Origin of the sequence: Halalkalibacter akibai JCM 9157 (assembly GCF_000513135.1) — a bacterium.
GTDB lineage: Bacteria > Bacillota > Bacilli > Bacillales > Bacillaceae_D > Halalkalibacter > Halalkalibacter akibai.
In genome coordinates, this window is the sequence record NZ_BAUV01000014.1 from 1 (window position 1) to 57671 (window position 57671).

Annotated in this window: 55 protein-coding genes, 1 other RNA gene, 4 pseudogenes, 1 riboswitch and 2 other annotated features (1 of these 63 running past the window's edge); of the genes and pseudogenes, 8 read left to right on the forward strand and 52 right to left on the reverse strand. The window is 37.7% G+C overall.

Features of this window, described 5'->3' with window-relative positions:
• Nucleotides 1-129: 129 nt before the first annotated feature.
• The 5 genes and pseudogenes from JCM9157_RS09705 to JCM9157_RS09725 all read right to left on the reverse strand — a co-directional run bounded on the left by JCM9157_RS09705 (nt 130) and on the right by JCM9157_RS09725 (nt 3413).
• Entirely contained in the window at nt 130-1632 is a 1503-nt protein-coding gene (locus JCM9157_RS09705) for a recombinase family protein (protein ID WP_035664260.1), read from the reverse strand.
• 166 nt (nt 1633-1798) lie between these two features.
• Nucleotides 1799-2146, reverse strand: a pseudogene (locus tag JCM9157_RS09710) (sigma-70 family RNA polymerase sigma factor); the annotation flags it as partial.
• An 83-nt stretch (nt 2147-2229) separates the two neighbouring features.
• The gene (gene crcB / locus JCM9157_RS09715) at nt 2230-2616 is read right to left on the reverse strand and encodes a fluoride efflux transporter CrcB (protein WP_035664261.1); all 387 of its coding nucleotides are present in this window, start codon (nt 2614-2616) and stop codon (nt 2230-2232) included.
• A complete protein-coding gene (locus JCM9157_RS09720; RefSeq protein WP_081734123.1) occupies nt 2613-3026 on the reverse strand; it encodes a fluoride efflux transporter FluC in 414 nt (137 codons plus the stop codon). Before JCM9157_RS09720 ends, crcB begins: the two co-directional genes overlap by 4 nt.
• Nucleotides 3027-3200: 174 nt before the next feature.
• Complete coding sequence (locus JCM9157_RS09725) at nt 3201-3413, reverse strand: hypothetical protein (protein WP_035664263.1); 213 nt, start codon at nt 3411-3413, stop codon at nt 3201-3203.
• Nucleotides 3414-3550: 137 nt separating this feature from the next.
• Between JCM9157_RS09725 and JCM9157_RS09730 the strand changes: the two genes are divergently transcribed.
• Entirely contained in the window at nt 3551-4276 is a 726-nt protein-coding gene (locus JCM9157_RS09730; RefSeq protein ID WP_035664265.1) for a DUF3270 family protein, read from the forward strand.
• 115 nt (nt 4277-4391) lie between these two features.
• On the opposite strand, the gene modB is transcribed toward JCM9157_RS09730, so the two are convergent.
• From modB to JCM9157_RS09745, 3 genes are all read right to left on the reverse strand, one after another.
• Entirely contained in the window at nt 4392-5045 is a 654-nt protein-coding gene (gene modB, locus JCM9157_RS09735) for a molybdate ABC transporter permease subunit (RefSeq protein WP_035664266.1), read from the reverse strand.
• Entirely contained in the window at nt 5045-5797 is a 753-nt protein-coding gene (gene modA, locus JCM9157_RS09740) for a molybdate ABC transporter substrate-binding protein (RefSeq protein ID WP_035664268.1), read from the reverse strand. Before modA ends, modB begins: the two co-directional genes overlap by 1 nt.
• Nucleotides 5798-5945: 148 nt before the next feature.
• Nucleotides 5946-7088 (reverse strand): M20 family metallopeptidase, encoded by a 1143-nt coding sequence (locus JCM9157_RS09745; protein ID WP_035664269.1) that lies wholly within the window; start codon nt 7086-7088, stop codon nt 5946-5948.
• A 449-nt stretch (nt 7089-7537) separates the two neighbouring features.
• Between JCM9157_RS09745 and JCM9157_RS09750 the strand changes: the two genes are divergently transcribed.
• The gene (locus tag JCM9157_RS09750) at nt 7538-8161 is read left to right on the forward strand and encodes an NUDIX hydrolase (protein ID WP_035664271.1); all 624 of its coding nucleotides are present in this window, start codon (nt 7538-7540) and stop codon (nt 8159-8161) included.
• A 34-nt stretch (nt 8162-8195) separates the two neighbouring features.
• On the opposite strand, the gene JCM9157_RS09755 is transcribed toward JCM9157_RS09750, so the two are convergent.
• Nucleotides 8196-8435, reverse strand: a complete 240-nt coding sequence (locus JCM9157_RS09755; RefSeq protein WP_035664273.1) for a YrhC family protein — start codon at nt 8433-8435, stop codon at nt 8196-8198.
• 173 nt (nt 8436-8608) lie between these two features.
• On the opposite strand from JCM9157_RS09755, the gene JCM9157_RS09760 reads away from it, so the two are divergent.
• Complete coding sequence (locus tag JCM9157_RS09760; protein WP_035664276.1) at nt 8609-9859, forward strand: adenosylhomocysteinase; 1251 nt, start codon at nt 8609-8611, stop codon at nt 9857-9859.
• 136 nt (nt 9860-9995) lie between these two features.
• Here JCM9157_RS09760 and JCM9157_RS09765 read toward each other — a convergent pair whose 3' ends face one another.
• From JCM9157_RS09765 to JCM9157_RS09865, 22 genes are all read right to left on the reverse strand, one after another.
• Nucleotides 9996-11288: an amidohydrolase family protein gene (locus JCM9157_RS09765; RefSeq protein ID WP_035664279.1), complete on the reverse strand. Its 1293-nt coding sequence runs from the start codon at nt 11286-11288 to the stop codon at nt 9996-9998.
• 52 nt (nt 11289-11340) lie between these two features.
• A complete protein-coding gene (locus JCM9157_RS09770) occupies nt 11341-11940 on the reverse strand; it encodes a YrrS family protein (protein ID WP_035664281.1) in 600 nt (199 codons plus the stop codon).
• A 148-nt stretch (nt 11941-12088) separates the two neighbouring features.
• Nucleotides 12089-12565, reverse strand: a complete 477-nt coding sequence (gene greA, locus JCM9157_RS09775) for a transcription elongation factor GreA (protein WP_035664283.1) — start codon at nt 12563-12565, stop codon at nt 12089-12091.
• Between the two features lie 239 nt (nt 12566-12804).
• Nucleotides 12805-13440 carry a uridine kinase gene (udk, locus tag JCM9157_RS09780; RefSeq protein WP_035664285.1) on the reverse strand — a complete coding sequence of 212 codons (636 nt, stop codon included), beginning with the start codon at nt 13438-13440 and terminating at the stop codon, nt 12805-12807.
• Nucleotides 13440-14702 (reverse strand): peptidase U32 family protein, encoded by a 1263-nt coding sequence (locus JCM9157_RS09785; RefSeq protein ID WP_035664288.1) that lies wholly within the window; start codon nt 14700-14702, stop codon nt 13440-13442. Before JCM9157_RS09785 ends, udk begins: the two co-directional genes overlap by 1 nt.
• Before the next feature lie 15 nt (nt 14703-14717).
• The gene (locus JCM9157_RS09790) at nt 14718-15644 is read right to left on the reverse strand and encodes a peptidase U32 family protein (RefSeq protein WP_035664386.1); all 927 of its coding nucleotides are present in this window, start codon (nt 15642-15644) and stop codon (nt 14718-14720) included.
• Between the two features lie 24 nt (nt 15645-15668).
• Nucleotides 15669-16307 carry an O-methyltransferase gene (locus JCM9157_RS09795; RefSeq protein ID WP_035664289.1) on the reverse strand — a complete coding sequence of 213 codons (639 nt, stop codon included), beginning with the start codon at nt 16305-16307 and terminating at the stop codon, nt 15669-15671.
• Between the two features lie 166 nt (nt 16308-16473).
• Nucleotides 16474-17211, reverse strand: a complete 738-nt coding sequence (gene mltG, locus JCM9157_RS09800) for an endolytic transglycosylase MltG (RefSeq protein WP_268870938.1) — start codon at nt 17209-17211, stop codon at nt 16474-16476.
• A complete protein-coding gene (locus tag JCM9157_RS25740) occupies nt 17189-17617 on the reverse strand; it encodes an endolytic transglycosylase MltG (protein WP_268870939.1) in 429 nt (142 codons plus the stop codon). The genes mltG and JCM9157_RS25740 overlap by 23 nt, the downstream gene beginning before the upstream one ends.
• A 164-nt stretch (nt 17618-17781) precedes the next feature.
• Nucleotides 17782-18075 (reverse strand): DUF1292 domain-containing protein, encoded by a 294-nt coding sequence (locus JCM9157_RS09805; RefSeq protein ID WP_035664290.1) that lies wholly within the window; start codon nt 18073-18075, stop codon nt 17782-17784.
• 64 nt (nt 18076-18139) lie between these two features.
• Nucleotides 18140-18559, reverse strand: coding sequence for a Holliday junction resolvase RuvX (ruvX, locus tag JCM9157_RS09810; RefSeq protein WP_035664293.1), 420 nt, complete (start codon nt 18557-18559; stop codon nt 18140-18142).
• Entirely contained in the window at nt 18556-18828 is a 273-nt protein-coding gene (locus JCM9157_RS09815) for an IreB family regulatory phosphoprotein (protein WP_035664388.1), read from the reverse strand. Before JCM9157_RS09815 ends, ruvX begins: the two co-directional genes overlap by 4 nt.
• 93 nt (nt 18829-18921) lie before the next feature.
• Nucleotides 18922-21561: an alanine--tRNA ligase gene (gene alaS, locus JCM9157_RS09820; protein WP_035664296.1), complete on the reverse strand. Its 2640-nt coding sequence runs from the start codon at nt 21559-21561 to the stop codon at nt 18922-18924.
• Nucleotides 21562-21635: 74 nt separating this feature from the next.
• Nucleotides 21636-21843, reverse strand: a binding site (T-box leader).
• A gap of 45 nt (nt 21844-21888) precedes the next feature.
• On the reverse strand, nt 21889-22953 hold the full coding sequence (locus JCM9157_RS09825) for an AI-2E family transporter (RefSeq protein ID WP_035664298.1): 1065 nt from the start codon (nt 22951-22953) through the stop codon (nt 21889-21891).
• A gap of 132 nt (nt 22954-23085) precedes the next feature.
• Nucleotides 23086-23283: a YrzR-like zinc ribbon domain gene (locus JCM9157_RS09830; protein ID WP_035664299.1), complete on the reverse strand. Its 198-nt coding sequence runs from the start codon at nt 23281-23283 to the stop codon at nt 23086-23088.
• A 100-nt stretch (nt 23284-23383) separates the two neighbouring features.
• Entirely contained in the window at nt 23384-23773 is a 390-nt protein-coding gene (locus tag JCM9157_RS09835) for a PRC-barrel domain-containing protein (RefSeq protein ID WP_235714876.1), read from the reverse strand.
• A gap of 44 nt (nt 23774-23817) precedes the next feature.
• Nucleotides 23818-26124 (reverse strand): SF1B family DNA helicase RecD2, encoded by a 2307-nt coding sequence (gene recD2 / locus JCM9157_RS09840; RefSeq protein ID WP_235714877.1) that lies wholly within the window; start codon nt 26122-26124, stop codon nt 23818-23820.
• A gap of 11 nt (nt 26125-26135) precedes the next feature.
• A complete protein-coding gene (locus JCM9157_RS09845; protein WP_035664300.1) occupies nt 26136-26789 on the reverse strand; it encodes a tetratricopeptide repeat protein in 654 nt (217 codons plus the stop codon).
• A gap of 60 nt (nt 26790-26849) precedes the next feature.
• Nucleotides 26850-27953: a tRNA 2-thiouridine(34) synthase MnmA gene (gene mnmA, locus JCM9157_RS09850; RefSeq protein WP_035664301.1), complete on the reverse strand. Its 1104-nt coding sequence runs from the start codon at nt 27951-27953 to the stop codon at nt 26850-26852.
• 20 nt (nt 27954-27973) lie between these two features.
• Nucleotides 27974-29134, reverse strand: a complete 1161-nt coding sequence (locus tag JCM9157_RS09855) for a cysteine desulfurase family protein (protein ID WP_035664303.1) — start codon at nt 29132-29134, stop codon at nt 27974-27976.
• Nucleotides 29135-29181: 47 nt separating this feature from the next.
• Nucleotides 29182-29601, reverse strand: coding sequence for a cysteine metabolism transcriptional regulator CymR (cymR, locus tag JCM9157_RS09860; RefSeq protein WP_035664304.1), 420 nt, complete (start codon nt 29599-29601; stop codon nt 29182-29184).
• Complete coding sequence (locus JCM9157_RS09865; RefSeq protein ID WP_035664306.1) at nt 29546-30241, reverse strand: YczE/YyaS/YitT family protein; 696 nt, start codon at nt 30239-30241, stop codon at nt 29546-29548. The genes cymR and JCM9157_RS09865 overlap by 56 nt, the downstream gene beginning before the upstream one ends.
• A 205-nt stretch (nt 30242-30446) precedes the next feature.
• On the opposite strand from JCM9157_RS09865, the gene JCM9157_RS09870 reads away from it, so the two are divergent.
• Both JCM9157_RS09870 and JCM9157_RS09875 read left to right on the forward strand, forming a co-directional pair.
• Nucleotides 30447-31721: a replication-associated recombination protein A gene (locus JCM9157_RS09870; protein WP_035664308.1), complete on the forward strand. Its 1275-nt coding sequence runs from the start codon at nt 30447-30449 to the stop codon at nt 31719-31721.
• Nucleotides 31722-31940: 219 nt separating this feature from the next.
• Nucleotides 31941-32567: an RsfA family transcriptional regulator gene (locus JCM9157_RS09875; RefSeq protein WP_035664311.1), complete on the forward strand. Its 627-nt coding sequence runs from the start codon at nt 31941-31943 to the stop codon at nt 32565-32567.
• 496 nt (nt 32568-33063) lie between these two features.
• Here the strand turns inward: JCM9157_RS09875 and JCM9157_RS09880 are convergent, their stop codons facing one another.
• Nucleotides 33064-33825, reverse strand: coding sequence for a tRNA threonylcarbamoyladenosine dehydratase (locus tag JCM9157_RS09880; protein WP_035664313.1), 762 nt, complete (start codon nt 33823-33825; stop codon nt 33064-33066).
• 130 nt (nt 33826-33955) lie between these two features.
• A non-coding RNA gene (gene ssrS, locus JCM9157_RS23940) (6S RNA) lies at nt 33956-34137 on the reverse strand.
• A gap of 143 nt (nt 34138-34280) precedes the next feature.
• Here ssrS and JCM9157_RS09885 point away from each other — a divergent pair.
• Entirely contained in the window at nt 34281-34586 is a 306-nt protein-coding gene (locus JCM9157_RS09885) for a hypothetical protein (protein ID WP_035664314.1), read from the forward strand.
• Here JCM9157_RS09885 and JCM9157_RS09890 read toward each other — a convergent pair.
• From JCM9157_RS09890 to JCM9157_RS09945, 14 genes and pseudogenes are all read right to left on the reverse strand, one after another.
• Nucleotides 34563-35804: a homoserine dehydrogenase gene (locus tag JCM9157_RS09890; RefSeq protein WP_148296844.1), complete on the reverse strand. Its 1242-nt coding sequence runs from the start codon at nt 35802-35804 to the stop codon at nt 34563-34565. The genes JCM9157_RS09885 and JCM9157_RS09890 overlap by 24 nt on opposite strands.
• Before the next feature lie 289 nt (nt 35805-36093).
• A riboswitch (SAM riboswitch) is annotated at nt 36094-36209 on the reverse strand.
• Between the two features lie 61 nt (nt 36210-36270).
• A complete protein-coding gene (gene aspS, locus JCM9157_RS09895; protein ID WP_035664316.1) occupies nt 36271-38058 on the reverse strand; it encodes an aspartate--tRNA ligase in 1788 nt (595 codons plus the stop codon).
• A 1-nt stretch (nt 38059) separates the two neighbouring features.
• Complete coding sequence (gene hisS, locus JCM9157_RS09900; RefSeq protein WP_035664319.1) at nt 38060-39340, reverse strand: histidine--tRNA ligase; 1281 nt, start codon at nt 39338-39340, stop codon at nt 38060-38062.
• Between the two features lie 154 nt (nt 39341-39494).
• Nucleotides 39495-39721, reverse strand: a binding site (T-box leader).
• Nucleotides 39722-39779: 58 nt separating this feature from the next.
• Nucleotides 39780-39956, reverse strand: coding sequence for a hypothetical protein (locus JCM9157_RS24900; RefSeq protein ID WP_162831761.1), 177 nt, complete (start codon nt 39954-39956; stop codon nt 39780-39782).
• Nucleotides 39957-40047: 91 nt separating this feature from the next.
• Nucleotides 40048-40487, reverse strand: a pseudogene (gene dtd / locus JCM9157_RS09905) (D-aminoacyl-tRNA deacylase).
• An 11-nt stretch (nt 40488-40498) separates the two neighbouring features.
• The gene (locus JCM9157_RS09910; RefSeq protein ID WP_035664321.1) at nt 40499-42685 is read right to left on the reverse strand and encodes a RelA/SpoT family protein; all 2187 of its coding nucleotides are present in this window, start codon (nt 42683-42685) and stop codon (nt 40499-40501) included.
• 183 nt (nt 42686-42868) lie between these two features.
• Nucleotides 42869-43384 (reverse strand): adenine phosphoribosyltransferase, encoded by a 516-nt coding sequence (locus JCM9157_RS09915; RefSeq protein ID WP_035664323.1) that lies wholly within the window; start codon nt 43382-43384, stop codon nt 42869-42871.
• 2 nt (nt 43385-43386) lie between these two features.
• Nucleotides 43387-45752: pseudogene (gene recJ, locus JCM9157_RS09920) on the reverse strand (single-stranded-DNA-specific exonuclease RecJ).
• A 79-nt stretch (nt 45753-45831) separates the two neighbouring features.
• Complete coding sequence (locus JCM9157_RS09925) at nt 45832-46146, reverse strand: LapA family protein (protein WP_035664325.1); 315 nt, start codon at nt 46144-46146, stop codon at nt 45832-45834.
• A 17-nt stretch (nt 46147-46163) separates the two neighbouring features.
• Nucleotides 46164-47063, reverse strand: coding sequence for a cation diffusion facilitator family transporter (locus tag JCM9157_RS09930; protein WP_035664327.1), 900 nt, complete (start codon nt 47061-47063; stop codon nt 46164-46166).
• Nucleotides 47064-47612: 549 nt separating this feature from the next.
• Nucleotides 47613-48557, reverse strand: coding sequence for a protein translocase subunit SecF (secF, locus tag JCM9157_RS24985; RefSeq protein ID WP_173401252.1), 945 nt, complete (start codon nt 48555-48557; stop codon nt 47613-47615).
• Complete coding sequence (secD, locus tag JCM9157_RS24990) at nt 48547-49851, reverse strand: protein translocase subunit SecD (protein WP_173401253.1); 1305 nt, start codon at nt 49849-49851, stop codon at nt 48547-48549. Before secD ends, secF begins: the two co-directional genes overlap by 11 nt.
• A gap of 106 nt (nt 49852-49957) precedes the next feature.
• The gene (locus JCM9157_RS09940; protein WP_035664329.1) at nt 49958-50233 is read right to left on the reverse strand and encodes a post-transcriptional regulator; all 276 of its coding nucleotides are present in this window, start codon (nt 50231-50233) and stop codon (nt 49958-49960) included.
• 11 nt (nt 50234-50244) lie between these two features.
• Nucleotides 50245-50730: a COG2426 family protein gene (locus JCM9157_RS09945; RefSeq protein WP_052013059.1), complete on the reverse strand. Its 486-nt coding sequence runs from the start codon at nt 50728-50730 to the stop codon at nt 50245-50247.
• A gap of 223 nt (nt 50731-50953) precedes the next feature.
• Between JCM9157_RS09945 and spoVB the strand changes: the two genes are divergently transcribed.
• Nucleotides 50954-52525 carry a stage V sporulation protein B gene (spoVB, locus tag JCM9157_RS09950; protein ID WP_035664331.1) on the forward strand — a complete coding sequence of 524 codons (1572 nt, stop codon included), beginning with the start codon at nt 50954-50956 and terminating at the stop codon, nt 52523-52525.
• A gap of 156 nt (nt 52526-52681) precedes the next feature.
• On the opposite strand, the gene JCM9157_RS09955 is transcribed toward spoVB, so the two are convergent.
• Together JCM9157_RS09955 and JCM9157_RS09960 are read right to left on the reverse strand one after the other, a co-directional pair.
• Nucleotides 52682-53332, reverse strand: a complete 651-nt coding sequence (locus tag JCM9157_RS09955; protein WP_035664333.1) for a DUF421 domain-containing protein — start codon at nt 53330-53332, stop codon at nt 52682-52684.
• Between the two features lie 81 nt (nt 53333-53413).
• Nucleotides 53414-54702, reverse strand: a pseudogene (locus JCM9157_RS09960) (ArsB/NhaD family transporter).
• A 158-nt stretch (nt 54703-54860) separates the two neighbouring features.
• On the opposite strand from JCM9157_RS09960, the gene JCM9157_RS09965 reads away from it, so the two are divergent.
• Entirely contained in the window at nt 54861-55238 is a 378-nt protein-coding gene (locus JCM9157_RS09965; protein WP_035664334.1) for a TIGR04086 family membrane protein, read from the forward strand.
• Nucleotides 55239-55282: 44 nt separating this feature from the next.
• Here JCM9157_RS09965 and yajC read toward each other — a convergent pair whose 3' ends face one another.
• The 3 genes in view from yajC to queA are tightly spaced (at most 57 nt apart) and all read right to left on the reverse strand, a layout consistent with a single transcriptional unit that may run on beyond the window.
• The gene (gene yajC, locus JCM9157_RS09970; protein ID WP_035664335.1) at nt 55283-55546 is read right to left on the reverse strand and encodes a preprotein translocase subunit YajC; all 264 of its coding nucleotides are present in this window, start codon (nt 55544-55546) and stop codon (nt 55283-55285) included.
• A gap of 57 nt (nt 55547-55603) precedes the next feature.
• Complete coding sequence (gene tgt, locus JCM9157_RS09975; protein ID WP_035664336.1) at nt 55604-56743, reverse strand: tRNA guanosine(34) transglycosylase Tgt; 1140 nt, start codon at nt 56741-56743, stop codon at nt 55604-55606.
• An 11-nt stretch (nt 56744-56754) separates the two neighbouring features.
• On the reverse strand, nt 56755-57671 hold the 3' portion of the coding sequence (queA, locus tag JCM9157_RS09980; RefSeq protein WP_035664337.1) for a tRNA preQ1(34) S-adenosylmethionine ribosyltransferase-isomerase QueA. 109 nt of this gene lie beyond the right edge of the window; the window shows 917 of its 1026 coding nt (coding positions 110-1026); its start codon lies off the right edge, out of view; it ends in the stop codon at nt 56755-56757.

Sequence of the window (57671 nt, forward strand, 5' to 3'; positions counted from 1 at the left end):
AGCGTTAGTTCAACAACAAGGGAACCCACGACTAACGTGGGTTCCCTAATTTCTTGTTATAAAATCAACAATTATTTAACATAACTAATTAAAAAAGGTTTTTGAAGGGTGCGTTGGTTTCTTTCTTCTTTAGATCATATATATCACTGCGTCCCCTTCACTATCAACCTTTATCTCCTTTACAACCGTTCGAATTAATTCTCGCTTAGCTTCAAAAGACAAGTTGTCAGTATCAAGACTTAAGTAATATTCAGCTGCTTGTTTCATTATGTTCGAGCTTAGAGTAATATTACTATTTTGATGCAATGACGACTCTAACTCTTCTTTGGCCTTAACTAATTTTTGTTCCCTTTCTTTTAACTCACGAAGCTGTTCTCTAATATCATTTTCATCAACACTTTCATCAAGTGTGATAATATTTAACAACCGCTTTCTCCCAGTCTTTAAGCGCTTTAAATCATTTTCTAATCGTTCTAATTCTGCTTCTTCGTAACTCGGGTTGACATTCTCATCAACTGTTAATTCATCCATCTCTTCAGGTCGATCTAACCATTTCTTAATATGATTCCATACTTTATCATCCAAATCATCAAGTTTAACTCTGTTTCCACATCCAGGATGTTTTGCTCCAGCAGTATTTTTAATATCTGTGTATTCTAATACGTATTTACCCCAATTTTTTGACTTTCTGCCCGTCATTGTATTGCCACAAGAGGAACAGCGAAGAAGACCACTAAGGAGATACTCATTCTTACTAGTACCGCTCCAACGTCTTCGCGATTGTTTAAGTAATTCTTGTGCATGATAAAATTGATCCTTATCAATTATTGCAGGACATTGGATACGTATCCACTCTTCTTTTGGTCTAGCTTTCATTTTAATTTTTTCAGAATCCGTTCGATCAGGGTTTCCGAGCATTCCTTCTGTATTCCAGCGATTCTGATAAAACTCCCCTATGTAAACAGGGTTCAGCAATATTTGTCTAACCACTTGTCTGTGCCACTGTTTGGCTCTTCTCTTTGTTGGAACTCCTTGATTCGTGAGATACTTAGCGATCCCGTTAATCCCCTTAACCAGATCATTGGGTTTCGTAAACAATTCAAATATTAGTTTCACAACCTTTGATTCATAATCATTAATAACGATACGAGCGTTCTCTGAGTCATAACTATAACCATAAATCTGAAAATCTCTTAGTACCTTCCCTTGTCGTGCTTTTTCCCTTCTCCCACGACTCATCCGTTCTGTAATTTTAGCCTTCTCAAATTCGGCTATAGCACCGCGCATTTGATAGAAGAGCATTCCTTCTGGAGTTTTTTGATACTCTCCGTTTACAAATAAGAGAAGCGCCTTCTTTTCAATTTCTTCAGATAATATCAACTGATTCATTAATTTACGAGAAAGACGGTCTGGGTCCAAACAAACAACTTTTTCAATGATTCCTTCTCGTAAATCTTCACGAAGATGATTGAGAGCAGGTCGATCGAGAAGTTCTCCCGATAGACCTTCATCTACATATTCTCTAATATCAGCCGAATTAGCTTTTTCTCTACAAGCTCTCAGCTGTTCCTTCAGACTGTACCCGCTTTTCGCTTGTTCTTCTGTCGACACTCGAGCGTAGATTGCGATCATCCTTGTCAATGTGCTCCTTTCGATAAAGTTCCTTCAAATAGTGATAAGCGTTTGAACGAGCTTTTTTCGAAAGTTCCCCTTCTACGATACGTACGTTCACAACCTCATCCCCCCTCATAGTCCATGTCTATGAAGATAGGAGGTTGTCCTAGAAGCGCACTTTTGACATTAGAATATCATTCTCAATACACCTCGCCGCATAGGTAGCTAACTTTGTCCCTTTTCCATCAGAATAACTTTCAATTGCTTTTATTAATCCAATGGTCCCAATAGAAATCAGATCTTCTGTATCTTCCCTAGTGTTCTCAAATTTCTTAACAATATGAGCAACAAGCCTTAAATTATGTTCAATTAGAAGGTCCCTTGCTTCTTCGTCGCCTTCTTGCATAAGCTTTAAGTATTTTCTTTCTTCATCTTTTTTTAATGGCTGTGGGAAGGCGTTGTTCTTGACGTAGGATACAAAAACGATAACTTCTTTAAATAAATAAGATATCGCTGCGATTATAGCTGACACGAAATCACCCCCAAATTGTCGTTAATTTATTCCTATGTTTATTTGGGCTTGGTCGTGTCTGTACACCTAAAATAAATTTTAAATTAATAAAAATAAACTCCAAGATTCAATCCAATTAAAAAAGTTAGAATAGAACCAAAAATACTTAGTGTCACATATAGAATCAGTTTCTTCCACAGCTTATTATTATAAAGCTGAAATGCTTCAACACTAAAGGTTGAAAAGGTCGTAAAAGCACCAAAAAAGCCAATCCCTATTGAAAGATAAAGAGGATCGTTATATGCCCCTAATGGAATTAGTTGATAATTAATCCCGAAAAAAGCACCCAAACCAAAAGACCCGATTAAATTTACGATTAACATAGCTACCGGAAACGGTGGATTTGAGTAGCGTTTCATAATGGCTAATCCAACTAAATATCTTGAAATGGCTCCTATTGAGCCACCACATATTAATAGAAGAAGGTTCATTTAGTATTTACCTCCCTCTTTTGTCTTGATCTATTAGCTAACAAGGAACCGCTACGATATCCAATTAATGCAAACATCATTCCTCCAAACAGAGATCCTCCTATATAAATAGCTGACTCAAAAGGAGAAGATGTTTGATATAAAAATGTAGCATCTGCTGCTAGTGTTGACATCGTTGTAAATCCTCCGCATAAACCAACACCCAAACCAACTTTCACCCACTCTTTCGGGATAAAGTAAATAAACCAGGCAGTTAAAAATCCTAACAGTAAGCTTCCAAATAAATTCTCTATGATCGTTCCAAATGGATAACCACTTTCTAATGTGAGTAAGTTTAAAGAGTAGCGGCTAAAAGTACCAAGAGCTGATCCTATTCCAATTGCAATTAAATTCTTTGGCAAATCATTCAATTATTCCACTCCCTCGCTAAAACTCCCTAATTAAAGTGTAAATGACCTTTCCTCTTAGAACAAGCTAATACTAATAGAGTAATAGTCTAATCATGGTTTTAAGCTTGAGGAAGATTCCTCAAGCTTCATTAATTTCCCTTTGTTACAATACATCGTTCAAAACCTTGACTGTGGCTAAATAAGATTTTTTTTATCAATCCAAAATAATAGTAATAGCACAACAGACATGAAGGAAAGGTAAAATCCAGTTATAGCTAATGGGATTCCCCATAATAAAGCCTCATAAGCAAAAGCATAGGTTCCTATTCCTAACATAAGTGAAGAGACAAGAAAAAGTACCACTAAAATTTTATACTTTAAATTTTTCATTAGATTATTTTTATTCATAATACGATAGTTTACTCCATTTCATCAATAAGATACAAACTACCCAAATAATTCCGAAAGTCCCATTAGGATTTAATGGTTTCTAACTATATTGGTTATTCTATAAAAAACTGATGATAGGTATAGGAGTTATAATCATGTCACTTGATGCTTTTATAATGGGAATCTCTTTTATTTTAATCCATTTATTTGCCAATAAACTGATTCCTTCCAAACGAATTCATCGTTTAAAATGGTTTTCATTTTCAGGTGGATTAGCTGTATCTTATGTGTTCGTGTATGTTCTTCCGACATTACATAAGGAACAGATTCTCGTTAAGAAATATGGAGATTATTTTACTATGGAGTCAGAGTTGTATTTTATTGGCTTAATAGGTGTTTTAATTTTTTACGGCATCCAAAAGATTGTCCGAAAGGCGCAACTAAATAACAAAACCAAAAAGGCTAGAACCTTGTTTTGGTTACAAATTGGCTTCTTCGGTATTTATAATATGCTTGTAGCTTATACCGTTATTTCACATGATGTGTTAGGTATTCAAGCCATTTTTTACGGACTTGCTGTTGGTCTCCATTTTGTTGCTGTTGCTCATGATTTATGGAGAGAATATGCCGATATTTATGATAAAGTTGGACGGTATGTACTTGCGCTTGGGATTATTGCAGGTTGGATTTTAGGGGTTCTTGTTACCTTATCACCATTAATTGAGTCCATTATTTTTGCTTTTATTTCAGGAGCGATGATCTTGAATGTTTTAAAATACGAATTACCACCAGATGATGAAGCACATTTTATAACCTTCGCAATTGGAGTTATTTCTTATACGACTATTACCATGTCTCTAAAGTTTTTCTTTCAGTGGTAAGATAACTTATCTTGAACTAGCACCCCTGTATACTATAACTAAAAAAGCCCACTGGTCATACGTCCAAGGAAGCTTGACTAGTGGGAATTCAAGAATATTGTGTGGGTATTTCTAATTACTTAAACCATCTATGAATGAGATATAAAAACAGTAATGTAGCAACACTTAAAATTAAAACCATGATATGAGCATCCATCATGCGATCTGCTTGTACCGCATCATAGATGGCAATTGAAAGGGTCTGTGTTTTACCTGGGATGTTTCCTGCTACCATTAACGTTGCACCAAACTCTCCCATAGCCCTGGCAAAGCCAAGTACTAATCCTGCTAACACTCCTTTGTACGCTAAAGGAATAATGATATAAATTAATAACTGAAACTTGTCAGCCCCGTCTAATTGCGCTGCTCCGATAGTTTCCTTGCTAATAGATTCAAAGGCAGCTTGAATAGGTCTAATTAATAATGGAATTGCAGCAATAGTAGCTGCTATGACAGCAGCTTTCCACGTGAAAACAATAGGCTGCCCTGTCAAATTTTCAATCCATTGCCCAATAAAGCTATTCCTCCCTAATAACAACAGCAAATAATACCCTAAAACAGTTGGTGGTATAATCAAAGGAATTGTAATTAAGATAGACAGTAAATCTGTGAGTTTATTTTTATTAAAAGCAAACCACCAAGCACAAAGAATTCCGACAACAAAAGCAATGAGAGTAGCAATGGATGCTATTTTTAGAGATAAAAGAAGAGGGTTTATTATCGTATCCATTAAGGTAGATCGAATCCGTACTTCATTAAGATTTCCTGGCCTCTCGCACTCAACATAAAGTCTGCGAACAATCTACTTTCTTCTTCCATCTCCGTTTGCTTGGTTATCCCAAGAGCTTGCACTATAGGTTGATGATTGCTTTCATCAATTAATTCATATGTGTAATCCGTATTTGTCATTAGAGCTAACGCTATAATTCCAATATCGGCATTTCCTGACTCTACATACTGATATGCTTGTCTAATATTCTCTGCATATACTAATTTAGGTTCTACCTCTTCCCAGATCCCCCATGCTTCTAGGGCTTCTTTTGCCGCTTTTCCATAAGGGGCATGTTCAGGATTAGCTATTGTGATCGTTCTTATTTCAGGATCTAATAGGAGTTGCTCATCAAGGTTTCTCCCTGGTGATTCTCCCATTATGACAATTCTACCTATCGCGTAATAATTTTTTGAGTTTGGTATAATAGCCCCTACTTCAACCAGTTTGTCTACGTAAGATTCATGAGCTGATGCAAACAAATCAAAAGGAGCCCCCTCTTGAATTTGTTGGGTTAAGAGGCCTGTTGAACCAAATGTAAATTCAACCTTAATATCAGTCTCCTCCATAAACTCTAATCCAATCTCTGTTAGAGCATGATATAAATCAGATGCAGCTGCAACATAGATTGTTTTCTCCTCATTATTTGCAGTTTGACACCCAGTTATTAAAAACAAGATTCCCAACAAAAGTATAATTACATTTCCTTTCATGCTAACGCCACTCCAAGCACTTAATTTTTCTATCTCTTCAGGTTCTATATCAATTTTAGCTGAAATTTGACATTACTACTAGGATGGATCATAAAACTTAATAACTTAGAAATTACCGATCCCAATGTCTTCTCCTCTTAAACGAAATCTACTTCGTTTCCTCACTAGTAAGTCGTTCGACTACATTTGCTAGTAATAATGTTCTCTCGGTCAATGAGGCTATTTCCAGGTACTCTTTATCACTGTGTGCGTTTCCGCCAATTGGTCCAAGACCATCAATAGTCGGGATTCCCATGGCAGCAGTAAATGAAGCATCCGAGCCTCCACCTGTTTTAGTATCTCTTACATCAATTCCGAGGTCAGCTCCGACATCTCTAACAATATGAAACAAAGCTTCTATCTTCTTATCTTTTAACATTGGTGGTCTGCGCATATCACCTGTTAATTCAATTTCAGTTCCCTTAACATCAGAAGAAGAACAAACCTCTTCTATTTGGTGTTCAACCTCTTCGGCTTGTTCAGCAGTTGAAACTCGAACATCTACATGTCCAATTGCCGTATCTGATACAGTGTTCACTGCGTTCCCACCTTCAATCATACCTACGTTAACAGAAATGCCATGCTCATGGTCATTCAGATCATGAAGTTTCACTATTTTATGGGCAAGTTCTTCAATTGCACTTCTCCCTTTTTCAGGTTCTATGCCAGAATGCGCAGCTTTACCATGAACTTCTATCGTAAACCTGCCACTCCCTCTTCTTTCTGTTACAACAGAACCGTCTCGTCTAGCAGGTTCCATAATAAGAGCGTAAGATTTCCCTTTAGCTGCTTCTTCAATTAGTTTTCTAGAACTAACTGAGCCTATCTCTTCATCACTATTAAGAATAAGGTGGACGTTTTGATAAGCATTAGATCCTATTTCCTTTAAATAACGAAGAGCATAGAGAACAGTAACTAAACTAGCTTTCATATCAATCACACCTGGCCCATATGCCCGTCCTTCTTTCATTGTAAATGGTCGAATAGCTGCAGTCCCCTTTTCAAAAACGGTGTCCATATGGGCAATGATTAGGATTGATGCTTGTTTACCTTTAGGATGTGTAATGATAAGATGATCTCCCACTGCATCCTGCTCACATTTTTGTATGTCATAGCCTAATTCAACATAATAAGCTGAGAGTATTTCACCAATTTTATCTACTCCGGTCTTACAATATGATCCACTATCTATATTTACTAGCTTCTCTAAGAGCTTGAGCATCTTTCCTTCTTCAATAAGATCCTTATTCATCTTGCCTCTTCCCCTCATCCTTCAACCTTTATCTGTACATTTAATTTTCGTGTATTTTGTCATTTTTAGCAAGCTTGTTTCGTTTCATATACTACCAATATATGCTTGTTTTTAATAAAAAACACTCAATCCGTCTCGTTTTGTCATTTCCTCGGGAATAAATAGACAAAAAAATGAGCGATTCATAATTGAATCGCTCGCAATGGGGGAGAGTAGAGAGAACATTTTTGGAAGCTAGGTCAATGACCTTTCCTGTTATTAATGTACCTTACTATTACTCTCATAACATCATTCTTGTTACATCTTCTAACATAGAAACTTTTAACACGTTACATCAACTAACAGCAATAAAGATAAAGTGTTTACATTCGTATGATATAATTAAAATAATCTAACTCAACCATTTTATATAGAACGAACCAATATACTAATCAAAGGAGTCTTGGACAGTGGATGATTTTAGCTATATAAAAAAACAACTTCATAATAGAGAAATCGGTATCCTAGGAAGTTCTCAAGCGATGCAATCTGCTGTTATCGTTCCACTTATTTACGTAGATCATCAACTTTCTGTTTTATTTGAAGTTCGTTCAAAAACACTTAATAAACAACCGGGTGAAATTTGTTTCCCAGGGGGTAAAATAGATGCCACTGATTTAAATGCCGAAGAAGCAGCCAAAAGAGAATTATGTGAGGAATTAGGTATTACCCATGATCATGTCGAAATGGTTGCTCCTCTCGATATCCTCGTCACTCCGTTCCGAGGCATCATCTACCCTTTTGTTGGAAGAGTAAATACCACAGATTTTACGAATCTAAATAAAGATGAAGTAGATCATATCTTTACTGTACCTCTCTCATTTCTTGAAAACTACCAGCCAATTAGGCATAAAATGCGAATGAAATTTGAACCTAGTGAGGACTTTCCTCTTGAAAAAATTGCAAATAAACGCTCGTACTCTGATCGGTCTAGTGAATTCACGGAAACGTTTTACTACTATGAACAATATGTTATCTGGGGGTTAACAGCCCGTATTTTAACTCACTTCATTGACGAAATAAGAAAAAACTAACTAGATTACGGGTATCCGTGATCCAGTTAGTTTTTTATTGTTTATCTTCATAAAGTTGTCTTTGTGTTTTCATAGCAATACGATGAAAAACAACAGCAAGTGTTAATGTAATAATAATGCCCCCAACGAACAATTCAGGCATTGTCATGACCGTACTTTCTGTAGGAATAATTAATCCGATAAACAGAAAGATACTTAAAGATAATAAAATGAACCCATATTGTTTATAGTCCGCTACTTTAGCTTCAAGTTGCTTTAACTTTTTGTCTTCCATTTATCTTCCTCCTAACTCTTCTATCATCTTACCATCTTTAATAGATTAAAAGCTGATGTAATATTCGTTAATAGAGGAAGAGCTATCCAGATTAACTCCAACTTCCATCTAGTCTAATAATAAGTTATCATGTTTACAGGTTAGAACTTTATTAATTGGAGGAACTACATAAAATGAAAAGCATTGTACGTGACATGAATCTTGCTAAAAATGGTCATCTGAAGATTGATTGGGTAAAAGAGCATATGCCTGTTTTAAACCGTATTCGTGAAGAATTTGAAGCTACCCAACCGTTTAAAGGATTAAAAGTAGCAATCTGCCTTCATCTAGAAGCGAAAACAGCTTATTTGGCTAAAGTTGTACAAGCAGCTGGTGCTGATGTTTATATTGCAGGAAGTAACCCATTATCTACTCAAGATGATGTTTGCGCGGCACTAGTTGAGGATGGTATCACTGTTTTTGCAAAGCATAAGCCTGATCCAGAGGAGTTTAAACAGCATCTACTCATGACGTTAGAAGTAGAACCGGATTTAATTATTGATGACGGTGGTGACTTTGTTACGCTCCTTCATTCAGAAAGACCAGACCTCATTAAAAATATACGTGGTGGTTGTGAAGAAACAACAACAGGAGTAATTCGAGATAAAGCACTTGAAAAAACAGGAGACTTGCCGTTTCCGATGATTGCTGTTAACGACGGTTATTGCAAACATTTATTTGATAACAGGTACGGAACAGGACAATCCGTTTGGGACAGCATACTTCGCACCACTAATCTTGTTGTAGCCGGTAAGACAGTTGTTGTAGTTGGCTACGGCTGGTGTGGTCGTGGTGTGGCAATGCGTGCGAAGGGATTAGGTGCTAAAGTCATTGTAACAGAGGTTGATAGCATTAAAGCGATTGAGGCTTATATGGATGGGTATGAAGTTATGTCTCTAACAGAAGCTGCTAAACATGGCGATTACTTTATTGCTGTAACTGGTAATCAGTATGTGATTAGCCGTGAGCATTTAGAGAATATGAAAGATGGAGCTATCTTAGCTAATGCGGGTCATTTTGATGTTGAAGTAAATAAACATGACTTAGCTGCTTTAGCCGTCTCAAAACGTGAAGTACGTGCTAACATCGAAGAATACCTTTTAGAAGATGGGAGAAAATTATATTTATTAGCTGAAGGACGCTTAGTAAACCTTGGCGCCGGCGATGGCCATCCAGCTGAGATTATGGATATGACATTCGCCTTACAAGCAGTTTCTTTAGCTTATATTAACGAGCACTATAAGGAAATGAAGAATTCAATCATTACAGTTCCTTATGAGCTAGACCAAAAAGTAGCCAACCTGAAATTAGAAGCACTTGGAATCAAAATAGACTCTTTAACCGAGGCACAAAAAGATTATTTACAAAGTTGGAAAATTGATTGATTTAAGGAGCTATTGCATGACTAGACTTGGCGTTAACGTTAGCGGTCATGAGAATAATGATACAAAACAGCCATATTAAAAGAGGATGCTTCAAAGGTAGCTTTACCACCTTTTGAAGCATCCTCTTTAGTTTATTTTAAAATTGTTTACTTAAGCGATTCACCTCAAATATAACCATTTCCTCATCTATCGTTACACACTGTCCATTTTTAACAACCTGTTTCCCTTGAACGTATACATCTTTAACATCCCGACCACTACCAGAATACACTAAATGCGAGATTGGGTTATGTGCAGGTTGATAGAAAGCTTGCTTCGTGTTAATGACAACTAAATCAGCTTGTTTTCCTACTTCAATACTTCCCACTTGATGATCAAGCCAGATCGCTTCAGCACCATGAATCGTTGCTAATTGTAGGGCTTTTTCTGCAGGAATTAACGTAGCATCATTATGAACACCTTTATATAACAGAGCAACTTGCTTTAGCTCTTCAAATAAATCTAAATTATTATTTGATGCAGAGCTGTCCGTTCCCAGCGAAACGGTAATACCTTTATTCAGCATTTCAGGAACAGGCGCAATTCCACTTGCAAGCTTTAAGTTACTTATAATATTATTGGACACTTTAACATCGTATTCAGCCAATATATCCATTTCCCAGTCTTCTACGTGAACAGCATGAGCTACAAGCGTAGGCTGATGAAACATTCCTAGCTTTTCTAGATGCTTAACTGGTCGTTCACCATACTCTTTAACATTTAATTCTACCTCTGCTTTTGTTTCAGACATGTGAATGTGAAGAGGTGAATTCAGTTCAACTGCTCTTGAGACGATCTTTTCAATAAAATCAGGTGTACACGTGTAAGGAGAATGTGGTGACATCATAGTCGTAATTCTTCCATTGGCTTGATTGCTCCAATTTCGTACAAAGTTAGACGCTTCATCCAACTTGCTTTGTCTTAATTCCTCTGAACCAAAACCAATCATTCCACGACATAGTCTAGCTCTTATACCGGATTTGTCTACAGCCATAGCTACTTCATCCATGTTATCATACATGTCGACAAAAGTAGTTGTACCTGTGCGTAACATTTCTATGATGGAAAGATTCGTTCCCCACTTCGCATGTTCTTTTGTATAAGTAGCTTCGATTGGCCACATTTTTTCTTCTAGCCATTGCTGTAGGGGAAGATCGTCAGCATACCCTCTTAGCAAAGACATAGAAGCATGTCCATGCGTATTAATAAGACCAGGAATGACATAGTCACCTTTCACATCAATCACTTCGGTATATGTAGTTAAATCATTAGGAGTCTCACCTACGTAGGTAATTTCTCCGTTTTCAAATGCAACAGCCCCATCTTTAATCAATAGGTTGTTCACATCCATAGTAATAATTGTTCCATTTATGATAATTTTTTTTGACATAATAAGACTCCTTTTATAAAAAAGGGGGATTCACCTCCCCCTTTTGCTTCTATTAGCGATATGGATTAAACTCTAATTCATTTTTTTCCACTGGCATCCAGCCTTGACCATCAACCCATTCAATATACACTTCATAAGCCAAATCAGGTGTTGCTTTTTCACTAATGACGCCTCGAGCTCTTGTCGGTGCTCCCCCGTTCTCTATGCGCCATAAAATCATATTATCTTGTGAGATTCCTGTTGCATATCTAACAGCTTGTTCCATCTCTAATCTATTTAAACTACCTTCTGTGAAGCCAGGAGTAAATTCTGCTTGTTCTGTACCGATAGGCTGCCACTCACCATCTGAAGCTGGCTCCTCTGTTTCTTCATTGTCTATAGCATCCTCATCTTCTACTGCTGGTTCAATCTCTGATTCACTTGTTTCTGATGTGTCGACTTCTTCCTGTTCTGATTCTATTGTTTTTTCTTCAGAAGCAAAATCAGTTTCTTCCTCATCCGTCATTTCTTCCGTCATAACTTCTGATGTCGTTGTACCAAAAAAGATTTGATAAGCAAAAAATAAAATAAGAATGGTCACAATACTAATCGCTACATTTAACACTCTGTTAATTCTTTTTTTCTTTCGTTGTTCATAACGAAATCCTTGCATATCTCCACTCCCTTTTCTTATCTCTATCTCGTCATTATACAAGATCTTCTCTGAAACTGCGAGATTGGATTAGACTATTTACATAGTATTACAAGTAAATGTTCAAACAAAAGAAGCTCCTCAAGTCGAGCAGCTTCTTTTATTTTTCCTATCGGATATCAACAATTTTTATTTCCATTTCTCCACCAGGTGTATTAACCGTCACCTTGTCATTGATTGCTCGTCCAAGTAAACTTTGTGCCATTGGAGAATCATTAGAAATTTTTCCTTCAGCTGGATCTGATTCAGCACTACCTACGATAGTGTATTCTTCTTCATCACCATCTGGAAGTTCAACAAACTTAACGGTTTTTCCTAGAGAAACTACATTTGCAGCTCCTTCTTCTTCTTCAATCATTACAGCATTGCGAATCATTTTCTCAAGCTGCGCAATACGTCCTTCAACAAATGCTTGCTCTTCTTTTGCTGAATCATACTCTGAGTTCTCAGAAAGGTCACCAAAGCTACGAGCAATCTTTATACGTTCAACGACCTCTTTACGTCGTTCCGTTTTCAAAAACTCCAACTCTTCTTCGAGCTTGTTCTTTCCATCCATTGTCATATAATGCTTTTTTTCTTCTGCCATGTCTTTCACTCCTCGTCTGCTACTATAAAAATAAAAAATAAAAATAATTCAAATTCTATGTAGATGAAAACTCAAGAAACTTGAGTTTCTGATCTAACTTAGAGGATCACTCAAAAAATACTATACAGAAGTCACATCTTAAAGGCCTGTCACGAGAGATTTTCTTGTGACAGGCGAACATTAAGTGTGCCAAAGAAAGTAATAATACTTACCTTTTGAGGTATCTTCTTCCTATGCTATTACAAAATCGCTTTCTCTTCAATAATTGTACGAATTTTTGTCACCATTAGATCAATTGCGACACGATTCTGCCCACCTTCAGGGATAATAACGTCTGCATATCGCTTCGTTGGTTCAATAAACTGCAAATGCATAGGTCTTACCACAGAAGTATACTGGTCAATTACTGATTCAATAGAACGTCCACGGTCTTGGATGTCTCTTACTAACCGTCTAATAATTCGAATATCGGCGTCTGCGTCAACAAAAAGCTTAATATCCATCATATCGCGAAGTCGTTTATCTTCTAGAATTAAGATTCCTTCTAGAATGATTACATCTTTTGGTTGGATATCAATTACTTTTTCAGAACGGGTATGTGCTGCGTAATCATATACAGGTTTTGAAATCGCTTTTCCATCAGTTAGTTTTTGTAAATGTTCTAGCAATAGATCGTTATCAAAAGCTAACGGATGATCGTAATTTGTTTTCAAGCGTTCTTCAAAACTTAAATGACTTTGATCTTTATAATATGCATCTTGTTCAATTAATACAATAGATTGTTCATTAAATTGATAAAAAATTTCTTTAGCTACCGTTGTTTTACCAGAGCCTGTTCCTCCAGCAACACCAATAACAATAGGTTTATTTGACATTACTTTACCTCTTTACGCATCATGTTTTGCGGATATACCGCTCTATCTACTTTAAAGCGAACAATCTGAAGTGGGTGTCTAGCAACATCAATCTCATTACCGTCTTCATCCCATATTGTTCCTACCTTTTGGACAAAATTTGAAATTTCCGGACCGAAAAACTCAATTTCATCTCCTGGCTTAAAGTAATTTCGTTGTTGTAGAGTTACCACCTGTGTCTCAGGATTATAGTCTAGTACCAAACCAGCGAAATCATATTTCGTACGTTTTGGATGCTTTCCATACATTTGATCTTCAAATGTTGGAGTTCCTTCAAAAAATTGAGGAGCAAAATCACGGTTTGCACATTTTTCAAGTTCATCTAACCAAGCTTTGTCAATTTGGAAGTTGTCCGGATCTGCACAGTAAGCATCAATAACTTTCCGATAAACACTTGTTACAGTTGCCACATAATGAATGGACTTCATTCTTCCTTCAACCTTTAAGCTGTCAATACCAGCCTCAATCATCTTTGGAATAGCCTGTACTAAGTTTAAGTCTTTAGGGCTCATTGTATATTGCGCGTCGCCTTCATCAAACAGAGCCTTCTCGCCAGCTTCGTTCGTTTCGTATAAATCGTATTCCCATCGACAGGACTGACAACAGCCTCCACGATTTGAATCTCTTGCTGTCATGTGATTACTTAGGACACAACGACCTGAGTATGAAATACACATAGCTCCATGAATAAATGCCTCAATTTCAATATCAACATTCTTCTTCATTTCAAGCATTTCTTCCAAACCAACTTCTCTAGCAAGTACTACTCGGTGTAGGCCTTCTTCTTTCCAGAACTTTACCGATAACCAGTTACTTAACGATTGTTGAGTACTTAAATGTACCTCTACTTTCGGCGCAACTCGTTTACACGTTTCGATAATGAGTGGATCTGCTACGATAATTCCCGTAACACCAACATCTTGAAGCGAAACTAAATATTCTTCTAACCCATCCATGTTTTCGTTGTGAGCAAAGATGTTTGTTGTAACATAAATCTTCGCACCGTATTTGTTTGCAAATTCAACGCCTTCTCTCATTTCTTCAATTGAGAAGTTATCCGCACTGGAACGCAAACCAAATTCTCGTCCACCAATAAAAACCGCGTCAGCTCCGTAATGAACAGCCACTTTTAACTTTTCTAAACTACCAGCTGGTGCTAGTAATTCAGGCTTTTTCGTTATAACTCGCTTATGTTTAGTTGCTTGTTCTGTAATAGTTGTCATCATAGTTCCTCCTTCCTAGTAAACCGTTTCTTTAAAGAAAAACCCTGTATCGAGTTTTCGATTGTTTGGTTGAATTTCTTCAATCTTACTTACATAACTTTCTTTACGATCTTCATATGTGTCGCGATCGTCCACACATAAATCAATTGCTTCACGGTACAGAGCTGTAACAACTTTCATATACTCTGTAGACTTAAGTAATCCGTCAATTTTAAAACTATCAATACCAGCGTCCACCATATCTTCTAGTTCATCTATGATGCAGATATCATTTGGACTCATAATATGAGTTCCATTCTCATCTTCAAAGATCGGATACCTTGCTTCTCTTTCAGGGTCATGTAAATGCAAGTTGCGGTTTTTATCGCGCTTTTCCACTTCAAGATTCTTCCCTTGAAATTGCATGTAATTTCCAATTAACGTACGTTTTGATTGGAACATCGCTGTCATACCATGAACTTGAACTTCAACCTCAACTTCTGCATTTTCTTTTATTTCAACAATAGCATCCATGTTGATTTCACGGGCTAAGACTGCTCGCTTTGCACCTTTACTTCCCCAGTAATTAGCTGTGAACCAATTAGTAGCAGTTTGTTCCGTATTCCAATGTAATTTCATTTCTGGCGCTATTTCCCTAGCAACCATTAATACAGCAGGGTCACCAAAAATAATTCCATCCACTTCAATTTCTTTTAAAGATTGAATATAACCTGAAAGCGCGTCAATTTTATCATTATGAAACAGCGCATTCATTGACACATACACCTTTTTATTTTTCCCATGGGCGATTTCAGTTGCCTGTTTTACTGCATTAAGATCAAATTCACCAGCTAATCTAAGCCCGAATTTTTCCTCTCCTATAACAATGGCATCTGCACCAGCTTCAAATAAGCTCTCAACCGCTTCTATATCCTTTGGTGTTACAAGTAGCTCCGGTTTCATTCCCACTTTCACCATCCTCCCAGTTTATTGCTTTAAACTAATAGCTAGTCCATCTCCGACAGGTAGAACTCTCGTTTGAAAACCTTCTAGTTCTATCAGCCATTGATTATAGCCATCTATTTTTTTCGCTAAATTTTTTAACCTTTTATTATCGATGTCCTCTTTCGCAACTAACCCTCGAAAAAGCACATTATCCGAATAAATAACTCCACCACTTCTTACAAATTTACTATACAGATCAAAAAATCGTTGGTACTGCCCTTTAGCAGCATCAATAAATAATACATCAAAAAGGGGTTCAGATTCAAGTTTTTCAGCTAATTCAAGGGCATCGCCAAATCTGACATCAATTCGATTGGCAAGATTTAACTTATTTATATTTTTGATCGCTTCTTCATAGCGATCCTGATCCCGTTCAATCGTCAATATTTCCGTTTCTGGCAATGCACTTGCCATTCGAATGGCTGAATAACCGATCGCTGTACCAATCTCTAGAATCCTTCTTGGTTGGTGTAGCTTCATTAGTTGCAACAAACTTTCCATCCCAACTAAATCCATAATCGGTACCTCATTAACTTGTGCAAATTCCTCTATTTGTTCAATTTCATCTCCACGTGAGGGTACAAGAGATTTCAAGTATTTTTCAACTTCCTTATTAATCATTCTTTCACTTCCTTCTGCTTTTCATTACATAGAGGCTGTTACATAACTAAAATGATATTCAGAAAGTGTTTTTGTTCAGCCTCAACCTTTTAATTTATCTAACCATTACTGAAAGAGTTTGACATAAAAAGAGGGCGTGTCTTCACACATCCCTCTAGTCAGTTTGTTATTCTTCATCCGATGATTGACCGTCAACCCATTCTTGACGATATTGTTGAACAGCTCTGTTATGCTCCTCATATGTTTCATTGTAGATCACTTCTCCGCCAAAACGGGCATAGAAGTAAATCGCGCTGGTTTCCTCAGGATTTAAAGCAGCTCTAATGGAATCCTTACCTGGGTTAGCAATAGGTCCTATTGGAATTCCTCGATACCTGTAAGTGTTATATGGAGAATCTACGTTCAAATCCGCATAAGAAGTCATATAACGATGTTCTCTTAGAGCATAAGAGACAGTTGGGTCAACCTGAAGCATCATATCTTTTTCTAAACGATTATACAATACTCCGGATATCGTATAGCGATCTTCTGACTTTTGTGCCTCTCTTTCAATAATAGAGGCCAACGTTAGTATTTCATGAATGCTATACTCACTGTCTTCAATTTCAGAAGCGAATTCTGTTAAAACAGCTTGTGTTCTCTTCAGCATCTCTTCCACAATCGTTTCAATTGTAGGTTGCTTTTCCATAAAGTCATAACGAGCTGGAAATAAATAACCCTCTAATGCATAATGAATGTCTTCATTTAGAATATCATCTGTTAACATAGAGTATTGGTTAATTAAAGTCTCAATATAATCACGATCCGTCAAAAGATCCATTACTTCTTCTTCGGAATGATTGGTTTCTCTTGCAATAATTTTTGCAACATCCGGTAACCACCTACTCCGGAACTGTAAAAACAAGCTCTGGATCCTGTAGAATTCTACCTTCTTTTAAAGCAGCAATTAGTTCATCCATTGTCATGGCAGTTGATAGCTTATAATCCCCCGCCTGAAACCCAGATTCATTTTTATAACGAACGTAATAACGAAACAACGTTCCATTTTTCACGAGTCCTTCTGCCTCTAGGATTGTCCCAATTTGATTAGCAGTAGATCCGATCGGAATGGTAACCTGAACTTCTTCGGGATTTTCCTGATCCACAGGCCCCAACGTATTTTTCATATAAAAATAAGCACTAAAAACAAAGATAATACCTAAAATCAACAGACCCATTACACAAAAGAAAACGATCTTCCTAACCGTTCTCGCCTGCGAAACTCTTTCTTCATACAATTCATTTCGTGGTTTTTCGTTGGAATTAGACATCATTCTCCTCCTTCCACCGTTTTATTATACTACATTTCACAAAAATTTAAAGAAAAAAACCAATTCCCTGGTATTGGGAATTGGTTTTTTTCTGAAGTTCCCCTGAACTCGGGGAACCAATCTTTTCAATTCCCTGGTATTGGGAATTGGTTTTTTTCTTTTTACTATTCTTCTTCGTCTTCTGGTTGGAATGTATTTAACATTTCTTCAACCATTTCCCACTCTTCATCAGTCTCAACTGGGAATAAAGCTATATCATCTTCTTCGCCTTCACGGTCTTCAAAACGAAAAGCAAAAACTTCTACTTCCTCATCCTCATCTTCTTCTGCCCCAACTGGAGTCACAAGAATATAAGACTTGTTTGTAGCATCTACATGAAATCTGAAAAGCTCATCAAAAAGATGCTCATCACCATTCTCGTCTGGAATTACAATACGTTCTTTTTCTTGTTCTGTCATTTTGCACCTCTGATTGTCATTTTTTAAATGAGAAATTGGCTCACTTCTATAAGTATATCCACAATTAATTGCCTTTATGGTCAAGATACCCTTGTAAAATCATAACAGCAGCCATTTTATCAATTACTTGCTTTCTTTTCTTACGACTTACATCTGCGGAAATGAGCATGCGTTCTGCTGCAACAGTTGTTAAACGCTCGTCCCACATCTTTATCGTACACGATACTAGTTCACTTAATGTATCCGCAAATTCCTGACTTCGCTCTCCGCTCGGTCCAATTGTACCATTCATATTTTTAGGCAGACCAATTACGATTGTATCAACGTTATGCTCATTCACAAGATCTACGATTGCCTGAAAGTCCTTTTCTGGACTTTCCTCATTACGTCTTAATGTAGAAAGTCCTTGTGCAGTCCAACCTAATTCATCACTTAACGCAATACCAATCGTTTTCGTTCCAACATCTAATCCAAGTGCTCTCATTCATTCTCCTTACGGTGCTGTGATAAATAGGATTTTACTAACTCTTCAATTAGTTCATCTCTTTCAAGCTTACGAATGAGCGTACGTGCATCCTTATGACGTGGAATGTACGCAGGGTCTCCAGAAAGCAAATAGCCTACGATTTGGTTAATGGGGTTATAGCCTTTCTCTTCTAGTGACTCATACACAGAGAAAAGCACCTCTTGGACATCAACATCAACCGTATCATCATGAAAATTAAATTGCATCGTTTTGTCCATAGAGCTCATCACAAACACCTCTTTCATTCATTGCTATCACCTTCTATATTCGATATCTAGGTGATAGCTTGTCTAATCTCATTGTACACCATATAACGGTATTTAGGAAATCGAATTTACATATTCTTCTACAAATGCTAATGCAGCCTCTAACTCTTCTGGGTTCTTGCCTCCGGCTTGAGCCATATCCGGCCGACCGCCTCCGCCTCCGCCACAACGTGTTGCTACTTCTTTGACGATTTTACCAGCATGATAACCTTTAGGGTGAAGGTCTTTTGTGACTCCAGCTACAATATTAACTTTATCACCAGATACTGCCCCTAAAACAATGATACCAGAAGTTAAATCTTGTTTTAATTTATCGACAATCCCTCTTAGTCCGTCCATGTCAGCAGCATCAACTTTTTTAGCAAGTACACTTACACCATTAACAGTTACCGCTTCATTAACAAGATTACCAGCTTCCATGTTGCCCAACTTTGCTGCTAATGATTCATTATCACGCTGTAAATCACGAATTTGTTGAACATTTGCTTCAATTCGTGCAGGAACATCCTGTACTCGTTTCACCTTCAAATGCGAAGCAACATCTTTTAATAGTTGAAGTTGACTATTCATGTGCTCATAAGCACCTTTACCTGTTACGGCTTCAATACGACGGACGCCCGCTCCAATTCCAGATTCTGAAACTAGCTTAAACAAGCCTATTTCAGCTGTATTTCGAACGTGACACCCTCCGCATAGCTCTAAGCTGTAATCTCCAACTTTTACAACTCGAACGGTCTCACCATATTTTTCACCGAATAGAGCCATAGCTCCCATTTCTCTCGCTTCGTCTAACTTCTTCAACGAAATCTCAACTTCTAGCGCACTCCAAATTTGTTCGTTTACAATGTCTTCAACTTTTGCTAACTCTTCAGCTGTTACTTGTCCAAAGTGCGAGAAGTCAAAACGAAGACGGTCTTCAGACACTAAGGATCCAGCTTGGTTGACGTGAGTTCCTACAACATCTTTTAATGCTTGATGAAGAAGGTGAGTAGCAGTATGATTTTTTACAATCGATTTGCGCTCTGTTTCTTCTACTATACAAGTTACGACTGTACCCTTCTCAAGAACACCCTCTTTAATGACAACTGTGTGTAAATGTTGTCCATTCGGTGCTTTGGTTACATCGGTTACTTCAGCTAGTACATTCTCTCCACGAATCAATCCAGTATCAGCTACTTGTCCACCACTCTCTGCATAGAACGGGGTTTCATTTAAGATCACTTGAGCTGTACTTCCTGCTGCTACTGAATCTCTAACCTCTTTTTCAGCAACAATTACTTGTACTGTAGCCTCAACCTGTAAATGATCGTACCCAACAAACTTACTATCTTCCGTAATTTGACCAAGAATCTCATCTTGTACTTGCATGGAGCCAGATTCTTGACGCGCAGAACGAGCTCGGTCACGTTGAGCTTCCATCTCTCGTTCGAACCCTTCGCGGTCAATCACCAACCCTTTTTCTTCGACGTATTCTTCTGTTAAATCAACTGGGAACCCATATGTATCATACAAACGGAATACGTCTTTTCCTGCAATTTGAGTTTTCCCTTCAGCAACTGCTTCATCTAGCACTTTTTCAAGGATGGATAGTCCTTCATTAAGCGTTTCATGGAATCGCTCTTCTTCATTCTTCAATACTTTTTGTACAAATTCTGTTTTGTCCTTCACTTCTGGGTAGAAATCAACCATAATCTCTCCGACTACAGGTACTAGCTCGTACATGAATGGTCGATGGATTGAGATCAACTTAGCGTAACGAACAGCTCTACGTAACAATCTTCTAAGAACATAACCACGACCTTCATTAGAAGGAAGCGCCCCGTCTGCAACAGCAAATGTTACGGTTCTGACATGGTCTGCAATTACTTTAAAAGCAACATCTTTTTCTTGATCTACTCCATATTTCACACCAGAGATCTCTTCTGTTGCCTTTATAATTGGCATAAACAAATCTGTCTCAAAGTTTGTTGGAACATCTTGAATGACAGAAACCATTCGCTCTAATCCCATACCCGTATCAATGTTTTTCTTCGGTAACGGTGTGTATGTACCATCTGGATTGTGATTGAACTGTGAAAACACTAAATTCCAAACTTCTAGGTAACGTTCATTTTCTCCACCAGGGTATAGTTCAGAATCATTTTCATCATTGCCATAGCTTTCACCACGATCATAGAAAATTTCTGTATTAGGACCACTTGGACCTTCACCAATATCCCAAAAGTTACCTTCTAAACGAATAATTCGTTCTTCTGGAATGCCAATTTTTTCTTTCCAATAGTTATAAGCTTCATCATCCTCAGGGTGAACGGTAACAGATAATTTTTCTGCTTCAAAACCAATCCATTTCTCACTAGTTAGGAATTCCCAAGCCCACTCAATCGCCTCTTCTTTAAAGTAATCTCCAATTGAGAAATTACCTAACATCTCAAAAAAAGTATGGTGACGGGCTGTTTTTCCTACATTCTCAATATCATTCGTACGAATAGATTTTTGAGCATTCGTAATTCTAGGGTTTTCAGGAATAACTCGGCCATCGAAATATTTCTTCAAGGTTGCTACTCCACTATTAATCCATAATAAAGAAGGATCTTCGTGAGGAACAAGAGACGCACTTGGCTCGATATCATGTCCTTTTTCTTTAAAGAAATCTAAATACATTTGTCTTACTTCAGCAGAACTAAGTTTTTTCACTTTCGTCATCTCCTTATTTTTTAATTCTTACCTTAAATGCGTTAAATAAAAACAAAAAAACTCTCAATCCCCCAAAAAGGGACGAGAGTTATGATCACGCGGTACCACCCTAATTATAGACATTAAACTGTCTATCACTTAATAGCCTTAACGCGGCGGACGGCAGAGATTATCTGCACTCGGGAGTAGCTTTCTGAAACTCTTCGTTTAGTGTACCTCTCAGCCACGGGTACACTTCTCTTGAAACGGGCTGCTTCATACTTGTTCCTTCAACGTTTTCTCACTTGTCTATTTGCCCTTTTATTATAAAAATTGATCTCTTACTTGTCAATCTTTCATAAAGTGAAGGCGAATGTGTAATAACGTTACCTTTCCAATTGCCAAAATTGGAACCGCAATCAACATCCCAATAAATCCCCCGACTTCAGCCCCAACTAAAAGGGCTAATATAATTAAGGCTGGGTGAAGATGAAGGGTTTTTCCTACAATAACAGGAGAAAGAATATTTCCTTCTATTTGTTGAATAACAAATATTAATATAATCGTGAACACACCTAATTGCCAAGACTGTAAAAAGGCAATAATGACGGCAGGAATCGCCCCAATAAATGGTCCAAAGTAAGGAATTAAATCCATAATCCCCATAAAAAAACCTAAAACGATGGGATAAGGAACACCTAAAGCCCATAAACCAATCGTAGAAATGATAAAAACGGATAAAGAGACAAGTAGCTGCCCTCGAATATAACTACCAAATGTATGATCTACATCTTTCACATATCTTTTTAACTCATTGCGAGCTTTTCGAGGTGTGAGATACCACGCTACCTTTTGAATAAGTTCATGATCTTTTAAGAAAAAGAACACTAAGAACGGAATAACAATAAACGAAAACATAGATTTTATTAAAAATAAAGCGGCTGCTTCAATTTGATCGAATACACTTTTTCCGATTTGTTCTAACTGAACTCTCCACTCCTGGGACTGTTCTTGTAATGGAGCAGGTAAGTTGTTTAATTGTTGCTGTATTCGATCTGTTTCTCTTTCAATTTGTTTGACTTGATCAGGTATCGTCTGAAATGCATGTTGTATTTGTTCAATAAATGCCGGTAGGCCAATCATTAATAAAAAGGCGAATACAAACACGATCAAGAAAAAGATGAGTAGAACAGCCAACCCTCTTGATAACCCGTTTTCATGTAATTTTTCCACCAAAGGATGAAGCAAATAAGTTAAAATTACTGCAATACCAACTGGTAGTAGTAAAGCTCTAATGACTTGTCCTAATGGTGATAAGAGCGGAGCGAGTTGAACCATCATGTAAATAACTAGTAACGAAAGCAGAATAAGAGTAAGACGATATATCCACTTTTGTTGTAATTCCTTGTTCATACTTGCACACCTCCATCAATTATTGTGTGCAACCAATTCTTATCCATACAAAAAAAGAGAGACTCCGTCTAACGACTGCTATAGTCATTAGTAGAATCACTCTTTTTTTTTAAAAAAAATCGTCTCTTACGATTACTGGGCTTCCATCTCAATTTGAAGGTCCTGTTCTTCAAACAAATCATCCAATGAGCTTAGTGAGCCGTCTTCTTCAACTTGATGCATGGAGAGCTTACCTTTTGATAAACTCATCTCAACAAAACAATTCCAACAATAATATTGATTCGTTCCAATTTTTCCGATATCTTTGCTCTGGCAATTTGGACAACGCATGATTATAAGGCTCCCTTCTAATCAGATAGGATGGCACGGCCATCAGCAATCGTTAGACTAGCATTCGTCTTAACGACTCTACGACCTTCAACTAAGTCTGCTACCAACCTTCCGTTACTTCATACCCTATAATCGTGCCCAGTTCTTCCATAAAATATACGTCCTCCAAAAGCCCTAATTTCTCTCCCTCAGCTGTTAACAAAGCCGTTCCATGTAATTTTTTTTTGCCTGTCTTTAAAGAATAGCAATTTTTTATTTTATGGGTGATCGGCTTTAAATCTTGGGGATGTTCAACCATTACCCCATCTGTACCAATACTTTTAATAGCTGATACAGGAAGAAATTGATGTTTGGTAAACCAACCTTTTGCATCTATCATAAAGCCACATATTGATCCATTCTCATAAAAAAGATCTAATATGTGTCCACATTCTTCGCCAGAAGACAAAGAAATAACCGGTAATCCCTCAACGGTTGAAAATGTCCGCAAAGCTAATCGCCACCTTTCCGAACATTCTTAGTTTGTGGCTTTTTTTATGTGTTATGTTGGTCAGCTTTTTCCACCTTTAAATTTTGCAATTTGAATTGTAACATTGAGTTCCTAACTAATTCTTCTTTTTGCGTAATGGCGGTATGCATAGCTTTTAAATCTCCACATAAAAGTAAAAATTGCTTCGCACGAGTAATTCCCGTATACAGTAAGTTTCTTCGGAGCATTCGTGCATAGTTTTTAACTACAGGCATCACTACAATCGGAAATTCACTACCTTGTGCTTTATGAATGGAACAACAATAAGCATGAGTAATTTGATTTAAATCTTTTTTCAAATACACGACTTCGATTCCATCAAAGGAGATTACTAATTGATCCTGTTTTTCCTGATTTTCTTTCGCGTAAAAAATCGCTACAATTTCTCCGCGGTCTCCGTTATACACATTCTCTTCCGGATTGTTTACTAACTGTAGTACAACATCTCCAGTTCGATAAACTACATCACCAAAACTTAGTTCTCGGCGTTGTTCCGTTTTCGGATTGAACAAATTTTGCAACATCGTGTTTAATTCCGTTATACCCGCGCTACCTTTATACATCGGTGCCAACACTTGAATATCTTTTGCTGTATAGCCTTTTTTGGCTGCATTTTCACAAATTTGCGCAACTACTTGTTGTACTTGATCAAGCTGACAAGGAAAGAAGCGTCGATCCTTTTGGGGTTCAGGTAGGTTACCTGGCATTGTACCTTGTTTCATCGCATGTGCAAGTTCAATAATAGTTGAGCCTTCAGCTTGTCGGTAGATATCAACTAAATGTACGGTCGGAATAACTTTTGAGTCTAGAAAATCGCGCAGCACCTGTCCTGGACCAACAGATGGTAGTTGGTCTTGGTCACCAACTAAAACGACTTGCATCCCTTTTGGAACAGATTTTAATAACTGATTCATTAACCAAATATCGACCATTGAAGATTCATCAACAATTAATAATTCTCCCTCTAACGGTTCATGATCTCCTTTATCAAAACCACCATTTCCACCTTTCCAGCCGAGCAGTCGGTGAATGGTCGTCGCAGGTAATTCTGTCGCCTCACTCATCCGTTTTGCGGCTCTACCTGTTGGGGCAACAAGTAAGATTGGAAATGGGTTCGTTTTTGAATACGCTTTTTCGTCCAAAGGAAGACCATGCAACCTGGCGTACAACTCTACAATACCCTTGATAACAGTCGTCTTTCCTGTTCCCGGTCCACCTGTTAAGATCATTAATTGAGACGAGAGAGCAGTTTGAATCGCTTCCTTTTGCGACGGAGCATACTCCATCTTTAGCTCCTCTTCTAACTTCCCTAATGATTTAAGGAATTCCGCTTCAGGAAATTGATCCTCAACTTCTTCACTTAACAGCTTGCGAACGCTTGTGACAATCCCTTTTTCAGCAAAATAAAGAGTCTTCATATAAACTCGTTCATCTTCTATATATAAAACATCTTCCTCATGCATGAGTGAAATTTGTGTTTCAACCTCTTCAACTTCGATTTTTAATTCGTAGCTAGAGAGAAGTGAAATCACATGAGGAATCAGAGCATTCTTTTCTAAATAAACATGACCGTCTGAAAGACAAAGTTCTTGCAGTAAAAACAAACAACCAGCACGAATTCGATCTGGATGATTTCCTGTAATACCGATCGCTGCACCGAGTAAGTCTGCTCTTCTAAATCCTATCCCTTCCACATCGGCAATAAGTTGATAAGGGTTTGTTTGGATAATATCAAGAGCTTGTAACCCATAAGCTTGATAAACTTTCATGGAGAGTTCGATACCAAAACCATGCTTTGATAATGTCATCAGAACTTGCTCCACCCCTTGTTGGTCAATCAATTGTTCATATAAGGCATCAGCTTTATCTTTGGCCAATTTCGGTATTTCATCTAGAACAGAGCGATTCTCAACAATTTTCGTAATGGCTCTTTCCCCTAATGTTTCCACAATCGTTTCAGCTGTCTTAGTACCAATTCCCGGAAAGCGATCACTTGATAAATATTGAATGATTCCATTTTTGGTTTGTGGTAAATCTCTTCTAAATTGCTCGACTTGATATTGGATACCGAATTTAGGATGATCAATTATATGTCCAAAAAACAAAAAAGTCTCTTCTTGCTCTAATTTAGGTAAAACCCCAACAACCGTTAGTTTCTTTTCTTTTATCTCTTCATTTGTTTGTTGTACTCGAATAAGTGCGACTGTATAAAAGTTTTCCTCATTCCGAAAAACAATATGAATGACGTTGCCCTTTATAAATCCTCGGTCAATAGCTTTTTCATTTTCTGGTAAAAGTGATTCCTCATTCACAATCATCATCCTTACTTCATAGCTTGTTCGATTGTTTTCTTTCCATTGGCTGCTAGCGCGTGATCTGGCTGAATGAGAAGAGCTTTTTCAAAAGCGTCTAAAGCATCTTCTGCTCTTTCTTTATAAGCATAAGCGACACCTAAATTAAAATAAGCATCTGCATGTTTATTGTCTAATTGAACGACTTCTTCTAGCTCTTTTATTGCTTGATCAATTTGTTCTAATTGTGCTAAGCATAATCCATATTGAAATCGACCGTCAATGTCTTTTGGCTGAAGTTCTACCGTTGTTTTAAAAGAAGCTAATGCATGAGGAAGAGCTCCTAGTTGGTAATAACTCATTCCTAGCATGAAGTGAACATCTGTTTCATCTAATTTTTTTACTAATGCTTGTTTAAACATTTTTACGGCTTCTTCAAATTGGTCTTGTTTATAATAAACAGTACCTGCTCCATAATAAGCAGTCGCAGCATCCTCATCTAAACCAATAGCCTTATCAAAGAAAACTAACGCTCGTTCAAACTCTCCTAATACTCCAAGCAAATTCCCAAAATTAATAAAACCAGTCGGATCTTTTGGATTTTCCTCAATTGCTTGATTAAACATCTTAGCTGCTTCCTCGTAATTTCGTTCATTCATATATGCAATTCCTTTTTCATTAAACATGAATATTCCCCATTTCTAAAGGTCTTTTATATCAAACAAAATGAAAGGAAAATACCTAAATTAGGCATTTTCCCACTTTTTAATAACATGATCAATTGTACCGCCACCTAGACAAACTTCTCCATCATATAAGACAACAGCTTGTCCTGGAGTAACCGCACGTTGTGGTTCATGAAAGTGCACTCGTAATGTGTCATTCTCTCCTGGATAAACTGTTACTTCTTGGTCGTCTTGACGATAACGGAACTTTGCTGTGAGGGTTAGCTCTTTTTCAGCCGGCAACCCATTGATCCAATTCATACCAATTGCATCTAGACCTTCTGAATATAAGCCTTCATGATGGAACCCTTGACCAACGTGTAATACGTTTTTCTCGAGGTCTTTACCAATCACAAACCATGGCTCACCAGCTCCACCAATTCCAAGTCCTTGCCGTTGTCCTAATGTATAATACATTAGACCATCATGCTGACCCTTTACTTCACCTGTTAATGTTTGCATTTCACCAGGCTGTGCAGGCAAAAACTCACTTAAAAATTCTTTGAAGTTTCTTTCTCCAATGAAACAAATGCCTGTACTATCTTTTTTCTTAGCTGTAGCCAAATCGGCTTTTAACGCTAGTTCACGAACTTCTTTTTTCGGAATATGACCAATCGGAAACATCGTTTTTGACAATTGCTTTTGTGACAAAGCATTTAAAAAGTATGTTTGATCTTTATTGTTGTCTACTCCACGAAGTAAAACATATTGGCCTTCTCTTTCCTCTACTCGTGCATAATGCCCTGTAGCTACATAGTCAGCACCTAGTTGCATCGCATGATTTAAGAAAGCTTTAAATTTAATTTCTTTATTACACATCACATCAGGGTTTGGCGTTCTCCCTGATTTATATTCTTCTAAAAAGTATGTGAAAACCTTGTCCCAATACTGCTTTTCGAAATTAACAGCATAATACGGAATTCCAATTTGGTTACACACTCGAATGACATCTTCATAATCCTCAGTCGCCGTACAGAAACCATTCTCATCTGTATCATCCCAGTTTTTCATAAAGATTCCGATCACATCATACCCTTGTTCCTTCAGAACTAAAGCTGTAACAGAGGAATCAACTCCTCCAGACATTCCAACTACGACTCTTGTATCTTCTGGTCGTTTATTCAATTTTTCCACCGCCTATATTTCTAGCTGATAAATTCCTTTTGTTGTCCAAGCCTTTTTACAATTTGAGCCGTTTGACTGGCAACATGTTCAATCTCTTCTATTGTATTACCTAGTCCAAAACTAAAGCGAACCGCTGATTGAATGCGTTCAGTAGCCTGGCCAAACATCGCAACAAGAACGTGAGATGGTTCAATCGAACCAGCCGTACAAGCTGAACCACTTGAAGCACAAATACCAGCTAAATCTAAATTCATTAACAATGATTCTATATTTACACCCGGAAAACTAACATTTAATACATGTGGCAACCGTTCATGTTGATGTCCGTTAATCATGAATTCAACCTTTTCCTTTAACCAAGTGTCCGTCAGAATTTGAGCAAACTGTTGATAAAGCTCTTGTCTTTTAGTCATAGATTCAAGTGCTAACTCTAACGCTTTAGCAAATCCAACAATTGCTGCGACATTCTCCGTACCGGCTCTTCGCTTTTTCTCTTGCTCACCACCAAATAGTACAGGCTTTACCTTTACTCCATTTCGGATGTACAATAAGCCAATTCCCTTTGGGCCATTAATTTTATGAGCAGATACTGAAAGCATATCTATTTTTAATTCATCTAACTTCAAGTTAATTCCACCACAAGCTTGAACAGCATCCGTATGAAAAACGGCTTGATGATTCTCTATCAATTCTCCAATTTCTTTGATCGGCTGAATCGTTCCTACTTCATTATTTCCAAACATGAGCGTAACAAGAATCGTATCATTTCGCAGAGATTTTTGCACATCATTTAACCTGACCCTACCTGTTTCATCTACCGGCAAGTAGGTTACCTCAAACCCCCGTTTTTCGAGTTCTTCACAAGCATGCAAAACGGCATGATGTTCTATTTGAGAAGTAATAATATGTTTACCTTTGTTTTCATTTTCAAGAGCATATCCGATAATGGCCATATTGTCCGCCTCGGTTCCGCCACTTGTAAACACGAGAGTTTGCTCAGAGACAGCAAACAGACTAGCTAACCGGCTACGTGCTTGATCAAGAGCCTGTCTTGCTTGTCTACCTACTTGATGGATACTTGATGGATTACCAAATAACGTTTGATAATATGGAAGCATCTTTTCTAACACATCTGGGTGAAGAGGCGATGTAGCAGCATGATCGACGTAAATTACCTCCACGTTCATTCACCTTCTTGTACATTAAATTTGTTGTTATCCTTCATTCATTATATATAGAACATAAAATATTCTTGATCACCTGAATCTTCATAATTTGCTAAATCATCTAAAGTCGTGTTATCAAGTACATCCTTGACAGCATCACGAATTTTTATCCATAAGTTCCGTTTCGCCGGCTCTTCGTCTTCTAACACTTCAACCGGACTAATTGGCCCTTCTAGAACTCTAATAATATCTCCGGCAGTAATATCCTTCGCTTCTTTTGCTAACATATAGCCACCATATGCACCACGCACACTCTTAACTAACATCGCATTTCTAAGGGGCGCAATTAACTGCTCTAAATAATGTTCAGATAAATCATACTCCTTAGCAATAGATTTAAGCGAAATAGGACCTTCTCCCGTTCGTTTAGCTAACGCCATCATGATGGTAAGGCCGTAACGTCCCTTTGTTGATATCTTCATCCTTATTCCCTCTTTCTATTATATAATCGAATACTCGCTGACATTGTGGCAACGTAATCCCCACTACCGAGCCAATTCCAAAACAGAATAACAGTGTCCCAATGAAAACTGTTCCACCTAATAACCATCCAAAGGTTAGCACGATGATCTCCATAAGACCACGAACATACTGAACCTTCCAACCTGTCTTTTCTTGTAAAGCTAACATTAAACTATCACGAGGACCAGCGCCACATCGCGGAGCAATATATATTCCAATTCCATAACCTATGATAATGATTCCTAAACCCAACATAATATATTGAAAAAAAACGTAAGAAGGTGTTGAGATAAGCCACATAAATACATCAATAAACAATCCAACAAAAAGCATATTAATAAAGGCACCTATTTGTGGTAAGGATTTAGTCAACATGGTCGTTAAGAGTAAAATAACTACTCCCATTATAATAGACCACGTTCCAACTGTTAAACCGAGTTGAAAGCTCAAGCCTAAATGAAGAACATCCCAAGGAGCTCCTCCTAACTCAGCACGAATCATCAACGCAATCCCTAAAGACATGACCATTAATCCAAGTAAAAATATTCCCCATCGTAAAAAAAATGTACGTTTACTATGATGATAGACAGGTTTCTCCAAGAGAAAATCCCTTCTCTCTATATTAATTCTTTGCCATTATAGCACGAAATAGTTCTAGATGGCTTATAAGACAATCAAAAGTATTGATTGAGAAGTCGTTTTAAAGTTTGTTAATCAAGGTTGTTTTAAGTCATTATATCGTTGGTTTTTTTACAAGTCATCGTTTACACTTACACTAAGATTCTAATACGGAGGCTTCCCCATTATGAAGAAACAACCACTTGCATTTCGAATGCGACCACATAAAGTTGAGGATATCATCGGTCAAACACATTTACTCGGAGAAGGAAGTTTATTAAGGCGCATGGTTGACGTTGGACAACTTTCTTCAATGATTTTATACGGTCCCCCCGGTATAGGTAAAACTTCAATTGCCAGCGCAATTTCAGGTTCAACAGGTACTCCCTTTAAAATGTTAAATGCTGTTGTCCATAATAAAAAAGATATGGAAATTGCGGTAGAAGAAGCGAAAATGCACGGACAGCTTATTTTAATATTAGATGAGGTTCATCGTTTAGATAAAGGAAAGCAAGATTTTTTATTGCCTTACCTTGAAAGTGGATTACTTATTTTAATAGGAGCCACAACAGCTAATCCATATCATTCTATTAATCCAGCGATACGAAGTCGCTGCCAAATATTCGAGCTTGAACCGCTAACGCCAATTGATATCGAACGAGCGTTACAACGTGCACTAGATGATCATACAAATGGATATGGTAAAGAAAAGATCATCGTTGAAGAAGCTGCACTGAGTCATTTAGCCCATGCATGCGGTGGAGACGTTCGCTCAGCTTTGAATGGATTAGAATTAGCTATCTTGTCTACTTATCCTAATAAAAACGGTGAAAAATACATCCCACTGAAAACAGCAGAAGAATGTATTCAAAAAAGAAGCTTTCAACATGATAAAGACGGGGATGCCCATTATGACGTTCTTTCCGCATTTCAAAAATCAATCAGAGGAAGTGACGTGAATGCGGCCTTACATTACCTTGCTAGATTAATTGAAGCTGGCGATCTTATTAGCATCAATCGACGTTTACTTGTCATTGCCTATGAAGACATTGGACTCTCTAATCCACAAGCGGGACCTCGAACGCTTGCAGCAATCGAATCCGCGGAAAGACTTGGTTTTCCCGAGGCGCGAATCCCTTTAGCAAATGCAATTATTGAGCTCTGCTTATCTCCTAAGTCAAACTCTGCCTATAAAGCGCTAGATGCTGCTCTTGCTGATATTCAAAAAGGCAATATCGGAGCAGTCCCTAAGCACTTAAAAGATGCGCATTACCAAGGTGCAACCGAACTCGGGCGTGGTATTGACTATAAATATCCACACGACTTTGAACACGGTTGGGTTAAGCAACAATACCTACCTGATGCTTTGAAAAACCGATCTTATTATCAACCTAAGCGAACAGGAAAATTTGAATCGGCTTTAGCCGATGTATATGAACGACTTCAGAAAAATGAAAACTAAAAATATCTAGTTTTTTCATGTATCTATACAAGTTTCACATAACTATAGCACCAACTAATATTTTTCTAGATTATTCTTCAATCAATACGTGCTGTACAGCAACGCACTTTCTAATATTTCTGATTACTTTCATCTTTTTCTATCATCCTTGTATAAATCTTATTCGATCTGGTTAGAATTTGTAGCAACTAGAACAATACTATTTAGGAGTTGATTAGAATGAAAGTAAGACAAGATGCTTGGTCACATGAAGATGATGTATTATTAGCAGAAACGGTCCTGAAACATATAAAAGAAGGTAGCACACAATTAAGAGCTTTTGATGAAGTAGGTGACGAGTTGAATCGTACTTCTGCAGCTTGCGGATTTAGATGGAACGCAGTCGTCCGTAATCGTTTTATGAAACAAATCGCAGAAGCAAAAAAAGAACGCAAAGAAAGAAAACGTGCTGCTTCATTTTCTTACTACCCACAAATGAGACCTATGTGGACACCACAACCGATGATGGAACATATGACGCAATCACTAGATAGCGAGATGTCATTAGAGTCGGTTGTTCAATACCTACAAACATTAGCACAAAGTAACGCTCAAACTCCTGCTCTCCAACGTGAGAATGAAAAGTTAGCTAAAGAAAATAACGAACTACTAATTCGTAACCAGGAACTTGAACGTGAATTAAAGAAAATTAAACAAGATAATAGTATTATTGAAGAGGATTATCAATCTCTAATTCAAATAATGAATCGTGCTAGAAGGCTAGCGATCTTAGAAGATGAAGATTCCCTTTCATCTGCTTCATTCAAAATGGACAAGAATGGTAATTTAGAGAAATTAGCGAAATAAGAATGGATAAAAACCAAATGCACCGCAATCGCGGTGCATTCGGTTTATTTTAATAATAGCTAACCATTTTTGATTAAGCCATTTACATACTTTCGATAGGAGTTGACTTGATGAAGAACTTTCCCCTCCAACATCGACCTGGTTTAGGTCTTCAGCAGCCCTATGATAACCTTTTTACTCCAACTTCGACCTAGTTTAGGTCTTCATCGGCTCTATGAAGACCTTTTCACTCCAATTTCGACCTGGTTTAGGTCTTCATCGGCTCTATGAAGACCTTTTCACTCCAACTTCGACCTAGTTTAGGTCTTCAGCAGCACTATGATAACCTTTTTACTCCAACTTCGACCTAGTTTAAGTATTCACCGGCCCTATGAAGACCTTTTTACTCCAACCTCTGTCAAGTTTAATCCTTCACATCTTTGATCTCATTGCCTGCTTGCTTATTAGTTTAAGAGTGATCTTTATTAATTGATGTTCATTTTGCTTTTACTTATAATTACCGCTGAATTTCAATATCTTTTAAAAGTCTTGTAATAACATGTCCTGCCATAATTAAACCTGCAACCGACGGGACAAATGCATTAGAAGATGGTGGCATTTTAGCTTTTCTAATTTTTCCTGACTCAGCTGCTTCAGATACAATCTCTTTTCTAATTTCTTCTCGTATCTTAATAGGCTGCTCGTCAGAATACACCACTTCTATGCCTTTATGTATTCCTTCTTTACGTAATCTTGTCCGGATTACTTTGGCAATAGGATCATAGCTTGTTTTTGATATATCCGCAATTTTGAATCTTGTTGGATCCATTTTATTTGCAGCACCCATTGAAGAGATGATTGGGATATTTCTTTCTAAGCACTGTTTCATTAAGTGTATTTTATAAATGATTGTATCACTAGCATCGACCACATAATCTATATCATAACTAAAGAATTGTTCAAATGTTTCTTCAGTATAGAACATTTTTAATGCAATTACTTCACAATCAGGGTTAATGTCTGCGATCCGTTCTTTCATTAGTTCAACTTTTTGCCTGCCAACAGTGGACAAAAGAGCATGAATTTGTCTATTTACATTTGTAATATCAACATCGTCTTTATCAACTAGGATCAAACGTCCAACTCCAGAGCGTGCCAAAGCTTCAACTGAAAAAGAACCAACACCTCCGACTCCAAGAACTGCTACTGTACTATTTTTTAAAAGCTCAATACCATCATAGCCTATCGCTAACTCATTTCTAGAAAATTGATGCAACATCGACTTAACTCCTTCCAAACTTATCTACGGATGACTATACCATAGCAGAAATCAAAAGTCTAAAAGCGCTGGCAATACAAAAAACAACTCCCTGTTTTTAAAGAAGTTGTTAGTTAAAAGTATGTATAGTAAGAATCCCAGTGACGCCGTTTCATCTATTGTTTTGAACCTGCTCCTAGCAGGTGGGTGCACTGTGAGTATGCTTTTACGTCCTTCAGCTTTCAAGGCTTGTAAGTACACATTCAACTTGAGCTCCCGTCTTAAAAATGTTGGCTCAATACACATAGACTTATACGAACATCTTAGGAATCTTACTTCGTTAACCCTATTTTAACAACAAATACTCAGTCGGTCAATATCAATATTCAGAATATTTCACCATCATATATTTGGAAAAATTACGCCCTTATGTTACAGTTATATACTATATATAAACTGCAAAAGGATGTGTCTGAATGAACCTTCTTGCTTCACAAACTTGTGTAGAAATCCGCCAAGAAATTGGTTGGACCGAAAAACGAATCGTTGAAACCAAGTTTGACATACATCTGTTTGAGAACCAATTAACGGTTAAAGACGATGTATTCCCATTAACATCCATCTTTGATATTTCTTACCGAAAAAAGCCTGAAACTGACGCAATGGGCTTTCTTTATATACATACTGATAAAGGGGTTCGAACGTTTTATATTAAAGAAGATGCCTACTCGTTAGTAAGTGCCTACCGTAAGTTGAAATCAGATCGACCCGAGCTGCGCTGAATGCACTTTTTTCACTCTTCTCCTTTTAGATACGTCACCATAGATCGGAAATTTCTTAAACGGTGAAGGTACCTTTTGATTACAAATGATCCAACCTTCACCCTCATAATGGTCATACGTATCTAAAACAACTATTTTCATCTCCTTGATCCACTCGAGTGCACGTGCTCTCTCTGCATGCTTGATAAAAACAATAGCATGCTCGTAAGTCTCCTTGACCTCTACTTCTTTATTACTTTTGAAAACTCTGCCACTACTTTTCATACGTTCATGGAACAAAAAATCTTCAATCATACTGTTTGAAGTAGCTTCTTTTCCTGCACCAGGTCCGATGAAAAGAAGTTGATTAATTTGGCTACCTTCAAGAGATATTCCATTCGTCACGCCTCTCACACTTGCTAACGGCTCTGTATCAACTAGAAAAGCAGGAGTAACATGGCCTTTAACTTCGGTTCCAACCTTTTTTGCCTCCGCTATTAATTTAATTTTAAAGTTAAACTTCTCGCCAACTTCCGCATGCCAATCCTCAACCTCAGAAACTCCTATTCTTGTAATATTTTTTTCGTCAGGCCATGTACCAAAGCATAAACGACTTAAGATTCTAATTTTATACCAAGCATCAAAACCTTCTATATCATCGGTAGGATCTGCCTCTGCATAACCCAATTCCTGTGCTTCCATTAATACGTCAGTGAAACTACGGTGATTTTCTATCATTTCTGTTAACATGTAATTTGTCGTTCCGTTTAAAATACCTGAGACTCTTGAAATAGAAGTTGTCATTAAAGTACCCTTTAAGGCATTAATAATAGGTATTCCTCCAGCTACTGCTGCCTCATACCCATAATAAGTATCGTATTCTGCTGCTAAACTCTCAAGAAGCCAGCCTTTTTCTGCTACCAATTTTTTATTTGCTGTGATAACGGGAATTCCCTTTTTTAGCCAAGTCGATGTGTATGTAAAAGCTGGTTCAATACCACCAATCGCTTCAAAAATTAAATCATAATTAGCAGCCTCACAGAACTCTTCCCAACTCGTTGTCACGATTGCATTTATATTTACTGCCCGTTTCTTCTGTCTATCTTTTACCAAAACAGCTGCAATCTCACATTGGTCCTCCACTATTTGTTCAATTTCTGCTTTCGTTTCCGCTAGGCGTTCAACAACCCCACTTCCAACTGTTCCGTACCCAATCAGACCTATACGTAGCATATTCATTCCCCTCTCCTTTTTGTGCTAATTGCTGGCATTCTCTAAGAGAATGCTTAAGAACTTGCAACGGTTCCGCTCCAACCGGGAAGTTTGCATTGGCTCCACTCGTTGCTCGCAGCCTCTGAGAAGTTCGCTAAGAGACCGCTTAAGATCTTGCAACGGTTCCGAACTCCAACTCAGACTTTTGCATTGGCTTCTCTCGTTGCTTCGTTTTAGCCAACAAGGTGAAGTTCGACCTTGTTGGCTAAAAACGATAAAAAAAACCTTTCCGACAAGGAAAGGTTTTGGGTGCCTTTTCTTATCTTTCAGAATAAAGTCATTCTGCTGAATTTAGCACCTTTTTTTGCATGGCTAATGCAAAACGGTTGCTGGGCTTCGTAGGGTCAGTCCCTCCGCCTCTCTAGATAAGTTGGAATATTAAACGTTCCTATTTAGTTATCGTGATTATACGGTAAGTAATCTGAATTGTCAATTACGCATTCACTTTTTCAGATTTTTTACCGATAACAGAAAGATTTAAATCAATAAGTTGTTCTACACTTACTTCACTTGGTGCATTAGTCAATAAGTCACTCGCACTGGCTGTTTTAGGGAAAGCAATGGTATCACGTAAATTCGTACGACCTGCTAACAGCATAATTAAACGATCTAACCCTAAGGCAATTCCTCCGTGCGGTGGAGTTCCAAATTCAAAAGCATCTAATAAGAAGCCAAACTCTTCACGTGCTTCTTCAGGAGTAAATCCTAACGCGCTAAACATTTGCTCTTGGATATGGCGTTGATAAATACGCTGAGATCCTCCACCTAGTTCATAACCATTTAATACAAGGTCGTACGCATCAGCTCTTACACTTTTTGGATCTGTAGCTAGTAGATCTAGGTCTTCTTTTTTCGGGCTTGTAAATGGATGATGTAAAGCAACATAACGCTTAGCATCTTCATCAAATTCAACAAGCGGGAAGTCAACGACCCATAAGAAGTTAAATTGATCTTTATCAATTAAGTCAAACTGCTTACCAAATTTCAATCTTAATGCTCCTAAGCTATCAAACACAACTTGTTTCTTATCGGCACCAAAGAATAACAAATCCCCTACCTCAGCATTTAAAGCTGTTTTTAATGAAGTAGCTATGTCCCCTTCAAAGAATTTAGCAATTGGTCCTTTTAGTCCATCTTCTTCGACTTTTAACCAAGCTAATCCTTTTGCTCCATACTGCTTCACAAATTCAGTTAAGCCGTCAATTTCTTTACGCGATAATTTACCTGCTCCGCCTTTCAGATTCAAGCCTTTAACCGTTCCACCACTAGCTAATGCTGATTGGAATACTTTAAACTCAGAATCTTTCACTACGTCAGATAGCTCAGTTAATTCCATACCAAAGCGAAGATCTGGTTTATCGGAACCAAAACGATTCATCGCTTCATCATATGTAAGACGTGGTAGCGGTAGTGTTAATTCTACACCTTTTAATTCTTTTAAGATTTTAGCCATCATTTTTTCAGTCATGGCTAGTAAATCTTCTTTATCCATAAATGAAGTTTCGATATCGACTTGAGTAAATTCTGGTTGACGATCTGCTCTTAAGTCTTCATCTCGGAAACAACGAACGATTTGATAATAACGCTCAAATCCAGAAACCATTAAAAGTTGCTTAAACAACTGTGGTGACTGAGGCAATGCGTAAAACTCCCCATGATGAACCCGACTAGGAACAAGGTAATCACGAGCTCCTTCTGGTGTACTTTTCGTTAGCATTGGTGTTTCAATTTCCATAAATAATTCATCATCTAAGAAATTACGAATAAGTTTAGTTGTTTGATGACGTAATTTAAAGGTTTCTTGCATATCTGGACGACGTAAATCTAAATAACGATACTTTAACCTAACATCCTCTGAAGCATCCGTATCGGCTTCAATTTGAAATGGCAGAGGTTTCGCAGCATTTAAAATCGTAAACTTCTTAACATGAACTTCGATTAATCCTGTTGGAATTTTATCGTTTACCGTTTTAGGGTCACGGGCTACAACTTCTCCCTCTAACTCAATAACATATTCATTTCGAGCTCGTTCAGCTACTTTTAATGCTTCTTGCTCAATTTCTGGGCTACATACAACCTGAACAAAACCAGAACGGTCACGAATATCAAGAAAAATAACCTGGCCTAAATCACGACGTCTTTGCACCCAGCCTTTTAGTTGTACTTTTTCTCCTACATGTTGTTCCCGTAGCGTTCCACAGTGATGTGTTCTACCTATCATATTAGTTTCCTCCTACTGTTTTCTCTTTAAGGTAATTTATGAATTCTTCTAAATTCACTTCAACTTGTTCACCTGTAGCCATGTCTTTTACATTGATTTTACCGTTCGCTAATTCATCGTCGCCAAGGATCGCTGTAAAGCGCGCTTCTAAACGGTCTGCTGCTTTAAACTGTGCTTTCATTTTTTTGTCTAAATAATCTTTATCCGCACTAATACCAGCTTTTCTAAGGTTATAGACAAGTTCTACTGTTTTATCCTTTGCCTCTTCCCCTAAAGAAACAACATAACAGTCTAATTTAGGAGATGCTGGAATTACTTGATCTTTGGCTTTTAGGGCCATAATTAAGCGTTCAATACTAAATGCAAAACCAATTCCCGGTGAAGATGGCCCACCTAAATCTTCGACAAGTCCTGTGTACCTTCCACCACCACAAAGGGTGGTAATCGCTCCAAAACCTTCACCTTCAGCCATGATTTCAAATGCAGTATGGAAATAATAATCTAATCCACGAACTAAAGTTGGATCTACCACATACGGGATGCCAATTACATCAAGATGACCTTTTACCTTTTCAAAATAGGTTTTAGATTCTTCATTTAGATAATCTAAAATCGAAGGTGCAGTTTCCATCAAAGGATTGTCACGGTCTTTCTTACAGTCTAGAATACGTAACGGATTTTTTTCTAAACGATTTTGACAGTCCTCGCAAAATTCACTGATACTTGGTTTAAAGTGATCAATCAATGCTTGACGATGTGCATCCCTACTTTCTTTATCGCCAAGGCTGTTCAAAACTAATTTCACTTCGGTTAGTCCTAATTCTGCATATATACTCATTGCTAATGCTAGCACTTCTGCGTCAATTGCGGGATCTGAACTTCCGATTGCTTCTACTCCAAATTGAACAAACTGCCTCATTCGACCTGATTGAGGACGTTCATATCTAAACATAGGGCCATTATAGAATAATTTTGTCGGTTGATTCGCTTGTCCAAACATCTTTTTCTCTACATACGACCTAGCTACACCAGCTGTTCCTTCAGGACGAAGGGTAAGACTTCTTTTCCCTCGATCTTCAAAAGTATACATTTCTCTTTGGACGATGTCGGTAGTATCACCGACCCCTCTTTGAAATAAATCAGTGTGTTCAAAAATAGGTGTTCTAATTTCTTGGTAGTTGTATCTTCTGCAAACATCCTTTGCTTTTTCTTCGATATACTGCCATAGTTCTACTTCGCCAGGTAAAATATCCTGCGTTCCACGCGGGATTTGAATACTCATTTTTGTTCCTCCAGACTTCGATTAAATATTACTTGGGGACTAAAAAGTTTTGCAATGGCTTCGCATGCTGCTCGCTCCTACGAGAAAACCACTCAGGGGAAAACCGCCTTTTTGTGAAAATCAAAAAAACTCCCGTCGCTGATGAAGAAATATCATCAGGGACGAGAGTTAAACCCGTGGTGCCACCCTAATTGAAGCTGTTACGCTTCCACTTTTACACAGTTAACGCCTGTATACGTTTTTTCCTAATGGTCTTAGACGTTCAGAAAAACTCCTCCGAGGTGTTCATTCATTAAGACAAATATGGAGGGCTCTCAGCCATGACCTCTCCTCTCTTATTTATTTGCAACCTTAACTACTGTGCCTCTTCACTGGAATAGTCTTTGTTTTATAATTATTGTTTATTATCATACGAATCTTAAGGACAACTGTCAATAGGTTAATTACGATTCATTTTATCTTTAAGTAATTTAACATCCCTTAATGAAATTCCAAATTCAGAAGCTAGTTCCAAATTCGTATTCTGACTTTCCTTTTCAACAAAGTTATGATAATCCATATTGAATAAAGGGTTTAAACTATTATGATGCATTTGTTGACGGCTACTTGAACGCATGTCTTTCAATCCTTCCCACTACCTTTTCTCTTATTTTGACCAACTTATGAGAAAAACTTACATGTGGTGGAGGATTTCTTTTAAAGTAGACTTACTTGCTCTCAATAATTAATGTTACTGGACCATCATTTAAAATGGAAACATCCATCATTGCACCAAAGACCCCTGTTTGTACCTCAATTCCTTTGCTTCTAAGAAGCTCATTAAATTGATTATACAGGTCTTCTGCTACATCAGGTTTGCTGCAGCCATAAAATTCGGTCTTCTTCCTTTTGAACAATCTCCGTATAAAGTAAATTGTGAAATAGACAGGATTTGACCATTTACATCTAGAAGTGAATGATTCATTTTGCCAGCATCATCTTCAAAAATACGTAAATTCACAATTTTATCTGCTACGTATTCCACGTCTTTTACCGTATCTTCATGCGAGATGCCGACAAGAAGAGTTAAACCGAACTCAATCTGACCAACCACTTTCTGATTCACTTCAACAGAAGATTTTCTAGTTCTTTGTAAGACAACTTTCATACGTTCACCTCTTAATGCATCACTCTTCGTACAGAGTATATATCTTTGAGCTGTTTAATTTTATCAACTACTTTATGTAGATGATCAATATTATGGATAGAAATCGTTAAATGGATCGTAGCCACTTTTTGTCTGTGATCTGAACGTCCGGAAACAGCATTAATCACGGTACGAGATTCGGTAATCGCTTGTAACACTTCATTTAACAAGCCGTTGCGATCAAAAGCAGAAATCTCAATATCAACATTGTAAGATTTACTTTGCTGAACGTCGCCTTCCCACTCTACTTCTAACAATCTTCCTTGTGCTTCCGCGTTTTGAACATTGGCACAATCAGAACGGTGAATCGAAACTCCTCGACCCTTTGTAATATAGCCGATAATATCATCACCAGGAACAGGCGTACAGCAACGAGATAACCGAATCAATAAGTTATCTACACCTTTAACCGTTACTCCGGAATGAACTTTTTTCTTTGGTCTAAAGGTTTGTACGTCTGAAATAGCTGCAACTAACGATTTTTCTTCCTGTTCATGATCTTGTTGCTTTCGAAGTTTCTCTGTCATGCGATTGACAATTTGTTTAACGCTTATGCCACCATAACCAGCAGCTGCAAACATGTCTTCCTCACCAGCAAAGCTAAACTTATTGGCAACATCAGCAATATTTTCGTTCGTTAAAACTTCCTTAGGTTCAAAATCAAGAGCCCGAATTTCCTTTTCAACTAGCTCGCGTCCTTTTTCAACATTTTCTTCTCTTCTTTCTTTTTTAAACCATTGCCTAATTTTATTCTTAGCATGAGAAGATTTTGTGATTTTCAACCAGTCTTGACTAGGTCCATAAGAATGCTTTGAAGTTAAGACTTCCACAATATCGCCCGTATTTAAGCGGTGTTCAAGTGGAACCATTTTACCGTTTACTTTAGCACCAATACAGCGGTTTCCAATTTCACTATGAATTCGGTACGCAAAATCTAAAGGCACCGAACCAGCTGGTAACTCAATAACATCTCCTTTTGGACTAAAAACAAACACCATATCAGAAAACAAATCTAATTTAAGGGATTCCATAAATTCCTGAGCGTCATTTGTTTCTGTTTGGGACTCAATGACATCTCGGAACCAACTTAGCTTGTCCTCGAAGGAATTTTTGTTTTGAACTACTTGCTTTCCTTCTTTGTAAGCCCAATGAGCAGCAACCCCGTATTCAGCTATACGATGCATTTCCTCCGTTCGAATTTGTACTTCAAGAGGATCCCCTAATGGCCCAACGACCGTTGTGTGAAGGGATTGATACATATTGGCTTTTGGCATCGCAATGTAATCCTTAAACCTGCCAGGCATTGGCTTCCAGCAAGTATGAATCACACCGAGTACAGCATAACAATCCTTAATACTCTTAACCATGATTCGTACAGCTAAGAGGTCATAAATTTCATTAAATTGCTTGTTTTGCAAAACCATCTTTCGATAAATGCTGTAAATATGCTTAGGTCGACCTGAGAGTTCTGCCTCGACATGGACATCCAAAAGATGCTCATTAATCGTATCCATCACTTCGGATAAGTACTTTTCCCGCTCGGCCCGCTTTTTTTTCATTAAATTAACAATTCTGTAATATTGTTGCGGATCTAAATACCTAAGTGCTGTGTCTTCTAGTTCCCATTTAATCGTCGAGATCCCGAGTCTATGAGCCAGTGGAGCAAAAATTTCTAATGTTTCATTTGAAGTTACTCGTTGCTTTTCTGGTGGCATGAATTTCAACGTTCGCATGTTATGCAAGCGGTCAGCCAATTTAATTAAAATAACCCGAATATCTTTTGCCATAGCAATAAGCATTTTTCGATGATTTTCAGCTTGTTGCTCTTCTTTGGATTTGTATTTAAATTTCTTAAGTTTCGTTACACCATCTACAAGCATCGCAACTTGATCATTAAACTCGTCCTTCAGTTCTTCAACCGTTACGTCTGTATCTTCTACAACATCATGTAGAAATGCTGCTGCGACTGTGTTCGGATCGAGTTCTAACCCAACAATTATCCCTGCTACTTGTATCGGGTGCAGAATATAGGGTTCTCCTGATTTACGGTACTGCCCTTCGTGAGCTTGCTCAGCGAATTCAAAAGCCCTTTTTAAAAAAGCTACGTCTGTTTCATTTAAGTATTGACTAGCCTTTTCTAACACTTGATCTATCGTCATGGAATCACCTATTTACGATTCAATATTTCTTTATATTATGGGTAAGTTTCCTAGCCATGTAAAGGGAAAAGAGCGAAAAAGTATTTAAATAATGAAAGAGGGTGACTCTCCCAAGGCATATGAAGACGTAATTCAAGTCATCATCTGTGCTTAGCCTCAATTGAGTCACCCTTTTCTGAGTCCTTAATTGTACGTCATTAAAGAGAAAATATCGTATTTATCTAGTTTTGTACGCCCATCTAAGTAACCCAACTCAATCATAAAAGCAATTCCAACTACCTCGCCACCAAGTTCTTCCACCATCTTAACTGTTGCTTCAATAGTTCCTCCAGTTGCAAGTAAATCATCAGCGATTAACACTCTTTGACCTTTTTGGATCGCGTCCTTATGAATCGTTAAACTATCTTTCCCGTACTCTAAACCGTAATCAACTGAGATAACCTCACGTGGAAGTTTACCAGCTTTTCTGACTGGAACAAAGCCCGCTTCTAACGCATACGCAATTGGACAACCTACTACAAATCCTCTAGCCTCTGGTCCAACGACTACATCTACATTCTTATCTTGTGCGTAAGCTGTCATCTCGTCAATCGCAGCCTTGTATACTTTCCCATCTTGCATTAATGTTGTAATATCCTTGAAGCGAATTCCTTCTTTCGGATAATTTTCAACAATTTTAATATAGCTTTTGAAATCCATTTTTACACCGTCTCCTTGATTAGGTTACCATCATTCATTTTTTCTTGGAACACTTGTTGAAACCATTGTTTTAAATCCATATAAGAAGAATACACAAACTCATTCTCAATTATAGCTTGCTCTTTTTTCCTTTTGTAAGTAGCTGATTCTTCTAGGTTCTTTTTACTAGGGTTTTCATTAACGTGAATAATTCCATTGTCTATTGTAACAAAACCTAGCTCAGAAAACACCTTTGACATAAAGTCGATTGTAAACCGAGACCAACCTTTAAATTTCGCTAGTTCTTCGCTATGTTTTTTCATATTAAATGTCTTTCTTTTTAGAAGGAAGGCATAAAACCATTTGAACTGTTCACGATTAGGGTTTGTCGTAAAAAAGGAATCTTCTTCTTGATGAAAAATCGTGTAAATTCTACTTGGTCTATCCACATGTCGAAACAATTGAATTAACTGCTCTCTTTCATCTGGTATATCCAATAATACAACTGATTTGTTCTCAAGACTCAATTGACTCGTATCATCAGACAGATGAATAACCTGAAACTGCTCAAGACCTAAGATTGTCTTAGTTTGCTCTTTAAAGGCAAGTAACACTCTATTTTCTTCTGATATTGTTGAAAGTCTTTCGACTAAACGGTTTCTTTGTATACTGCGCCAATCAAATAATTGCCATTCCGAAACGGAAACATCCTCAATCATTAATTGTGGCTTAACATGCCCGTTCCACTCGTTAATAGATAACGTTCCAATAACAGATACTTTCGCCTGTGAAGTAATCTCTTCACATAAATAACCAAGATGAAAACCAATACCATCTAGTGTAGCAGCATTTTGAGTAAATCCGACTTTTAAGTGATTAGAATCGCTACCTATTTTTCTCATTTGATCTAACTGAACTTCTTGTAAAAGTACTTTCGGTGTTGGATTAGAAACACCAAAAGGAGCTAGCTGCTCCATCTGCTTGATCACTTCAACAGATACTTCATCAACACCAGCTACTAAGTCTATTGCTGTTACTGGTTTAAAGTCTTCTTCAGTTAAGACTTCCTTTGCTTGTTGACATAGTCTTTCCCTCAACTCCGCTAAATCATCAGCCTTCATCGTCAGACCGGCTGCCATCGGATGTCCTCCAAAATGAGGGAGGATGTCACGACTTTTTGAAAGCTCTGTGAACATGTCAAATCCTTCAATACTTCTTGCTGATCCCTTTGCAAGTCCTTTTTCAGGATCGATACTTAAAACAATCGTTGGGCGATAATACCGTTCAACAAGACGAGAAGCGACAATTCCGATCACTCCTGCATTCCAACCTTCACCAGCAACAATCAGAACCTCATTCTCTGTGGGAGGAAACTGTTCTTCTACAACCTGAATAGCTGCCTCTGTAATTTCACTGACGACAGCTTGTCTTTCTTTATTTAAATCATCAATCTCAGAAGCTAACATTTCAGCTTCCTCGTGTGATTCTGATAAGAGCAAGTGAACAGCTGGATCAGCTGAATCTAAGCGACCTGCTGCATTTATTCTTGGACCAATCCCAAAGCCTACATGATCAGCTTGGACTGTTTGGGAGGTGATTCCACACTTCTTTTTTAACGCTATTAGACCGGGTTTCTCCGTTGATTGAAGGGCATGAAGGCTTCCATCACAAGTAAACGATTTTCATCTACAAGTGGAACTAGATCTGCGACAGTACCAATAACCACGATATCTAACCATTCCGTTGGTACCCTGCCAAGTAGAGCATGTGCGACTTTAAACGCAACTCCAACTCCCGCTAAACCTTTAAATGGATATGGACAACCTGGCTTTTTGGGATTAATGATTGCGTACGCATCAGGTAAGACTGGAGGCGCTTCATGGTGATCGGTCACAATGAAATCAAGTCCAATCTCCTTCGCAACTTTTGCTACTTCTACAGCAGCAATACCAGTATCTACAGTTACAATTAGATCATATCCTTGTTCTTTTGCTTTTCTAATTGCCGGTTCATTCGGCCCATAGCCCTCTGTAAATCTATTCGGAATGTAAAAGTCCACTTTTGCCCCTATAGATCTTAAAGCACAGTACATAACCGTTGTACTACTGACTCCATCGGCATCATAGTCTCCAAAAATCAAAATCTTTTCATTTTGATCGACTGCAGCTCGAATTCTTAGTACGGTTTTCTCCATATCATCTAACAGAAATGGATCATGGTAGGTCATTTGCTCTTTATATAAGAATTTTTTCGCTACTTCCACTGTATCGAAACCACGATTTATTAATAACTTAGCAACTAACGGCGCAATGTTTAAATTACTAACTAATTCGTCAACCTGATTGGATGCTTGTTCTCTTATATTCCATCTTGCTTTAGATTTTAACATCAAAAAACACCCCTTGAACCTCCCATTATACAGGAGCATTCAAAGGGTTACAACGATCAATACTTTAGAGATTATACTACTATTTTCCTTTGTCTCTTTGGTTAGGAATCTTATCGGAGTCTTTAATAACTGGTTTTTCTTTTTCTAGTACCTCATTTGATTTTTGGTTTTTCAACCGCTTCATTTCTGCTTGTAATTGATAGATCCTAAGCATTCCGACAGCACCTGCAACAATGGCCCCCATTAGAACTGAACCTAATATAACTAAAATGAGTGGCCACTCTGCATTACCAAACAAGTAATTGACGCGAACAGGATCGACGTTTATGACAGCGAAGACGGCAATAACAATAGCAACCACTAAACCTAATATTAAGCTCCATTGTCCTTTCATCCGACCAACTCCTCTTTTTACTCTAACTTCTTATAAGGGTTTATATGAACTAGCACGTCATGAACATTTTTTTCTTTTAGTAGACGTTCTTTTACCTTCTTTCCTATTCCATGACCTTCTTCAACGGTGATTGAAGGTTCTACAGCTACTTTAATATCTATAATGACATAATGTCCATGTTCTCTTGCAAAGAACTCATCAATATTTAGGACACCTTCCACTTCATTAGCTGCTTTCACCATTTCTATTGTATCTTCTTCGTGTAAAACATGATCAAGAGCGTTATGAATAGATTGCTTCCCTAGTGACCAAGCCATCTTCCCAATCAGAATCGCTACAAAAGCACTCGCAATTGAATCACCGTATACAAGCCACGGTATATTTAAGTAGCCACCAAGTAAGGCAGCTCCAATACCAATTAACGCAGCAAAAGAAGAGAACACATCTGATCTATGATGCCATGCATCAGTGATCAAAGCCTCACTATTATACTTCTTACCCAAATTATACTTATAACGAAACATTAATTCTTTCACAACAATTGAAAAAATAACAGCATAAATCGCAATAACTTTCGGAACAACTACAGGCTCAAAAAAAGATTTAAATGCTCCGAGTGCAATTTCAAACCCAACAATAAATAATAAAACCGCAACAATTATGGCAGCGACTGACTCTGCTTTTCCGTGTCCATAAGGGTGATCTCGGTCTGGTGGTAGCTTTGCAGCTCGAACACCAATTAGTACAACAACTGAACCAACGACGTCAGAAGCTGAGTGAACCGCATCGGCAACTAACGCGCGGCTATTTGACATAATTCCGATCACAGCTTTAATTGCTGCTAATATAATATTTCCAATAATACCAACCCATGCTGCAAATCTAACTTTTTGATAACGAACCTCTGCCTCGGACACACAAACACCTACTTTATCTTTTTAGTTTATGCTAGTAATCATAAATTCTGTACTTATTTTACCATCTATAGGGGAGTTCATTCATTTTTCTGTAAAAGAACGAGCTTGTTCATTCGTATCTTCTAAATTTTAATAACTATTTTTTCTAAAGCTTTCTTTATTTTTAGGCTATTTACGCATGGTTTGATTTTTTTTAGGTTTGTGTAAGGACAGGTTCGTTCCATTGCGCTGCAGCCTCTCGCTTTCCGCGGGGAGGTGCCGAGCCCTCCTCGGCTGCGCCTGTGGGGTCTCGGCCCTACCTCTTTTTCCCGCAGGAGTCGAGTGGCTTCCGCTCCATTTCACTTAGTGTAAAAATACATTTAAAGTAAGAATTATTAAAAAAACACCCTTGTTATAAAAGTCTATTTGCGTATACTTTGTTGTTTAATGGCTCTGTTACATTATGCTTTAGTTTTCATTAAGAATGAAGTAACAATCCTTGCGAATTAGAGCCTTATAAAAAAAGGCCAAATCTTTGAGTCGATTTGGCCTTTCTTGAACTTTCTCTAACTAAACAGTTGGTTCACCTTCTGGTTGTTGTTTAGCAGTAAATTTTTTGCTTTTTAGTTGTTTTGCTTTCCAAATTAACCATAACTGTGCTGCGAGGAACATGGAAGAATATGTTCCTGCTACAAGTCCGATTAATAAAGCAAGCGCGAACGATCGTATTGCTTCTCCACCGAAAATAAAGATAGCTGCCGCTGCAAATACAACAGTTAAAACGGTATTAATGGAGCGAGCTAATGTTTGTGTCAAACTTTTATTGACGATTTTTCTCAAGTCTTCAAAATCTTTAACTCGTTTTGCAAGCTTCATGTTTTCTCTTATCCGGTCAAATGTCACAATTGTATCATTAATGGAATATCCGACGATCGTTAACACGGCTGCTATAAAAGGAACATTCACTTCTATTTGCAATAAACTAAATGCTGCAATGATAAAGAAAGCATCATGCAATAAAGCAACAATAGCTGCAATCCCATACAAAAATTCGAATCGAATTGTTACGTAAATAATGATACCAATAGAAGCGATTAGGACAGCAAAGAGAGCATTTCTAGCAAGTTCGCGTCCAATTAAAGGGTCCACAGTACTTACACTAGGCTCAGCTCCATATTTGTCTTGGTAGTATGTTTGAATTTGGGCAATTTCATCGGGCGTTAATACTCCAACAAAACCGACACTCGCCATCTCATTATTATCTCCACCAAGCTGAACTGCATCAGGGGTAAATCCATCACCAATTTCAGCAAAGTCATTATAGACCTCTTCAGCTGTAATCGTCTCTGGAGCTAACAAATCTACTCTCGAGCCACTATCAAAGTCAATTCCGAGATTTAATCCTAACGTCAACAATAAAATAACTCCGATTAATGCAAAGGCACCAGAAAAGACAAAGAATTTTTTCTGATGTTTGACGAAATCGATCTCTTGATTTTGAAAATTAAAGTTCACTGATTTCACCTTCCTTTACACCAAACCAACGATATTTCTTATTTAACGCACGACTATTAATCCATAATCCAAGCAAGAGGCGTGATCCATAAACAGCCGTAACAAAACTAGTTAAAATACTGACAATTAACATAACTGCAAATCCTTGTACCGAGCTTGTCCCATAAGAGAACAAGACAGCTGCAGCAAGAATAGTTGTGATATTTGCATCTAAAATCGTTGATAACGATCTACGACTTCCTGCTTTAAAAGCTGACATTACTGATTTTCCTGAACGAATTTCTTCTTTTATTCGCTCGTATGTAATAATGTTTGCATCAACTGCCATCCCCACACCTAGAATTAACGCTGCGATACCAGGAAGAGTCAAAACGGCATTCATCCAGTTAAATACTAATAACACAAGGTAAATGTATGTAGTAAGTGTAATAACAGCGATAACGCCCATAAAGCGATAATAGAATAGCATATATAAAAAGATTAACGCTACACCAATAAATCCTGCGTAAACCGTTTTCTGCATCGCTTGCTCACCTAAAGACGCTCCGACAGAATTTGAATACATTTCTTCCAGTTTCACAGGCAAGGATCCCGCATTTAACACTTCTGCAAGAAATTGTGTTTGGTCAACCGTGAAGCTCCCCGTTATGGTCGCTGTGTTACCAGGAATTACTTCAACTACTCGAGCCGCAGATAAATACTTAGGGTCTGCTTTCATCGCTTCAGCAGCATATGAGTCTACACCTTCTTCAAAATCAAGCCACATAACTAATAAGTTTTCAGCTGGATCTCTTTGAAGCATATCTCTTGAAATTTGTTCCATTTGTCTTGCATCTTTTAACGTTAACGAAACGATAGGATCGTTCGTATCAGGGTTAAAAGTCGCTCTTGCGCCGTTTTGTTGTAAATCTGCTCCATCTACAAGCACTTCGTCATAAACATCGCGAATAGTTAAACTTGCCTCTGTAGCAAGAAGCTCTCTTGCTGTTTGCTGGTCTGCTACTCCCGCTAACTGCACTCGGACGCGATCCTCACCTTCAATACGAATATTAGGCTCAGATACACCTAGTACATTAACACGCTGATTCAGAGCACTGACCGTGGCTCGTAATACCTCGTTATTTATTTCGTCTCCGTCATGTGCTGGCTCAACCTTGTATAAAATTTCAAAACCACCTTGAAGATCTAAGCCTAGCTTGATTTCCTTTGCGATTCCCATAACAGTTGAACCAATAACTCCTGCTAGGATGGCAACAATTAGGAAAAAAGCGAATATTCGTCCTTTTTTCACCATATTTTTGTTCTTCCTCCTTAGATTTAACCAACTACGTTCCATCCGTAATCTATTTAAATACAATATTTCTATTATAGCTTTTCAGGAAATTCTCTGTCAATTTCTTCTAAGATTCATATTCAGCAAACCAATCGGCTGGCTCTTGGTAAGCATGAATTGTGAGCCATGTCATAAATGTTTGAGGTTTAAGTGTTAATATGACATTCACAAAGTGATGCATGTGGATAAATTCTTTTTTCTTTCTTAGTTGGTACAACACACAATCCCAAACCTCATCAACTGTCGCACGATCATAACCAAGAAAATGTAACTCATCTACTTTACTTATTAAAGCTGGTTCGATATCACTACGCCAAACCTCAAATTGTTGCTTCCCCGTCATCTTAATCCTCCTTAGAAAATTGAATACATGAAACTAGCGACTCCAACCCCTGCAATTACGACACCTGTAGCAATTGCCGTAAACGCATAACGCCAAGGGATAAAAAAGAGAATGGCTGCAAGGCAGGCTGAATATGCCCCAGTAGTTGGCAGCGGAATCGCTGTAAATAAAATTAATCCAATTGCACCAAACTTCTCTACTTTATCACTCTTTTTCATTGTACGCTGATAAAGCCAATCATAAAATCGTTTATAAAAAGAAAATCGAAGCATCCACTTACTAATAGGTTGAAATAACAGAAGGATTGGAATGATTGGTAATAAATTCCCTCCGATGCCGTACAAAAGAGCTTCCCAATAACTAAATCCCATTTGATGAGCAACAGGAATGCCTCCCCTTAACTCTAAGATTGGTAATGCCGAAATAAATATTACAAGTAGTTCAGGTGGTAAAAAACCAAAATGATCAAAAATAAATTGTTTAATTGCATCTTTCACAGTAGTCTTCCCTCCAAGTGTTTGTATAGTTTTAGGCGTTTACAATCAAATTCTCTCCTAGGGAACAATTTAATGCGATAAGCATTCTAATAAACGTTCCTACTTTACTATCAACAAGAATTCTATAAAACCTCCATATACTTGTCATGCTTGACCCACTATTAAGCATATAAATAATAGCGCAAAATATCCATCATTTTTTTATGAAGGTAGGGGCTATTACATGACGAAGCAAACATTTCTTAAAGGAGCACTGATTTTAATTATCGCCGGTCTTATTACAAGATTTCTAGGCTTCGTGAATAGAATCGTAGTTGCTAGAATTATGGGAGCTGAAGGGGTAGGCTTATATATGATGGCTGTCCCAACCTTACTCCTTGTCATTACATTAACTCAGCTTGGATTACCAGTTGCTATTTCTAAGCTAGTTGCAGAGGCAGAAGCTACTAACGATCGTCCACGTATCAAAAAAATCTTAGTTGTATCTTTAACTGTAACAAGTATTTTAAGTGTTATTTTTACGATCGCTATGATTGCTTTTGCACCGTTCGTTTCAAATTATCTGCTAACCGATAAAAGAGCTTATTACCCATTAATTGCAATTGCTCCGATTGTACCGATCGTTGCACTTTCTTCCGTAATGCGAGGGTACTTCCAAGGACGTCAGAATATGAAACCAACAGCTTATTCTCAAGTCATTGAGCAAGTGGTGCGAATAACACTCGTAGCTATTATGACGACCGCCTTTTTGCCAATGGGTGTTGAATACGCTGCTGCAGGTGCGATGATTTCGGTCGTAATCGGGGAATTTGCTTCTTTGCTTTATATGATTCTGATGTTTAAACGAAAAAAACGTTTTCGTCTTCGCCGCGATTTCTTTTCCTATGCAAAAGAAGGAAAGCAAACGTTTCGTGATTTAATGGCCATTTCCCTTCCAGCAACAGGTAGTCGTCTTATTGGCTCCATATCGTTATTTTTTGAACCGATTGTCGTGGCTCAAAGCTTAGCACTTGCTGGAGTAGCAACTGTGATCGCTACAAGTCAGTACGGGGAACTTGCCGGGTTTGTTATTCCCGTTTTATTATTACCAACCTTTATTACGTATTCATTATCTGTTTCCCTTGTCCCAGCTATAAGTGAAGCATCTGCAAAAAAACACTATAAAACGATTCACCATCGATTAAACCAAGCATTACGATTAGCGTTATTATCGGGTGGTATTTCAGCCGTTATCCTTTATGTATTTGCAGAGTCAATTATGGATTTAATGTATGATGCGCCAACCGTAGCGACTTACTTAAAACTCATGGCTCCATTCAGTATTTTCTTGTATTTCCAAGGCCCACTACAAGCTACTTTGCAAGCATTAGATCTAGCCAAAGCTGCGATGATGAACAGTTTATTTGGAGCAATAGTAAAAATAGCCGCCATCTTTGTTTTAGCATCTAGACCTGAACTCGGAATCATGGGAGCCGCTCTTGCTATTGTTATCAGCTTTGTTTTAGTTACCTTACTTCATTTCGCTTCAGTCGCGAAAACCATTAGTTTTACAATAGATACAAAAATGATCTTAAAATCTATTCTGCTAATCGCTGCGTCCACTTGGATCGGTTTTGTATTTTCCAACTACGCCTTTTCATCCTTTACTCAACTATGGCAAACAGTACTTGCGATTGGAGCGACTACGGTATTTTACTCTGGCCTCATGCTTATCCTGGGTCTTATCAAAAAAGATGAGGCAAATCGCATTCCAATTGTCGGTAAATGGGTAGGTTCGCTTATTCCAGGTAAATAAAGTCATAAGCTAAGCCAAATGCACGTATGTTAAAAAGCCTGTTGGAGTTGAAATACTACTCTTAACAGGCTTTTATAATGGTCAACCACCTACCTTAATCAACAATAAGCTCACTTCTTCGCTTCATTCAAGCAAAGAAGTGAGCTTATTATGTTACTATTCATCCTTTAGATCTACAAAGAAAGTATCTTTATCTTTTAAAGCACAATAAGATATTTTCTTGATATCTCGGTAACCAATCTTTCGCATTTGTTGCCTTAACCATAATGGAGTTTGATTTATTTGCTCTAAATGATCGTCTTGTACTTTTCCATCTAATATAAGAGGTAGTGGCATAAGTGGTGGTTGTTCTTCCCCTTCTTGCTTTTCTACAACAGATAATTTACCAGACGGCTCTAAAATAGCAAATTCAACGTCCGATAATTTACTAATTTTATTTTGCCTTAATTGAACAAGAAGATCATCAAAATTATACCGCTGTTTCCTCATTTCCTTCTCATCAATCTTCCCTTCATTAATTAAAACAGAAGGTTTCCCATCAATTAATTTTCTAAGATGGTTACTCTTTAACGATATTAAGGCTAAGGCTATCTGAATAGCCGAAAGAATCACAATTGGAATGATTGAATACATCATTGGCACGTCAATATTTTCTATTGAAACAACCGCTAATTCGGCAATCATTATGGAAACAACAAAATCTAAAACCGAAAGTTGTCCGATCTCCCTCTTTCCCATAAACCTTAGCACAAAGAGAATAATGAAGTAGATGAATATCGTCCTGAGCAAGATTGTCATGTAATCCATCGGTTCCCTCCTCCTTGTACATATCTAACTTTAGTATGACCGAAGGAGAGAAACACATGATTTGTAGCTTTTGGAAACAAGCTACATGAACTGATATAAATAACGAATATAAAGATAAACTGTTGAAATAATAAAGGAAACAATCGCAATTGGGAAGCCAACTTTTAGAAATTCCCAATAACTAAATGAATGTTTATTTTTTACCGCAATTCCAGCAACAATGACATTTGCCGTTGCTCCAATAATCGTTGCATTTCCTCCAAGACAAGCCCCTAGCGCTAAAGCCCACCATAAAGGATCTAAATTACTCATCCCAAACTCTTGAAATTCAAGGATGACCGGAATCATTGCTGCTACAAAAGGGATATTATCAACAAATCCGGATAAAATACCTGAACCCCATAAAATAAACATGGCCGTTTTCGGAAGATCTCCTTCTGTGTAGTAAATGATTGATTTGGCAATCTCATCGATAATCCCAACTTCTTTTAGTCCACCTACGAGCATAAACAGTCCAACAAAGAAAAAGAGTGTAACCCATTCAACGGATCGGAATACCTCTTCCATGTCTTGCTCCTCATGAGTGATCAACATTAATAAAAGCGCTCCAACCATAGCAATACTTGTTAAATCAACTTGGATAAGCGGCTGAAAAACAAAAGCTAATGTTGTCATCGTAAGAACTGAAACTGATTTAATTAACAACTTTTTATCCTTAATATATGTAGTTGGATCAAGAGCTAACAATTTAGCTTGATCTTCTTTTGAAACAACAAGTTGTTTCTTATACAAGATGACCAAACCAAACATGACAACAGCAAAAATAATGATAACAACTGGACTTAAGTGAATTAAAAAATCATTGAACGTAAGATGCTCAACAGCTTGCCCAATCATTAAATTTGGGGGATCCCCAATTAAAGTTGCTGTTCCTCCAATATTAGACGCCATGACAATTGTTAGTAAAAAAGGCACAGCCGGAAGCTTCAACAAAGAAGTTAGTGTGAAAATAATAGGAACAATTAATAAAACCGTTGTCACATTATTTAAAAAAGCTGATCCGAACGCTGTCAAAGACGATATGACAATCAACAACGGAATCGGTCTCCCTTGCACCGCTCTCGCTAACGACACGGCTACATACTCAAAAAATCCACTTTGGCTCGTAATTGAGACTAAAATCATCATGCTAATAAAAGCGTAATCGTATGCCAATCTATATGGTGCAAAAAAGCTGCATTGATTTCATATACACCAAATACAAGCATGAGTACTCCACCGAAGCAGGCAATGACAGCTCGGTTTAATTTTTCTGTAATGATAAAGAAATAACTGCAAAGAAAGATAATTAACGCTAAGGTAACCCCCATGTTTGTACTCCTCTCCTCCATTTCTACCATCCTATGACAGACGAGCTTGAAACATGTCCGAATTTCTAGACAAGCAAAATCTTGCTTCTATTTTGAACAAGCCTGAATAAGCTGTAATAAGGGTTTTTAATTTCCTAATTGAAAGGAGAGAGATTTTCTTGGCTTATCGAGGATTTTTTCCAGCAGTTTTATTTGGGTTAACAACGATTCTTTTGATTGCACTTTCATTTAGTTTCGTCGTCTCACTTGTTTTGTCTTTTTCAAGTTTAACAGAACACTCTGTTAAATGGCTTATTACGATCGTTGCCTTTGTTACGATGTTTTTAGGAGGAACTATTTCTGGAGCAAAAGCAAAAGAAAAAGGTTGGATCGCAGGAGCATTCACCGCATTACTATTTTCCCTTTTGACATTCTTAATCCAATATTTAGGTTACAATAATACTTTCACAAGCGAACAATATCTGTTCCATGGAGGCTATATTTTAGTGGCAGCTATCGGTGGCATTATTGGGGTAAACCTTTCAAGCAATAAATAAAGTAAAAAAGAGCGCGGCTTATGCTGCGCTCTTTTTTATGTAAATCAATCTGGGTTTACAACTTCCCTTACAGCTGCACGATCAAATGTTAGCTTGCGGTTATCGTTTACAAGAATCACCATAACATCGTCGTCAACTGAATCAATCGTACCGTGGATACCACCGATTGTAATGATTTTATCTCCGCGTTTTAATGCGTTATGCATTTCACGGATTGCTTTTTGCTTCTTTTGTTGTGGACGAATGAGTAAGAAGTAAAAAATAGCAAACATTAAAATAAGTGGAAGTAACGTTCCAAAAATCTCCATCTTTATCCCCCCTTTCATTAATAAAAAGTAAGTGAGTAGCTATAAACGCGTCACTTATTAGAAGTTTTTTGCATTAGGTTTGTTAAAGCCATATTGCTCAAAAAACTCTTCTCTAAAATCAAGCAAACGATCTTCTCGTATAGCTTGTCTAACCTGTTCCATTAATTTTAACAGGAAATACAGGTTATGATAAGAGGTAAGTCTAAATCCGAACGTTTCTTCACATTTTACTAAATGACGAATATAAGCTCTGCTGTAGTTTTGACAAACGTGGCAATCACAATTTTCATCAAGTGGTCTAAAGTCTCGAGCGTATTTGGCATTCCGAACGACTAATCTTCCTGTACTCGTCATAAGCGTCCCATTTCTCGCTATTCTTGTAGGTAGTACACAATCAAACATGTCGATCCCTCTGATTGCACCATCAATTAAAGCATCTGGAGAACCAACTCCCATTAAGTATCTTGGTTTATTAACAGGTAGATGAGGTGTAGTAAATTCAAGTACTCGATTCATCACATGTTTCGGTTCCCCAACAGAAAGACCTCCAACTGCATACCCAGGAAAATCAAGTGAGACGAGATCTTCAGCACTTTGCTTTCTTAGATCTTCGTATTCTCCACCTTGAACGATACCAAATAACCCTTGATCAGCAGGTCGCTCATGAGCAGAAAGACAACGCTCTGCCCAACGACTAGTACGTTCAACAGACTTCTTCATATAGTCATGTTCAGCTGGGTACGGTGGACATTCATCAAAGGCCATCATAATATCCGAGCCTAAAGCATTTTGAATTTGCATCGCCTTTTCAGGGCTTAAAAATAATTTATCCCCATTTAAGTGATTTCGGAAGTGGACACCCTCTTCTTCAATCTTACGCAAGTCACTCAAACTAAAGACCTGAAATCCACCAGAATCCGTTAAAATGGGTTTATCCCAGTTCATAAATTTATGCAACCCACCAGCTTCTTGAATGATATCATGGCCTGGTCTTAACCATAGATGATACGTATTACTCAAAATAATTTGAGCATTCATATCTTTTAAGTCTTCAGGACTCATTGTTTTAACAGTTGCTAATGTTCCTACTGGCATAAAAATAGGTGTTTCAAACGTGCCATGAGGAGTATGAACTTTCCCAAGCCTCGCTCCAGATTGTTTACACGTTTTAATGTGTTCATAAGTAATAGCTGTCATTGTCTTCCTCCTTAGCGGATCAGCATCGCATCTCCAAAACTAAAGAAGCGATATTTCTGTTCAACTGCGTGTTTATAAGCGTTCATGACATGTTCTTTCCCAGCAACGGCACTAACAAGCATGACAAGCGTAGATTTCGGTAAATGAAAATTAGTAAGCAAAGCATCAAAACCTTTAACTTCATAACCCGGATAAATGAAGATGGAAGTCCAACCTGAAGCTTCTTTATAACTCCCATGGTCACTTACAATTGTTTCTAGTGTCCTTGCAGATGTTGTTCCTACTGCAACAACTCGACCACCATTTTCTTTCACTGATTGTAGTAAACGGGCGGTTTCCTCATTCATTTGATAAAACTCTGCATGCATTTCATGCTCCTCTACATTATCGACACTAACAGGTCTGAATGTCCCAATCCCTACATGTAAAGTAATAAATGCAATCTGCACACCTTTTTCTTTAATTTTTTCAAGAAGCTCAGTGGTAAAATGTAAACCTGCAGTCGGAGCAGCAGCAGAACCTCTATTTTTGGCAAAAACGGTTTGATATCGCTCCTGATCAGGTAACGTTTCTTTAATATACGGAGGAAGTGGCATTTCGCCAAGTTCATCTAAAATCTCATGAAAAATCCCTTCGTACTTCATTCTCAACACCCTACCGCCATGATCAGCCTCACCTATACATTCTGCGATTAATTTTCCATCTCCAAAAGAAATGATGGTTCCTTTTTTAACTCTTTTGGCCGGCTTTACAAGGGTCTCCCACTCATTCCCCTCTGTTTGTTTAATCAGAAGTACTTCAATACTAGCTCCTGTTTCCTCTTTTGTTCCGTATAACCTAGCTGGCAGGACACGGGTATCATTTAAGACTAAGCAATCTCCCGCTTTTAATTCATCAATGATTGAAACAAATTCGAGGTCTTTCGTTT

What these genes read in the sequence shown, in the direction of transcription:
- JCM9157_RS09705 (WP_035664260.1), bottom strand. Translation starts at nt 1,632, where the DNA reads ATGATCGCAATCTACGCTCGAGTGTCGACAGAAGAACAAGCGAAAAGC.
- crcB (WP_035664261.1), bottom strand. Translation starts at nt 2,616, where the DNA reads ATGAACCTTCTTCTATTAATATGTGGTGGCTCAATAGGAGCCATTTCA.
- JCM9157_RS09725 (WP_035664263.1), bottom strand. Translation starts at nt 3,413, where the DNA reads ATGAATAAAAATAATCTAATGAAAAATTTAAAGTATAAAATTTTAGTG.
- JCM9157_RS09730 (WP_035664265.1), top strand. Translation starts at nt 3,551, where the DNA reads ATGTCACTTGATGCTTTTATAATGGGAATCTCTTTTATTTTAATCCAT.
- modB (WP_035664266.1), bottom strand. Translation starts at nt 5,045, where the DNA reads ATGGATACGATAATAAACCCTCTTCTTTTATCTCTAAAAATAGCATCC.
- modA (WP_035664268.1), bottom strand. Translation starts at nt 5,797, where the DNA reads ATGAAAGGAAATGTAATTATACTTTTGTTGGGAATCTTGTTTTTAATA.
- JCM9157_RS09745 (WP_035664269.1), bottom strand. Translation starts at nt 7,088, where the DNA reads ATGAATAAGGATCTTATTGAAGAAGGAAAGATGCTCAAGCTCTTAGAG.
- JCM9157_RS09755 (WP_035664273.1), bottom strand. Translation starts at nt 8,435, where the DNA reads ATGGAAGACAAAAAGTTAAAGCAACTTGAAGCTAAAGTAGCGGACTAT.
- JCM9157_RS09760 (WP_035664276.1), top strand. Translation starts at nt 8,609, where the DNA reads ATGAAAAGCATTGTACGTGACATGAATCTTGCTAAAAATGGTCATCTG.
- JCM9157_RS09765 (WP_035664279.1), bottom strand. Translation starts at nt 11,288, where the DNA reads ATGTCAAAAAAAATTATCATAAATGGAACAATTATTACTATGGATGTG.
- JCM9157_RS09770 (WP_035664281.1), bottom strand. Translation starts at nt 11,940, where the DNA reads ATGCAAGGATTTCGTTATGAACAACGAAAGAAAAAAAGAATTAACAGA.
- greA (WP_035664283.1), bottom strand. Translation starts at nt 12,565, where the DNA reads ATGGCAGAAGAAAAAAAGCATTATATGACAATGGATGGAAAGAACAAG.
- udk (WP_035664285.1), bottom strand. Translation starts at nt 13,440, where the DNA reads ATGTCAAATAAACCTATTGTTATTGGTGTTGCTGGAGGAACAGGCTCT.
- JCM9157_RS09785 (WP_035664288.1), bottom strand. Translation starts at nt 14,702, where the DNA reads ATGACAACTATTACAGAACAAGCAACTAAACATAAGCGAGTTATAACG.
- JCM9157_RS09790 (WP_035664386.1), bottom strand. Translation starts at nt 15,644, where the DNA reads ATGAAACCGGAGCTACTTGTAACACCAAAGGATATAGAAGCGGTTGAG.
- JCM9157_RS09795 (WP_035664289.1), bottom strand. Translation starts at nt 16,307, where the DNA reads ATGATTAATAAGGAAGTTGAAAAATACTTGAAATCTCTTGTACCCTCA.
- JCM9157_RS25740 (WP_268870939.1), bottom strand. Translation starts at nt 17,617, where the DNA reads ATGTCTAATTCCAACGAAAAACCACGAAATGAATTGTATGAAGAAAGA.
- JCM9157_RS09805 (WP_035664290.1), bottom strand. Translation starts at nt 18,075, where the DNA reads ATGACAGAACAAGAAAAAGAACGTATTGTAATTCCAGACGAGAATGGT.
- ruvX (WP_035664293.1), bottom strand. Translation starts at nt 18,559, where the DNA reads ATGAGAGCACTTGGATTAGATGTTGGAACGAAAACGATTGGTATTGCG.
- JCM9157_RS09815 (WP_035664388.1), bottom strand. Translation starts at nt 18,828, where the DNA reads ATGAGCTCTATGGACAAAACGATGCAATTTAATTTTCATGATGATACG.
- JCM9157_RS09825 (WP_035664298.1), bottom strand. Translation starts at nt 22,953, where the DNA reads ATGAACAAGGAATTACAACAAAAGTGGATATATCGTCTTACTCTTATT.
- JCM9157_RS09830 (WP_035664299.1), bottom strand. Translation starts at nt 23,283, where the DNA reads ATGCGTTGTCCAAATTGCCAGAGCAAAGATATCGGAAAAATTGGAACG.
- JCM9157_RS09845 (WP_035664300.1), bottom strand. Translation starts at nt 26,789, where the DNA reads ATGTTTAATGAAAAAGGAATTGCATATATGAATGAACGAAATTACGAG.
- cymR (WP_035664304.1), bottom strand. Translation starts at nt 29,601, where the DNA reads ATGAAGATATCAACAAAGGGACGTTACGGCCTTACCATCATGATGGCG.
- JCM9157_RS09870 (WP_035664308.1), top strand. Translation starts at nt 30,447, where the DNA reads ATGAAGAAACAACCACTTGCATTTCGAATGCGACCACATAAAGTTGAG.
- JCM9157_RS09875 (WP_035664311.1), top strand. Translation starts at nt 31,941, where the DNA reads ATGAAAGTAAGACAAGATGCTTGGTCACATGAAGATGATGTATTATTA.
- JCM9157_RS09880 (WP_035664313.1), bottom strand. Translation starts at nt 33,825, where the DNA reads ATGTTGCATCAATTTTCTAGAAATGAGTTAGCGATAGGCTATGATGGT.
- JCM9157_RS09885 (WP_035664314.1), top strand. Translation starts at nt 34,281, where the DNA reads ATGAACCTTCTTGCTTCACAAACTTGTGTAGAAATCCGCCAAGAAATT.
- JCM9157_RS09890 (WP_148296844.1), bottom strand. Translation starts at nt 35,804, where the DNA reads ATGAATATGCTACGTATAGGTCTGATTGGGTACGGAACAGTTGGAAGT.
- aspS (WP_035664316.1), bottom strand. Translation starts at nt 38,058, where the DNA reads ATGATAGGTAGAACACATCACTGTGGAACGCTACGGGAACAACATGTA.
- hisS (WP_035664319.1), bottom strand. Translation starts at nt 39,340, where the DNA reads ATGAGTATTCAAATCCCGCGTGGAACGCAGGATATTTTACCTGGCGAA.
- JCM9157_RS24900 (WP_162831761.1), bottom strand. Translation starts at nt 39,956, where the DNA reads ATGCGTTCAAGTAGCCGTCAACAAATGCATCATAATAGTTTAAACCCT.
- JCM9157_RS09910 (WP_035664321.1), bottom strand. Translation starts at nt 42,685, where the DNA reads ATGACGATAGATCAAGTGTTAGAAAAGGCTAGTCAATACTTAAATGAA.
- JCM9157_RS09915 (WP_035664323.1), bottom strand. Translation starts at nt 43,384, where the DNA reads ATGGATTTCAAAAGCTATATTAAAATTGTTGAAAATTATCCGAAAGAA.
- JCM9157_RS09925 (WP_035664325.1), bottom strand. Translation starts at nt 46,146, where the DNA reads ATGAAAGGACAATGGAGCTTAATATTAGGTTTAGTGGTTGCTATTGTT.
- secD (WP_173401253.1), bottom strand. Translation starts at nt 49,851, where the DNA reads ATGGTGAAAAAAGGACGAATATTCGCTTTTTTCCTAATTGTTGCCATC.
- JCM9157_RS09940 (WP_035664329.1), bottom strand. Translation starts at nt 50,233, where the DNA reads ATGACGGGGAAGCAACAATTTGAGGTTTGGCGTAGTGATATCGAACCA.
- spoVB (WP_035664331.1), top strand. Translation starts at nt 50,954, where the DNA reads ATGACGAAGCAAACATTTCTTAAAGGAGCACTGATTTTAATTATCGCC.
- JCM9157_RS09955 (WP_035664333.1), bottom strand. Translation starts at nt 53,332, where the DNA reads ATGGATTACATGACAATCTTGCTCAGGACGATATTCATCTACTTCATT.
- yajC (WP_035664335.1), bottom strand. Translation starts at nt 55,546, where the DNA reads ATGGAGATTTTTGGAACGTTACTTCCACTTATTTTAATGTTTGCTATT.
- tgt (WP_035664336.1), bottom strand. Translation starts at nt 56,743, where the DNA reads ATGACAGCTATTACTTATGAACACATTAAAACGTGTAAACAATCTGGA.